Genomic DNA, 57,671 nt, shown 5'->3' with positions numbered 1-57,671 from the left:
TCGACGGTCTCGACCTCCGGCCCCCCGAGGGTCCGCACGCTGCCGCCCGTGGCCCAGGTGAGGTCCGCACCGTTGCGGTCCACCTCGACGAGCAGGTAGCTGACGGTCTGGTCGGCCGCGCGGATCGCGGGGAGCAGCGCGGGCACGGGCCCGTACACGGCGTGCGCCTGTGCGGGCGGCTCGGCGAGCACCCGGTCGACGACGACCGAGTCGGCGTCCGAGACGATCACGCGGCCGTGCGGGCCGCGGACACCGGTCGGCGTGGCGACCAGGTCCCCGATCTCGTCCAGCACGCGGGCGGGCGCTCCGTCGCGCTCCAGCTGGCGTCGGACGGCCTTCCAGCGGTCGGCTGCCTCCGCCTCCCCGGCAGCGTCGGCGCGGGTCACGTCCAGGTAGACGGTCGTGAACGGCGACGGACGTCCGAGCAGGGGCTTGAGCCAGTGCAGGTCCATGGGCAGATCCTCCGGGATCGACGGCTCCCCAGCGGTCGCGGGTCCCCCCCGTACGGTCCGCCGGAGCTGACCCTGTCTACCTTCCGCCACCTGTGGTCCGTCCGCTACCCCGGGCAGCGAATCCGTCTCAGCTGCGCGTCGCGTGGTCCTGCGCGATCTCCTCGTGGTGCCGGATGACCTCCTCGACGATGAAGGCGAGGAACTTCTCGGCGAAGACGGGGTCGAGGTCGGCCTCGTGCGCGAGCTGGCGCAGGCGCGCGACCTGCTGCTCCTCGCGACCCGGGTCCGACGGCGGCATCCCCTGCGTGGCCTTGAGCACGCCGACCTGCTGCGTCGCCTTGAACCGCTCGGCGAGCAGGTAGATCAGCGCGGCGTCGATGTTGTCGATGCTGCCGCGCAGCCGGACCAGGTCCGGCGGGATCGGGGTGGGGAGGTCGCTCACGAACGCGATCCTAGGTCCCCGACGACGAGCGTCAGGCGCTCTTCTCGCGGGGCGGGCGCTTCTCGCGGGGGGTCTCGCGCGGGATCAGGGTCGGGTTCACGTTCTCCAGGACGACCGCGCGCGTGATCTCCACGCGGGCGACGTCGTCGCGGCTGGGGACCTCGAACATGACCTGCTGGAGGACCTCTTCCATGATCGCCCGCAGACCACGGGCACCCGTGCCGCGCAAGAGCGCCTGGTCGGCGATCGCGGCCACGGCCTCGTCGTCGAACTCGAGGTCGACGCCGTCGATCTGGAACATGCGCTGGTACTGCTTGACCAGCGCGTTCTTGGGCTCCGTGAGGATGCGGACGAGCGCGTCCTGGTCCAGCCGCGCGACGGCGGCGACCACGGGCAGCCGGCCGATGAACTCGGGGATCAGGCCGTACTTCTGCAGGTCCTCCGGCCGGACCTCCGAGAACAGGTCACCCTCGTCGACGGACTCCAGGAGCGGGGCGCCGAAGCCCACGACCCGCTTGCGGGCGCGGGCGGCGATGATGTCGTCGAGACCCGAGAACGCGCCCGCCACGATGAACAGCACGTTCGTGGTGTCGATCTGGATGAACTCCTGGTGCGGGTGCTTGCGGCCGCCCTGCGGAGGAACCGAGGCCGTGGTGCCCTCGATGATCTTCAGCAGCGCCTGCTGGACGCCCTCGCCGGAGACGTCGCGCGTGATCGACGGGTTCTCGCTCTTGCGCGCGATCTTGTCGATCTCGTCGATGTAGATGATGCCCGACTCGGCCTTCTTGACGTCGTAGTCAGCGGCCTGGATGAGCTTGAGCAGGATGTTCTCGACGTCCTCGCCCACGTAGCCGGCCTCGGTCAGGGCCGTGGCGTCCGCGATGGCGAACGGGACGTTGAGCATGCGGGCCAGCGTCTGCGCGAGGTACGTCTTGCCGGTGCCGGTGGGGCCCACGAGCAGGATGTTCGACTTCGCGATCTCGATCTGGTCGTCGGTGGACCGACCGGCCTCGCCCGCCTGGACGCGCTTGTAGTGGTTGTACACGGCCACCGACAGCGCTCGCTTGGCCGACTCCTGGCCGATGATGTACTGCTCGAGGAAGTCGAAGATCTCCTTGGGCTTGGGCAGCTCGACCAGCCCGACCTCGGTGGCCTCCGCCAGCTCTTCCTCGATGATCTCGTTGCAGAGCTCGATGCACTCGTCGCAGATGTAGACGCCGGGGCCTGCGATCAGCTTCTTGACCTGCTTCTGCGACTTGCCGCAGAACGAACACTTGAGGAGATCGGCTCCGTCCCCGATACGAGCCACGTCGATCCCCTTCCTCGTGTCGCCTCCGCCCGGCGGGCGATGCGTCCGTGCACAGCTGGTCGGTGCAGCAAGTCGGTGCAGCGCGACCCCGGAGGGTGCGCGTCCTCCCCCATTGCACACCACACCGGCCGGGATGTCAGCCGAACACACGGGGCGCGGTGCGCCGGGATGCGAAAACTCCCCGGATGGTCCACGGACCGGGCCGCAACGTGCCGGCCCGGTCCGTGGACGCAGTCGTCCTACTAACTACTTCGGCTGAACAGTCGTCGCGATGACACCTTTTCGGCTCTCGAGAACCTGGTCGACGATCCCGTACTCCTGCGCCTGCTGCGCCGTCAGGATCTTGTCGCGCTCGATGTCCTTGCGGACCAGCTCGATGTCGCGGCCCGTGTGGTGCGCGATCGTGAGCTCGAGCCACTCGCGCATGCGGATGAGCTCGTTGGCGTGGATCTCGATGTCCGAGGCCTGCGCGTAGCCGCCACCCTCCATCGCGGGCTGGTGGATCAGCACGCGGGCGTTGGGCAGGGCCAGGCGCTTGCCCGGCGATCCGGCGGCGAGCAGCACGGCCGCGGCCGAGGCGGCCTGCCCGAGGCAGACCGTCTGGATGTGCGGCTTGATGTACTGCATCGTGTCGTAGATCGCCGTCAGCGCGGTGAACGAGCCGCCGGGCGAGTTGATGTACAGGATGATGTCGCGGTCCGGGTCGGTGCTCTCGAGCACCAGGAGCTGGGCCATGACGTCGTCGGCAGACGCGTCGTCCACCTGCACGCCGAGGAAGATGATGCGGTCCTCGAACAGCTTGGTGTACGGGTCCTGACGCTTGAAGCCGTAGGCGGTGCGCTCCTCGAACTGCGGCAGCACGTACCGGGCCGCCGGCGACGAGGGGGCCAGCCCACCAGGGCCGGCCAGCATCCCCGCGCGGGCCATGAACTGGGACTCCATGCTCACGAGATTCTCCTCAAGATGGTGATGGCAGCGGTCTGGAGGACCGGCTCAGTTGGTCCCGCCGCCACCGGCGACCGAGTCCGCCCGCTCGACCACGTGGTCGATGAAGCCGTACTCGAGGGCCTCGGGGGCCGTGAACCAGCGGTCGCGGTCGGCGTCGCTGTTGATCTGGTCGACACTCTTGCCGGTCTGCGCGGCGGTCAGCTCGGCGAGCACCGTCTTCATGTGCAGGATCAGCTGCGCGTTGATGCGGACGTCGGTGGCGGTGCCGCCGATGCCGCCCGACGGCTGGTGCATCATCACGCGGGCGTGGGGCGTCGCGTAGCGCTTGCCCTGCGCGCCCGACGAGAGCAGGAACTGCCCCATCGAGGCGGCCATGCCCATCGCGATCGTGGCGACGTCCGGCTGGATGAACTGCATGGTGTCGTAGATCGCCATGCCCGCGGTGATCGAGCCACCCGGCGAGTTGATGTACAGCCAGATGTCCTTGTCGGGGTCCTCGGCCGCCAGCAGCAGCATCTGGGCGCAGATGGCGTTCGCGTTGTCGTCGCGCACCTCCGAGCCCAGCCAGATGATGCGCTCGCGCAGGAGTCGGTTGTAGATGGAGTCATTGAGGCCGAATGCCGGGGACTCGGCCCTGGCCAGCGTCGGCACGTGCTCGTTCACGAAGGCTCCCTCGTCTGACGGTGACATCTGTCCTGCTCGCCAGAGGACCCGGGATCGGCCCGTCCCACCTGTGCGATGCAGTGACCCTAACGCGCAGGAACACCCCTCCATGTCCCCGCCGCGAGCGTTTTCGCTGACGGCAGAGCCGCACGCCCGGTACGGGTGGGATGCACGAAGGCCCCGCACCGATCGAGCCGGTGCGGGGCCTTCGGGAGGCGTCAGGCCTTGGCGTCCTCGGTGAACGACGAGATGTCGCTGGCCGCGTCGGTGCTCGGCTGCTCGTCGCCGGCCTCCGACTCGACGTCCGCGAGGACGGCGGCCTGCTGGGCCAGCTCCTCGGCGGCGTCGTCCGCGTCCGTGCCGATGAAGTCGCTCAGGTCGACCGCGTTGCCGGCGGCGTCGGTGACCGCGACGCGACGCAGGGCGACCGCGAGGGCCTTCGAGCGCGCGACCTCGGCGACCATCATGCCGATCTGGCCCTGCTGGTCGATGGTCTGGATGAACGTGTTCGGGTCCATGCCGTACTGGCGCGACGCGCTGACCAGGTAGTCCAGCAGCTCGGGCTGGCTGACCTTGATCTCGAGCTCCTCGGCGAGCGTGTCCAGGAGGATCTGGTTGCGCAGCGCGGTGGTCGCCTGCTCGCCGACCTCGGCGCGGTGCTCGTCGTCCTCGAGACGACCCTCACCCTCGAGGTGACGGTGCACCTCGGCCTCGACGACGCCCTGCGGGATCGGGATCTCGGTGCCGGCGAGCAGCTGCTCGAGCAGCAGGTCGCGGGCCTGGACCGCCTGGTTGGAGATCTTGGTCTTCGACGCCTGCTCGCGCAGGTCCGCCGTCAGCTCGTCGAGCGTGTCGAACTCGCTCGCGAGCTGGGCGAAGTCGTCGTCGGCCTCGGGCAGCTGGCGCTCCTTGACGGTGGTCGCCGTGACGGTCACCAGGGCGGTCTCGCCCTCGTGGTCGCCGCCCGCGAGGGCCGTCTCGAACGTCGTGGTCTCGCCGGCGGACAGGCCGGTCAGCGCCTCGTCGAGACCCTCGAGCATGTTGCCCGAGCCGATCTCGTAGCTGACGCCGCTGACCTGGTCGACCTCCTCGTCACCGATCTTGGCGACGAGGTCCAGGACGACGAAGTCCTTCTCGGCGGCCGGGCGGTCGATGCCGACCAGCGTGCCGAAGCGCTCGCGCAGGGCGTCCAGGCGGCCGGTGATGTCCTCGTCGGAGACCTCGACGTCGTCGACCGTGATCGCGATGCCGTCGAAGGCGGGGACGGTGATCTCGGGGCGGACCTCGACCTCGGCGGTGAAGTGCAGCTCGCCCTCCTCGCCGGACGGCGTGCCGGGGATCTGGGTGACCTCGACCTCGGGCTGGCCGAGCGGGCGCAGCTTGTTCTCGCGGACGGCCTCGGCGTAGAAGCCGGACAGACCCTCGTTGATCGCGTGCTCGAGGACGGCGGGACGGCCGACGCGCTGGTCGATGATGCGCGGCGGGACCTTGCCCTTGCGGAAGCCGGGAACGGTGACGTCCTGCGCGATGTGCTCGTAGGCGTGCGCGATGCTCGGCTTGAGCTCGTCGTACGTCACCTCGACGGTCAGCTTGACCTTTGTCGGGTCCAGGGTCTCGACGGCGCTCTTCACTTCGATGGTCTCCAACTGATCGGGTCCGGCGCCGGTGACTCCGGCGTTCTCCGTGGATCTCTGAGCGGATTCTGCGTGCTCAAGCTCACGACTGCCGCGCGCAGACCCGTCGGGCGCGCGCTGGCGACCCTCGATCTTACGTCACCGCGCCGGGTGGCCCAAAGCGAGCCCACGCCCGCTCGACGGCTGACGAGGACCGCGAGGACCGCGGGCCGTCGGCGCTCGGCCGCCGTCCCACCGAGCCGCGGCGCCTCGACAGAACCCTTGTCGGGATGGCGGGATTCGAACCCACGACCTTCCGCTCCCAAAGCGGACGCGCTACCAACCTGCGCCACATCCCGGCACACCCGACCAGGCCCGGAGGGCGGCTGGGTGCACGTTGCGCCCTCGCGCACCCGGTACCCTGGGTGCCGCGGTCCGGACTGATCACTCAGAGCTCTGGGTGACGGTCGGACCTGTGCGGACGTAGCTCAATGGTAGAGCCCCAGTCTTCCAAACTGGCTACGCGGGTTCGATTCCCGTCGTCCGCTCCAGTCCGTCCGTCCGGCGAGCTCTCAGCTCGCCTCGTCGCGGTTCTGGGTGAACCGCTCGAGCTGGCCTTCGTGCAGACCGGTCACGAACTCGTAGCCTGCCCTGGCCCGCGGACCGATCCGTGGGTCGTCGGGCGTGCGCCCGTCGCGCAGGGCGTGCAGGTAGGCCCGGTCCTGGTCGATCCGTGTGCGGAGCTCGGCGGCTCCAGCCACGGACCCGTGGCCGGGCACGACGACCTCGACGCCGTCCGATGCGTCCTCGAGCAGCTGCAGGGCGGCGAGGTAGTCCCCGACCGGGTCCTCGGCGAACGCGTTGAGCAAGGGGATCAGCACGTCGGAGAGCATGTCGCCGGCGACGAGCACGCCACGTTCCTCGATCAGCAGCGCCGCGTGCCCGGGGGCGTGCGCGCGATGCTCGATGACCCGGACCGCCGGGCCGTCCCACGGGATCCTTGTCGCCCCGGCGGGCAGGCCGTCGATGCGGCCGAAGACGTCGTCGACCGGCACCTGGTCCGCGATGTCCTCCGGGAGCATCCTGGCGACGAAGGCCCTCCAGTCCGGGTCGGCGAGGCGCGCCGCGATGGCGGCCGCGCAGGTGGCCGTGCCGTAGCGGGGCACGTCGCCGAACCCGGCGTGCCACAGGAGGTGGTCCCAGTGCGGGTGCGTCGAGAACCCCGCGGCGACGGGCCGTCCCAGGTCCCCGGCGATGCCGGCGAGCTCGTCGGCGAGCACTCCCGGGTCGACCAGCAGGACGCCCGCCGCCCCGTGCACCACGACGGCGTTGCTCTGCAGGAACGTGCTCTCGTGGGTGAGCACACCCTCGGCGACCTGTCGCAGCATCAGCCGACCTCGCTCTCGTCGCGGATGGCGTAGTGGCGCAGCGTCACGCCGGAGTCGAACGAGCGGTGCTCGAGCAGGTCGAGCTCGACGGGCCGGTCGTAGTCGTCGAAGAGCGGCCGACCGAAGCCGAGGATCGCGGGATGGGTGGTGAGCAGCAGCTCGTCCAGCAGGCCGGCGCGGAGCAGCTGGGTGGCCAGCGACGCCCCACCGACGCCGATCATGCCGTCGGTCTCGGCGCGCAGCACCGCGAGCTGCTCGATGGCGTCGTCGCCCCCGATGATCCGGGTGTCGTGATCGGCGCTGTGCCGGGTCCGGGAGACGAGCACCTTGGGCGTGGTGGTCCAGATCTCGCCGTACTCGCGCAGCACCTCGGGCAACGAGTCGTCGTCGCGCGCCCCCGGCCACGTCTGCTCCATCGTCTCGTAGAAGACCCGGCCGTGGACGATCATCGACGCCGCGCGTGCGAAGGCGTTCAGCTCGCGGTGCAGCTCCTCGTCGATGCGCAGCCACTCGCCCGCGCCGTCGTCGCCAGGGACCTGCTCGATCCGCAGGTCGAGGGACACGTTCATGGCGTACACGAAACGGCCCATCGTCTCCTCCTCGCATAGTGATTGCGATCTGCAACCACTATAGTGAGGCCGAAAGACGTGTCAAGGAGGGGTCGTGGAACCAGGGTCTGGCGGTCCGATCGGCGCCGCCGTCGACGTGCTCGGAGATCGCTGGTCGTTGCTCATCCTGCGCGACGTCATCTTCCGCGACCGCCGCCACTTCCGCGCGCTGCTCACCGGTTCGGCCGAGGGCATCGCGTCGAACATCCTCGCCGACCGCCTCGTGCGGCTCGTCGAGGCGGGGATCCTGACCCGTGGCACGGCCGCCCGCGGGGCGCGCGCCCGCTACAGCCTCACCGAGGCCGGCATCCAGACCCTTCCGATCCTGGACGCCCTGGGCAACTGGGGCCTCGAGTGGCGACCGGGGAGCGCCGCGCTGCAGAGCAGGCAGCAGCTCCTGCACGACGAGGGCCCGGCGTTCGTCGCCGCGCTCATGGACGAGCTCAGGGTGCGCCACCTCGATGCGCCGCCGGAGCCGCACGACGGCCCGAGCCCGCTCGAACGGCTCGAGTCCGCGGCCGCCGAGCACGACCACGCCGACTGACCCGAGAGCCCCGCGCGCGATGACAGGCTGTGCGCATGTCGGACCTGACCCTCCCCGAGCCGCGCACCGCCGACCCCGCGGACGCTCCCCCGCTGCGCTGGGGAATCCTCGCCCCTGGCCACATCGCGCAGCAGTGGGCGACCGCCCTGCGCGAGCACACCCGCCAGAGGCTCGTCGCGGTCGGGTCACGCTCGCCGGAACGGGCCGCGACGTTCGCGGCCGAGCACCGGGTGGACCTGGTGCACACGTCCTACGAGGCTCTTGTCGACGACCCCGAGGTCGACGCCGTCTACGTCGCCAGCCCGCACAGCCACCACCGCGAGCACGCGCTGCTCGCGCTGCGGGCCGGCAAGCACGTGCTCGTCGAGAAGGCCTTCACGCGCAACGCCGACGAGGCGCGCGAGCTCGTCGCGGCCGCCGGCGAGGCGGGCGTCCTGCTCATGGAGGCCATGTGGACGCGCTACCTCCCGCACACGGACGTCGTGCGCCGGGTGCTCGAGGACGGGCTCCTCGGGGACGTGCACCGGATCACCGCGGACTACGGCGTGCGCGCGGAGCAGGACCCGACGCACCGGCTGCTCGACCCGGCCCTCGCCGGCGGCGCGCTGCTCGACCTCGGCATCTACCCGCTGTCGTTCGCGTCGTCGGTCGCGCGCGCGGCCGGACTCCCGGTGCGGCCGACCAGCGTCCAGGCCGCGGGCTCCCTCACGACGACCGGGGTGGACGCGCAGGTCAGCGCCCAGATCGGCTACGGCACCGCGCAGGCGCAGCTCTTCACGTCGATCCTCACCGCCTCCGGGCACACGGCGCAGGTGTACGGGTCGCTGGGCCGGCTGGAGGTGGACGACCGGTGCTACGTCCCGGCCGGCGTCACGCTCACCGTCGGCGAGCGGTCCGGGACCTGGGACGCCAACCGCGTCCACGGGTACGGCGGCCTCGCGTTCCAGGCCGCGGCGCTCGCGACCTACGTCGCGGAAGGTCGCACGGACTCGCCGTTGCTGCCCCTCGACGAGACGGTCACGATCCTGGAGACGGCCGACGAGATCCGCCGGCAGGTCGGCGTCGTCTATCCGGGTGAGGCCCGAGTCGCGAGGGAGCCGGCACCGACCTGACACTGAGCCCATGAGCGACTGGAACAAGCAGATCATCGACGAGTTCCGTGCGAACGGCGGCGACGTCACGACGAACGGGTTCGGCAAGGGACTCGTCCTGCTGCACCACCGTGGCGCCAAGACCGGCACCGAACGCGTCAGCCCCGTGGCCGGCATCGCGCAGGCCGACGGCTCGTGGCTCGTCGCCGCCTCGAAGGGCGGAGCGCCCGACAACCCCGCGTGGTTCCACAACCTGCTCGCCCACCCCGACGTCGAGATCGAGACGCCCGACGACGGGACGCTCCAGGTGAGCGCGACGCAGCTCACCGGCGACGAGCGCGAGGCGGGCTGGGCGCAGTTCACCGCGCGGTCGGCCGGCTTCCGGTCCTACGAGCACAAGACGACGCGCACGATCCCCGTGCTGCGGCTCGCACCCCGCGACGCCTGACCCCTACTCGAACACCACGCGCCGGCCCTGGTCGCGGACCAGGACGCGGGCCTCGGCGATCATCGCGGCGGCCTGCTTGTCGGACACGCCGCGCAGGGCCGCCACGGTGGCCCGGTCCGCCTTCGCGAGCGTCACCACGTCGGTGATGCCGGAGGCGGCCAGCGCGGCGGCGCGGTGCTCGGCGATGCCGTCGATGGCCAGGATCGGGGCGTCGACGCGCACGCGGCTGACGACCGCCGGACCCGAGTAGCTGGCCTGCTGCGCGAGGACCGTGACCTGCGAGGCGGGCCGGACGGCGGCGACGCGGTCGAGCACCTGGAACTGCTGCAGGCGCACCGGCTGGGCGTGCAGCGCCACCCGGCCACCGACGCGGACGCGCTCCGCGCCGCACGTCTGGCACGGGGTCACGGTGACGGGCCGGCCGGCCGGCGACACCGCCGCGACCGCCTTCGTCGCCGGCGTGTGGGAGCCGCAGGACTGGCAGTAGCAGGACTCGCCCTCGGGACCGTCGCCGCTCGGGGTGGCCGGGCACAGGCCGCCGGACGGGACCGCCACCGGCGGTGAGACCCCGGCGTCGAACGTGACCGCGACGTCGGTCATGCGGACCTCGCCGGGCGCCTGGGACGCGAAGTAGAGGCCGACGTCCGCGGGGGCGCCCATCGAGAGCGTGAGCTCGCTCAGGACGACGGCCGACCCGGCGGGCAGGACGATGCCGAGGGTCGCCTCCGTCGCGCCGGCCGGCACCGTCCCGCCGGCGGAGCGGCGGTCGAAGTCGAGCGCGTCGAGCGGGACCCGGGCGACCGGGCCCAGGACGGCACCCGCGTCGTCGGTGAACGTGAGCTCGACGGCCACGCCGGGCTCGCCGCTGACCGTCGCGGAGAGCTGCAGGTCGTAGGCGTCGCCCGGGGTCGCGGCGACGTGCTGGCTGACCGTGTCGGGGACCGCGCCGCCGTTGGAGAGCGTCACGCCCGAGCCCGTGGGCGCGGAGGTCGTGGTGGGCGACGACGGGGTCCAGGTCGAGGAGACGACGTCGGCGGACCCGACGAGGCTGACCTTGTCGACGGCCAGGATGAGCTCGGGAGTGAAGAACCGGATCTCGGCCTGGGTGGCGTTCGCGGGTGCGACCAGGACGGCCTCGTGGTGCGGGATGGCGTCCACCGACGGGCGCTTCTCCAGGTCGATCGCGGTGACGGGCACCCGGTCGACCCGCTCGCCCGAGCAGCGGTCGCCCTTCCAGCGCACCTGCGCGACGGCCCCCTCGACGAACGCGATCCCGTCGAACGAGAACCGGTACCGCGCTCCCCCGACGGCGGGCACGACCTGGGACATCGACGACGCCTGGACGGTCGGCGCGGGCTCGGCCTCGGCCGGGTCGGAGGCACGTTCGGTGGGCCTCTTCGACGCCACGGACGCCAGACCCAGCACCGCGAACACCTCGCCGGTCGTCGCGAGTCCCGCGGGTCGCACGGACCCGGCGGTGATCTCCCACTCGGCCGGCACGGCGTCGCCGAGCGTCAGCACGTTGGCGGACGACGCCCCCGAACCGACGGCGACGGCGTGCGTGCCCGCCGCGTTGATCGCGACGTGGGCGTTGTCGAGGTTCGGCAGGTCGACCGGCCGGTCGCCGGTGAGACGTCGGTCGGACGCGTCGAACGCGACCGCCGACCCACCGGCGATCACGACGCCGATCTGCCCGGTCGGGTCGACGGCGAACGCCTGGGTCGGGCGGTCGTTGTCGACGCCCAGGTCCAGGTCCAGCTCCGTGGACAGGTCGGCCGCGCGCAGGTATCGGACCTCCTGCGGGCCGAGCACGAGGATCGACTGCGTGTCCGGCGTCACGGTGACCGCGCGGGCGCCCGGCTGCACGGCGATCTCGTCGGACGTCCCGCTCGCGACGGCCGCGCGGTCGGCGTACGTGACGACGCTCGACGCGGGCACCCCGGTCGCGTCGTCGACCTCGACCAGCAGTACCACGCGCCCGTCGGGCCCGACGGCGAGGTCGACCGGCCTGCCGGTCTCGACGGCCCTCGGAAGCGACGACCAGGGCACCGTCGAGCCCGCCGCGGCGGCCCGCAGGTCGGACCAGCCGACGTGCCGCACAGCCGACGCGATGCCCGCCTGGGTGCTCGTCGCACCCAGCAGGTAGACGCCCTGACCGTCCGGGGCGGCCGCCATCCGACCGATGCCCTCGGGCACCGCGACGGGTGCGCCGACCGGCCGGCCGGTGTCGGTGTCGACGAGCACCAGGACGCCGCGCGGGCCGCCGCTCGCCACCCCGACGACGCGGAGCTGGTCCAAGGAGACCAGGGCGGTCCGGCCCGACGCGTCCACGACGATCGCCCCGGGGGCACCCACCCCGATGGCCTCGTCGACCTCGGGCATCCGCGTGAACACGTTGGACCGCACGTACCGCGCGGCGACCGTGGAGCCGTCGGACTGCTGCTGCGTGGCCAGGTGGGCGATCGCGCTGTCCGGCCCGAACGCGACGACGCCGAGGAACTCGTCGGGCCGGCGCAACGGGAGCGTGCGGCCGTCCCGCACCACGGTGCCGACCCGGTACCAGTCGACGAAGTCGCCGTTGGCGACGCGCTCCCCACCGCCCGCGGTGGCCCCGGCACCGGCCGACGCGAGCGCGGTGTTCACGGCCCGGGCAACCTCGGGGAAGCCGAGGCCGAAGTCGACGGTGCCCGATGCGGCGAACCGCTGCAGGTCGACGGCAACCTCGGTGCCACCCGCACCGACGCGGAGCTCGAGCGGCAGCTGGAACCCCTCGGTCGTGTGCCGCAGGCGCAGGTGGGCGCCCAGCGCGCCGGACGCGTCGCCGACGACGGCGCGCCACGACAGGCCGCCGTCGCGCGTCAGCTGGAGGACGGGTGGGGGCGGCGGGGTACCGCCGACCGCCGTCGGTGGGGCGGCGCCCGCACCGGTGTCCGGGCCGGCGCTCCACGCGGCGGTCCCCTCGCGGACCTGCAGCACCATCCACCGGCGCTGGCCGGCGACCACCTCGACCTCGGCCGGCAGCGGGACGCTGACCCAGGTGGGGCTGCCCGCGGCGTCACGCGTCAGGCTGACCGTCGCGGGCCGGCTGAGCATCGAGGCGCGGCCCGGCTTGCCGTCGAGGTCGTCGACGAGGTCGATCGCGAGCGTGACGGCCGAGGTCACGGCGGTGAGCAGGAGGTCGACGGACGTGGCCACCTGCGTGCCCGGCAGGACGAACGGCTGGGCGAGCGACTGCCCGGCGGCGACCTGCACGAGCTCGGTCGCGGCGGCACCGGTGACCGGCCCGTAGACGACCCGCGTCTCGGCGAACGCACCCTGCACGCGCCCCACGGTCCCGCCCTCGACGGCGACCATCCCCGGCGGGACGCTGACCGAGAGCTTCCCCTGACCGGCGACCGGCGTGCCGTCGTACGCGTACGGCGCCGAGACCGTCCGCACGCCCTCCGGCGACCCGCTGACCGCGAGCGTGAAGTCGAGCTCGAGGGCGAGGTCAAGGCGCGCGATCGTGTCGGAGTGCAGCAGGAACGGCACGACGTAGCAGCCGTTCTCCACGTCCAGCGTGGGCAGCAGGCCGTTGAGCAGGTCGGAGAAGTCGCCGGTGGAGGTCGGGTCCACCAGGTCGCCGAGGTGCGAGAAGAACACCGGGCCGCCCTCGACGGCGAGCGTGAGGTTGCTCGGTGGCGACGACACCCGCACCTGGCTGACGTCGGGCGAGCCCGCGACGGGGATGCGCAGGCCCGTCACGGTCAGTCCGGGCAGGTCCATCGAGTCCGCCGACGCCAGGGCCGGCCCGGAGCCGAGCCCGCCGCTCGTGTTGACGCCCAGGTAGCCGCCGCCGATGTCGACGAACACCGACCCGCCCCCCAGACCCGACCCGGCCAGGGACGCGAGCTTGCGGCGCGCGTGCAGGTCGACCTCGACGGCCCCGTTCGTCGTGACCTTGTTGGCACCCCAGTCCCCCACGCCGCCCGTGAAGCTGAGCGTCTCGAGGAACCGCCGGCCCGCGTCCGTGCTCACGGGCGTCAGCGCGAGCACGGCGCGCGTCACGACGGCCCCCACGGGCACACGCCGCAGGACCAGGCGACGGTCGCGCTCGAACGGCAGCTGCCGCCCGGCGTGACCCGCGACCACGCGCATCGGTGGACCTCTCTCGTCGTCGGAAATCAGGTCGGGAACGGGAAGGAGCAGGACGGGCCGGCTCAGACCTTCAGCAGGATCATCAGCTTGAGCTCGGAGTCGAACTCGCGGGTGCCGATGTACTCGCGGGCCGCCTCCTCGTCGTCGTTGCCGCCCTCGTCGGCGAGCGTGCCGTCCTTCGGCGGGACGTCGTGCACCGCCTCGCCCGTGAACCACACGGCGGTGCGGTTGTTGTCGAGGTGCGAGATGTGGACGTTGGCCGGCTTGGGGAACACCGCCGCCAGGCCGTTGTCGAGCTGCGGGAGCCCGACGAAGTTCTCCGTCCGGTGCGGGCGGAACTGGAAGACGATGTCGTTCCAGTCGCCGTTCGCCTTGAGCTGCTTGACGGTCTGCTGCTCCTTGCAGCACCGCTCGAGCCACGGCGAGTGGGAGTACTGGTCGTCGCCGAACTGGTCGTTCGGGTCCTTGTAGAACGCCTTCCAGAACTCGGTCTCCAGGTCGTCGAGCGTCGTCGTGTCGGTGTACGGCACGTCGTAGCGGGCGAGCATGTCCGCGAACGGGATCCCGCGCTCGGGCAGGTCCGGCGCCTGGATGTTCACCGAGATCCGCTTCGACGGGTTGTCCGGGTCGTTGACGCGGACGCGCTTCTCCTCGGAGTTGTGCAGGTAGAAGGTCGCGTAGGTCAGGCGCGTCTCGTCGTCCTCGCGGGTGACGACCGCGAAGTACTCGAGCTTGTAGAGGTCGACCAGCGGTGCGGTCCCGAGCTCGTGCTCGAGGACGGTGACCTCGCCCGCGCGCAGGATCTTGAACAGCTGCTGGTAGCCGCTGCGGCCGCGCACCTCGTCGAGCACGCGCTTGGTGATCTCGTCGGTCAGCGCGTCGAGGTCCTTGCCCTCGAGGTGGTCCGCGTCGTCGGCGCTGGCCACGTGCGTCACCGCGTCGGCGGCGGCCTGCGACGTCGAGCGGATGTCGTCGTGGATCTTGTCCTGCAGGGTGTTCCAGTCCTCGGCGGTCAGCAGGTCGCCGGGGTCGCGCTTCACGTACGGCGCGTCGGTCGTCTCGCTCATGATGTTCCTTCCTCGGGCGGTCTGGGTTGGCCGACTGCCACCCGGTCCCTGGTGACAACTGCACGGATCCCGGCGGCCTTGGCCGTGCCGACGCCCTGGGGGCGCGGCGCGAGGAGGTCGTCGGCGAGGGTGGGCAGCGGCGGTCCGAGCACGGTGCTGCGGGCGTTCTCGAACGCGCTGCCGGTGAAGAAGACGTCGAGGTCGAAGATCGCGGGGCCGGCCACGCGGGCGCTCACCGAGATCCGGTTGCCGTACGTGCCGACCTCGGCCGCGCGCAGCACCAGGAAGCGCGAACCGAAGCCCGGGTCGGCCAGGTACAGCCGCGCGGCCTGGTCCGGCCGGCCGAGCGAGAGGTGCACGGGGTCGCGGAAGGGCAGCGTCACGGCCGACCAGCCGATCGGCACCTGCGCGACGAACATCGGGTCCGCCTCGACCAGGCGCGAGTCCGCGTTGATCCGCGTGACGATGTGGCTCGGGTCGTCGACCGGCTCGGTCACGACGCCCGCGAGATGCTCCGGCTCGCCCGCTCCGAACCGCACCACGCCGAGCTCCTCGCCGAAGCGGACGTCGAGCTCGCGCGGGAGGTTGACCACGAACGAACCGGCCTCGTGGCTGTCCCACGTGACCTGGACCTGCGCGGTCGCCGCGTGCGGCTCGGTCCCGGCGAACACGGCCGGCACCGCCGACGGGCCGAACCGGCTGAGGTCGAAGATCGCCTCCTCGGAGCAGGAGCCGCCCGCGAACTCGTCGTCGTCGAACACCGCGGAGTCGAACCGCGCCGCCCGGCACTCGGTGTAGCTCCACGTGTTCCGGCCGCGACGGACCGTGAGCGGGTCGGCGCCGGTCACCAGGACCGGGACGTCGTGCGTGGCCCCGCCCACGGTGACCGTCGCGACGACGTCCCCCGACGGCCCGACCTCGAGCACGAGCCGTCCGCCCGCCACGACCGCGCCGTCGATGCGCACCGACCAGCCCGCCGACGGGTCGGCCAGGCGCGGGCCGGCGACCCCTGCGGCGGTGTCGAGCACGACGCGACCGGGCACGGCCGCGGCACCGGTGTTGCTGAACCGCAGGGCCGAGCCGTGCCGGACCGCGGAGGTGACCTGGTCGGTGGCCGGCGGGTACTCCTGCAGGTCCAGGAATCGGACGGGGACCACCTCGACGCGGCTGTCGGGTCCGTCGGACGACGAGACCAGCCGCAGCGTGTCGGCAGGGCCGCGCTGCGCGACGCCGGGCAGCGCCGTGTCGATCGCGACGATGACCTCGCTCAGCATGGTCGCCGACGGGACGACCCCGGCGATGTCCACGTCGACCGGTTCGCCGCCGTCGATCGCCAGCCGCAGCACCGACCGCTCGCTGAGGTCCACGGGTCCGATCAGGTCCACGACCCCGTCGACCGTGGCGGGCCCGGGCGCGACGCCCGAGGCCTGTCGCGGACCGGATCCCAGCACGACAGGTGCCGCGTCCCCCGCACCCGACCGGCCCAGCACCAGGTGGCTGTTCGGTCCCGTCGTCGGGGAGGTGATCTGCAGCGCGACGCCGCCGGGGATCGCGACGGTCGTGGCGTTCGCGGTCGTGGCGGCGTTGATCGCGGCCGCGAGGACGCCCGCGGGCACGGCGCTCGGGTCGTCCGCCGCGGCCGTGAGGTCGACCGTCACCGGGTCCTCGCGGTCCACGGTGAGCACGAGCAGGTGCGCCAGGTGCAGGTCGACGCCGGCCGTCAGGTCGCGCACGCCGACGATCCGGGCCGACGAGGCCGGCAGGCCGACGTAGGTGCGCGGGGCCGAGATGCCGAGAACCGCCGCCGTGGCGTCGGTCCCGGCGGTCGGGGCCTCGATCACCAGCCCGGCCGCGGCCGTGAGGAGCAGGTGCTCACCGTCGTGGGCGGCCAGCGAGCCGCCGAGCGCGAAGTTGATCTGCGCGACGAGCTGGCTCAGCGGCCGGACGGTCGTCGCGACGCCGTCGCCCACGGGCACGTCGACCGGCGCGGCGCCGTCCACGCCGAGCCGCAGGGCCGCGTCCGCGGGAAGGGAGACGCCCTCGGCCAGGTCGACCGTGCCGACGAACCGCACGTTCGCCGCGCCGCGACCCCGGACGTCGTCGGGGACCTGGGCGGGGGCGTCGCCGAATACGAGGCTCAGGGCGTCGAGCGCCTGCGGGGGTGCCACGACGACGCGCGAGCCGGCGCCCGGGACCGGGTCGGTGAGCGTGACCGTGTGGCCGTCGGTCTGTGCGCTTCCCGCGAAGACGGCGGTGATCCTCTCGACGACCTCGGCGGGTGTGGTCGCGCGCGGGCGGGGTCCGGCGAGGTCGATGTCGACGGGCGCCGCGTCGCCGATGCCGAGCCGCAGCCACCGGTTCACGGTCAGGTCGATGCCCCCGGAGAGGTCGGGCGTCCCGGTCAGCCGGGCCGACGTCGCGGTCGTCCCGGTCGCGCTGCGGGACGTGAACCCGAGCACCGTGGTCGCGGCGTCGTCGGTGACGCGGGCGCGCGTGACGAAGCGGCGTCGCGACGTGCTGGTCAGCGGCCGCACCTCGAGCCGGCCGCCCGCGCCCTCGGTGGGCGACACGAGCACGAGGTGGGCCCCGTCGTCGGAGGCCACCGGGTCGTCGTCGGGCCGGCCGAGCCCGGTGTTGATCGCGGTCGCGATCTCCTCGAGCGTCGCGTGCGTGCGGTCCGCGGCGTGCGAGGTGAGATCGACGTGCACCGGCTCGGCGCCGTCGAGGGCCAGCACGAGGGTGTCGCGGGCGGAGAGGTCCACCGTGCCCGCGAGGTTCGCCGTGCCCGTGACGGCGGCGGTGACCGGCGGCGCGCCGTGCGCGGACCTCGGGCGCAGGCCCATCACCGGCTCGGCGGCGTCGCCGTCCACGTCCTCGACGCGCAGCTGACCGGTCTCCCCCTCGGTCGGCGAGACGAGCGTGACCCGGTCGCCGTCGTGCGACGCGACCGTGGCGCCGACGCCCTCGTTCACCGACGCGACGATCTCGGCGGGGGTCGTGGCGTCGGGATCCAGCCCCGCGATGTCGATCGAGACGGCCGGGTCGGCGTCGACCTGGAGCCGCAGGACCGAGGCCGTGCGCAGGTCGACGCCCAGGCCGATGCTGCGGTCCGAGACGACCGTGGCCTTGCGCGCCGCAGAACCCGTCGCGCTGCGCGGCGCCTGCCCCAGCAGCAGGTCGGCCGCGGGCTGCGCGGCGGGGTCGAGGACCACGAGCGAGCCGGCCGGGCCGAGGGTCGGGGAGGTCAGCGTGAGGAACCGGCCGTCGTCGGAGGCGACGGTGACGCCGAGGGCCGCGTTGATGGCGTCGGTCACGTCGGCGAGGTCCACGGCGGCCGGGTCGGGCGCGAGGGCGGCGCAGTCGATCTCGGCCAGGCGGGTCGCGTCGACGGCGAGGCGCAGGTAGCGCGCGTCGGTGAGGTCGAGGGCCGTCGACAGGTCGGGCGTCCCGACGATCCGCGCGTGCGTCGCCGCGACCCCGAGGTACGACCGCGGGCGCAGGCCGAGCACGAGGTCCGCGACGTCGCCGTCCCCGTCGGCAACCTCGACCTGCGCGGTCGGCCCGGTGGACGACGAGGTGAGCACGAGTCGACCGTCGACGAGCTCCGCGACCCCGGGGAGCTCCGCCTCGATCGCGCCGACGATCTCCGCGGCGGTGACGGCGGCCGGGTCAGCAGCACCGGACGCGAGGTCGACCCGCACCGCCCCGGCACCGTCGAGCGCGAGCCACAGCGCGGACCGCGCGCTCAGGTCGACGCTCTCGGGGAGCACCACGGACCCGGTCAGCGCGGCCGGCGCCGCGGGCAGCCCGATCGACGAGACCGCGGGCACGCCCAGCACGAGCGACGCCGCATCCGCGCCGACCGGCTGCGAGGTGACGAGCACCGGCTCGGGCCGCGACCACCAGGTGTCCAGGGCCTCGTCCTCGATGTGCAGCCCGAGGGCCTCCGCCGTGGTCCGCAGGATCCCCTGCACGGTGACCGTGCTGTCGAGCTGCGTCCTGACGTACCGGCGCAGGTGCTCGCGGAACTCCTCGACGCTCTCGTCGGGCCTCGGCGCCAGGCCGTAGAGGGCGCCGAACCGGGCAAGGTCGAACACCTCGGTCTCGCCCGCATCGGCGAACTCGACCCAGTGCGCCCGCATGACGGCGACGAGGGCGTTCTCGGCGGCCTGGAGCTCCCCGCCGTAGGCGTCCACGAGGGCGCGCAGCGCGGACGGGTCCCCCCGCAGCTTGAACGTCGGCGGGAGGTTGGCCAGGATCCGGTCGGCCTTAGGCACCGGCGTCCTCCGTCCCGACGTCGCCGGGCACCATCTGCAGCGCGATCCACCACGGGTCGCCCGCGACGGTCGCCGAGACCTGGAACGTGCCGGCCTCGATCTCGGCGTCGGTGGCGGGTGCCCCGGTGGGACCGAGCAGCAGCGACCGGTCCGGGACGGCGCCGCCGCTCGGCGCCTGGCTGCCGGTCGCGTCGACGGCGGCGACCAGCGCGTCCCGCAGCCCGTCCGGAGGTGCCAGCAGCACCGCCTGCAGGAGCGCGTCGACGAGGGCGCCGTCCCCGTCGGGTCCGGCCAGGTCGGCGCGGGCGACGACGACGTCCGCGATGACCGCGGCGGTCACGTCGTCGACGTCCGTGACGGCCTTCAGCATCGCGGCGCCGTCGGCCGGGTTCCCGCGCGAGAGGCCGTCCACGTAGGCCTGCAGGGCGGCGACGATGTCGGTCCGCACCTGCTCCTTGCCAGGGTTGGACAGCCCGCCGGTGATCGTCGCGCGGATCCGCGGGGTGATGAACACGTACCGCGCGACGAGTGTCGCGAGCACGCCTGCGGCGCGGGTGGTGTGCACGGCGTCGAGCAGGCTCGGGAGGCGTTCCGGCTCGGCGTCCACGACGACGGTCACCGTGCCCGGCTCGGACCGGTTGGCCAGCGGGCTGTTCGGGTCGAAGAACTCGACGGGCGTCCCGCGGCCCTCCCGGATCGCCCGGTCGAGAGCGGCGAGCGTCGCCTTGCCGAGCCCGCGCAGCACGGCCTTGGCGCGCGTGCGCAGCTCGTCGTCCGTCTCGTCGGCGGCCGCCCGCAGCGTGGCGTCGAGGTTGCTCACGCGCTCGATGCCGCCGACCGGCTGCGACATCTCCGTGATCGTCCCGGCGGCCACGAGCCCGGGGTCGCCGGCGAACCCGGTGTCCGCGCGCACGGGCACGTCGATGCGCACCTGACCGCGCTGCAGCGTCCGCACCTGGGTGGTGACGAACACGACCGACCCGCTCGTCGTCGTCAGACGGGTCCCGGCGGGGATCGTGATGTTGCCGTCGACCGTCGGGCTGCGGAAGAACGTGACCAGCCCCTCGGCGAACTCGGCGGTCTTGCGCGTGACGTCGAGGATCGCGACCACGTAGTCGAGCGACTTCGCCGTCGCGAAGTCGACGAACGCCGACAGGTAGGCGAGGTTGATCTGCTCGTAGACCGTCGCGACCTCGCGGCCGACCGCCTCGGTGAGCGTGCGGGTGACCGAGCCGACGTTGATGTCCGACAGGGGCGAGCGGGAGTCGACGCGGAAGTAGTCGACGTAGAAGGTCGAGTCGTCCTTGGGCAGCGTGCCGTCGTCGAGCCACACCACCACGTTGGTGACGGGGCTGAACTCGAAGTCGATCCGCGCCAGGAACGTCCGGGCCTGCCCGTCCTCGGTCATGCCGGTGATGCCCCGGACCCCCGAGGACGGCTCCGCGAGCGCGTAGGTGAGCACCTTGAGGTCGAACCGGATCGGCTCGTTGACCACGCCGCCGACCACCGACGTGAGGATGTCGTCGACCAGGTCCCCGAACGGGCGGTTGACCAGGGTCACCGTGTCGATGTTCACGAGACACCCCCCTCGAGCGGCACGGGGAAGACGAGGTTCAGCTCGGTGACCTGGTCGATCGCCACGACGGCGGCCCGGATGTCGACGAAGGTCGGCTGCCCCGGGCGCGTGTCGACGGTGAGCGAGCGGACCGACGCGACCCGCGGCTCCTCGTTCAGCGCCTGCAGCGCGTAGAGCTTGGCCTTGTTGCGGGTGGTCTCGGTGTTCGGCTCCCCGATCAGCTCGTGCAGGCGGCTGCCGTAGGTGGGGTGGCCGAGGTGCGCGAGCTCTCCCTGCTGCGTGAGGAAGCGCAGGATCAGCGCCTGCTGGAGGTCCTCGACGCCCTCGAGCCTCTGCAGGTCGTGCGGGGACTGCACCGGGTTCGCGGGGTCGAGCTGCTGCGGGCGGACGGCGACGTACAGGTCGTCGCCGCGCTCGCGCTGCTCGGCGTGCTCAAGACCGCCGAGGAGGCGCAGGTCGGCGCCGAACAGGGCTGCCGTCGGCGTGCTCATCGCTGCGTCCTCTCGTTGGTGGGGTTCGGGATCGCGGGCCCGGTCATGGCGGCCACGAGTCGTTCACGAAGGTCGCGGCAGGCGGCCCGATGATCGTCAGCACCCCCGGCGGCGACGGGATCATGTCGCCCATCCGCACCAGGCCGGCGCCGCTCACGGTCACGCCGGTGCTGCCCAGCGGTCCGATCGTCAGCGGGTAGGGCACGCCGGTCACGGAGTTGACCATCAGGCAGATCGACCCGGTGGTGGCCAGCGGCATGCCGCCCGCCGTCAGGAACGGAGGCAGGATCACGAGGATCGTGCCGGTGTCCGGCGCGCCGGCCGCGCCGGGCGTGACCATGACGGAGGCGCCGATGGTGACGGGCATCCCTGGCATCGCTGGTCCTCCTTCCTGGTCGGGTCACGGGGTGAACGACGTCATGCCCTTGACGGAGATCGAGGCGCCCTGGACGGTCGCTCCCGCGGTGCCCTCGAGCGAGGCCATGAGCCCCTTGACGGTCGCGCTCGACCCCGCCTCGGCGGTCAGGCTCGAGCCGGCCTTGACCGACACCGACCCGCCGGCCTCCAGCGTCATGTCGCCCGCCGCCTTGAGCGTCACGTCGCCCGCCGACTCGAGCGTCACGTCGCCGTCCTGGTCCATCACGACGGTCGACGAGCCGGACTTCACGGTGACCGTGCCCCCGCTGGACCCCGACTGGTCGAGGACGAGCTCGGTCTTGCCCGCGGTCGCAGTGACCACGCCGTCGACGATCCGCACCGTGATCTTGGGCGGCATCTCGAAGACCATCTCCCGCTTGGGGTCCTGGTCCTGGTGGTTGCGCAGCGCGTAGAGCACGCTCGCGTCGTCGTCCGCGGCCAGCGGGAGCCGCATGACCATCTCGTCGCTCGTGGACAGCGGCGGCCGGTCGACGTCGTCGTACACGCGGGCCATGACCAGCGGGCTGTTCACGTCGCCGTGGTCGAACGCGACGACCACGAGGTCGCCCACGTTGGGGATCGCGACGGACCCCACGTGGCCGGTCGCCACGGGGACCCGCTTGAGCGCCAGGCCGCTGTTCTTGAGCGTGACGTCGACGCCGTAGTTCCCGTCGTCGTCGGCGTCGCTGTGCGGGTAGACCTCCTCGACGATGCCGAGCTCGGTCACGCGCACGGCCGCCAGCTCGTGACGGACGATCGCGGCGATGGTGTCGACGAGGGTCACGGTGCTCCCCCTCCCGGTGCGGCCGCGGCGGCCGCGGCGCCGACGAGGCTGCGCAGCGTGAGGTCGGTGAGCAGGCCGTCGGCCTTGGTGAGCCGGTGCGTCACGCCGCGCACCTGGTACGTGCCGTCGAGCTGGTCCACGCCGGCGCGCGACGGGAACCGCTCGAGCCGCGCGAGGTCGCCGAGCTTCATCTGCGGACGCCCCTGGATCCGGACCCAGACCTGCAGCGCGGACGCCGTGATCGCGTCGGCAATCCCCTGCGCCGCCACGCCCGCGATCTGCGCGGTGCGCATGACAGGCCGCTCGACCACGAGCGTCGGGCTGCCCGTGCCGGCCGTCCCACGCCGCGACGAGGGGTCGTTGGTGAGCCACGACCACGACTCGTCGCCGCGCGAGGAGCCGGGCGACTCGCCCCACACCTCGACCGTCCCGGCGCGCGGCCGGACCCGGGTCTGCTCGGCGGCCAGGATGTGCTCCCCGTACTTGAGGACATGGACCGTCCGGCTGCCGGTCAGGGCCTCGAACACCAGGCCACCCTCGGGCGTCATGTAGGTGTCGAACCCGGCCAGCTCGGCCAGGTCGCGGATGTGCCGGGCGGCGTCGCGACGACCGTCGACCACGTACGCCGAGAGCGCCGGACCGTCCTCGACGCGCTCGACGTCGACGCCGGCCTCGTCGGCGAGCGCGCGCACGATGTCGCCGGCGGACCCGTCCTCGAACGTCCGGTCGAGCCGGGTGCGCAGCAGGGCGTCGGCCGTGGAGTGCCCGATGATCCGCGCGGTGCGCAGCCCCGGCTCCACCGCGACGACCGTGCCGGTGAGCACCCGCAGCAGCCCGTCGTCCTCGTCGGTGTAGCCGAGCTCGACGGACAGGTCGTCGCCCGGCACCGCCCGCAGCCCGCCGACCTGCCCCTGCACGAGCGTCAGGGAGTCGGCCGGGGTGTCCATGTCGAGCACCACGGTCACCTCGATCGCGGTGCTCGCGCGGGCCTCGGCGGTCGTGTCGACCACGTGGTCGCCGATCGTGAGGCGGTAGCCGGGGCGCAGCATCACGACACCTCGCTCGTCAGCCATCGGGCGAGCTCTGGGCTCGTCGTCGCGGGGTCGAGGGGGTCGACGACCTCGTCGCGGACCGCCTCGCGCAGCTGCTCGTCGGCTGCGAAGACCACGGCCGCCGGCAGCGGCTGGGACCGCACGAGGTTCGGCACGTAGACGCTCACGAGATGCCCGCGCAGCTCTCCGAGCCGCGGGTCGAGCGCGCTGCGGAGCATGGCGCGCACGAGGGAGGCGCGCTGCTCCTGCGGGAAGTCCCCCGTGAACGTGACGTCCTCGTACGCCGACACGAGGTAGGCCTCCTGCGCGGCGACGGAGGTCTGCGGGGACGAGGCGATCTGCATGAGCGTCTCGAACCGTTCGACCGAGGCCTTGAGGGCCTCGCGGGTGGCCACCCAGACGTACCGCGCGAAGATCGCGCCACCGGTGGCCCGCTGCCTCTCGGCCGCCGTGAGCAGCGGGTCCGCGACGAGGTGGCGCCTCTGCAGCGCGACCGCGGCGTGCAGGTCGTCGAGGACTGTCGAGGCCTCGACGAGCTGCGTGCAGTGCTCCTCCGTGAGCGCCACGGCCAGGTCCGTCGACGCGGAGTCGCAGAAGGCGACCAGCCGGGTGCCGATGCTCGTCGGCACCTGGGACCAGAGACCGTGGTAGCCGCCCGGGCGGCGCGCGGCGGCCGTGCGGTCGACGATGTCGACCGTCGCGGTCTCGCCCACGGCGGTTCGAGAGCGTCCGCGCAGCACCTCGAGCACCCGCAGTCCGACCGTGCCCGTCCGGGTCAGCATGGAGCCGTCGTCGACCCACGGCCCGAGGTCCTCGGCCACCACCTCGACGACGACCACCAGGCCGGCGTCGACGATCTCGGAGCTCACGGCGTACTCGCTCATGCCCGCGCATCCCTTGCCAGCTGGTCGGTCGAGGCCGGGAACCGCACCTCGACCGGCGTGGTCGATGCCGCGACCGCGGGATTCGTCGTCGTGGTGCCGGCGATCGTCGTGGTCGGGCCGATGACGACGGCGATCGCCCCGGTGCCCGGAGTGACGGTCCACTCGCCCAACTGCGTCCAGCGCACCTGCAGCACGACCGCGTACGCCCGGTCGGCCGGGTCGCCGGTGGCCCCACTGACCGCCGTCCGGTTGGTCCAGACCCCGAGCGTCGAGGAGAACGTCAGTCCGAAGTGGAACTGGCGCAGCGTGGCCGCGGCGAACCCCGGGTGCGTGGCCGGTTCCCCGTCCCCGGGACTGTCGACGGACTCGACGATCCACCGTTCGCCCAGGGCCTGCGGTGTCCGCGACCGGATCCGGCTGCGCGTCAGCGTGGCGGAGTCACCGCCGAGCCCGACGACACCGGCGCCACGGCCCGAGTCGAGCAAGGGGGGCGCGATCAGCGCGGGCGCAGGGTCGCCGGGCAGGAAGATCGGGCTCCCCGCCGTGCCGCCCGTCGCCGCGCCGCGGTTGGACGCGAACACCGTCGGATCCGTGTGTGCGACGCCGCCACCGTCCACGAACGTCCCCGCGATCGCCTCGACCGCGGTCTCGTTGTTGATCCAGCCGCCGAAGAACTGCGCCACCAGGCGTCGGCCGTTCGCGCCGCCGGTCACGAGGTCCACCTGCGCGTTCATGTGCATCGCGGCGGTCGCGGGGGCCGCGATGTTGAACGAGCCCGAGCTCACGTTGATCCCGCCGACCCCGCGCGGCGTGACCGCGAAGTTCGTGCTGCGGGCCACGGAGCTGTCCAGGAACATCGTCGCCCGGCCGAGCACCACGTTGAGCACGAGGTTCGGTTCGCGGTCGATCTTGTGGTCGAACACCCCGTTGCCGTTCCCGTCGACGAACGGCCGCACGTGGAACGTCCCCACGTTGTCGGTGAGCATCGTCGCGGTGGTCGCCCCCGTGGCTGTCACGGTCGGCGCGGCCCCCGCGCTCAGGGCGACGATCCCCGGTGCGTCGTCACCGCCGGACGCCGCCGACAGCCCCCGCGCGCGCTGCGCTCCCCAGAGCACGGGCACCCCCGCGGGCGCCACGGTCACCGAGAGCGTGATCGGCGTCGCCGCGACCACCGAGTTCTCGACCAGGGCGACCGGCGGGTTGACGGTCGGGTCCTCGTCGAAGTCCGCTGCGGCGGGAACCGCGCCGACGGTGACCACGTGCGGCGGGACGGGTGAGTTGCCCAGGCGTGCCGTAGCCGCAGGCGTCGCGGGGATGGTCGCGGTGAGACTGCTCAGCTGGACGACCGTGAGCACGGCGCGGTCGCCGTCGGCCTCGACGGTGTCGATGCCGAGCTGGAGCGACGCGTCCCGCAGCGCCCCGCTGACCGCCGTGCCCTCCACCCAGAACTGGGTGCCCGCCGCCGGTATCGCGGCGTTCGGCAGGTTCACGGGTGCCGGGACGACGGCCTGACCGGCCGCGGCGACCTCGTCGGCGGCCGCGAAGAACCGCGTGCGCGGCGAGAGCGCCGTGAGTACGAGCGTGCCGGTGAAGGCGGCGGGGACGGCCTGCCGGACCGTGACGAGGGCGCGGCCGGCGTGGTTGCCCGTGTCCTGCACCTGCACGAACCGGCCCGGGTTGATCTTCGCGGCCTCGCCCAGCGCCGCCGGCGCGACCCCCGCTGCCGTGCGGCTCTGGTGCAGGTCGAGGAACAGCTCGACCGAGGTCATGGTGTGGGTCGTGCTGTGGCCGGGCGTGCCGTTGACCGTCAGCGCCAGCGTGAGCGTGACGTCGTTGACGGCGGCGCTCGCGGCGCGTCCCTCGGCGAACAGGGTCACGCCTGCGAGCAGCTGCGCCGACGTGAACACGTTGTCGACGCCGTCGAACGTCAGCTCCGTGCCGGCCGTGGCAGCGTCGAAGAAGCGGACCCGGTCGCTGGACCGCGTGAACGTGCCGGTCCCCACGAAGGCGGGGGTGGCGCGCAGCACGACGGGCTTGCGCGCGGGGTTGGTGTGCACCTTCTTCACGACGACGAACGGCGGTCCGGGCGACGTCAGCACCGCGGTCGTCGTCCCGGCGTCGGGCTCGATCCGGCCCGAGATGATCGGGATCACCGACCCGACGGCGCGGTCGACGATGACGATGTCGGCGGGCGCCGACCCGTCGAGCCGGAAGCAGGTCGCGTTGCCCGTGACGTCCGCGAGCGTCTGCGAGCGCGACCGCACGAGGAACGGCCCGTCGACCGAGATGACATACGTGCCGCGGCCCTTCTGCGGCGGGGGCGGCGGGAAGGTGAAGCTGCCGTCGTCGGCGGTCCGGCCGGGCACCGGCGTACCCGCGTGCTCGACGCCGGTGGTCGGGACCTCGCCGTTCAGGTACTCGCCGTCGGGCGCCATGAGCACGTAGGACCCCTGCGCGAACGGTGTGCCGTCCTCGAACGTGATCTTCCCCTCGACCGGGAAGGTGCCCGGCTCGGCGGGCACGCGGCACCACGTGCGGTCGGCCGGCGCGGGTCCCGTGGTGCCCGGCGCGTTCGTCGGGCACGGCTCGCCGTACCGCGTGACGAAGCAGCTGCGGCTCGTCGCCGTGCCGTCGTTCAGGCACCAGCCCCCGCCGCCGGCGCCCTCGGGCACGAGCGCGAGCGTCACCGGCTCGGGCACCTGGCACGGGAATGTGTCCTCCTTGACGAACATCAGCTCCGTGCGCCGGTTCGGCCGCCACGCGGTCGGGATGTTCCGCACGGGGTCCTGCTCGCCGACGCCGATCCAGCGCAGCGGCCCGCTGTCGCAGCCGGCCGCGTTCTTGTTGGGCATGAGCTGGGCGGTCGGGAAGTCGATCGCCTCGTGCGCCAGGTACTCCTCGATCAGCACGGGCCACGTGTCGTCGCCGACCACGCCGTCGGGCGTCAGGCCGTGGTCGGACTGGAACTTCCGGATCGCCTCGTCGGTCAGGGCGGCGTCCTTGCCGACGTTCCCCTGGAAGCGCCCCAGGTCCTGGAGCATGAACTGGATCTCGCGGGTGCCCCAGGTGTCGCGGACGGTGGTGATCGTGCCGCTCGGGCGGGCCCGGCGCAGCTCGTCCCACTCGGCCACCGACTTCGCCGGGTCGCTGCCGAACGTCATCATCGCGTAGGTGGACCGCCCGCGACGCTCGGACAGCGCCTGGTTGTACTCGTCGGAACCCACGAGGTCCGTGTTGCCGACGATCAGCATCTTCTCGTCGGGGTGCGCCGCCGCGTACGCGCGGACCTGCTGCAGCACGTGCCGCTCGCACGGCTCGACGAACGCCTTGTCGAAGTGGAACGTGATGACGAAGACGGTGCCGATCTTCGAGCCGCGGCGCAGGACGATCGTCGCCTGGGCGGTCTCGCCCTCCCGCACCACCACGTCGGCCGAGCCGGTGAGCGTCTCGTGCTGGCCTGTGGGCGTCGCGTTGTCGTCCACCAGGGCGGTCGCGGTCCAGCTGCCCGCCGGGAACGGGTCCTCGAACCACGTGTCGGGCCGGACGCGGTTGGTCAGCACGCGGGCCGTCCCGCCGGCGGGCGGGTTGGCGTCGACCGAGACCTTGACCCGGTCCATGTCGAACGCCGGGTCGCCCTCGACGACCACCGTGATCGCGAGCTTGCCGTCGGTGACCACCGGCGGCGGGGGCGGCGGGATGATGATCGGCTCTTCGTGGATCGGCTCGGCCTCGGTGAGCTCGCGCAGCGTCAGGTGGTACTCGTACGCGCTGTCGCGGCCGGCGAGCTCGCGCACGTCCATCCGCTCGATGATCACGTCGTCCACGAGGGTCGCCGACGAGATGTCGGACACGAACGCGACCGGGTCGCCGGCGTGGAACGAGTCCCGCAGGTCTTTGAGAGAGTCCTGCACCTCCGGCTTGGTGAGCACCCCGGTCAGGGACAGGCGCGCGCCGCGGCGGCCCATGTCCTGCAGGAAGTCGCCCTCGAGCGCAGGGACGGGGTGGCGGACGACGACCTGGTCCTCGTCGGTCTCGACGAGCTGGACCTGCTCCAGCTCGAGGTCACCCAGCATGGGACGCACCACGTCTCGCTCCCCTCCTCTCCGTCGCTCGGGCTCGTGCTCGTACCGGTGGGTTGTCTCAGGCCGGCTTGAGGCTCGTCAGGTGGGCAGAGATCGCCGTGATGAGGTCGAGGAGCTCCTGCTTGATCGCGTCCACCGACGGCAGGCCGGTCACGACGTCGGCGACGTCCGCGATCGCGTCGATCGCGGTCGTCTCGTTGGGCAGCAGCTTCTTGGCCGCGTCGAGCAGCGCCGGGATCATCCCCGTGAACGTGGCGACCTCCCCGAGCCCGGGGATCGCCCCGACGTCGAGGTTGTTGATCTCCGTCTTGAGCTTGTCCAGCAGCCCGACCAGCTCGTCGAGCAGCTCGGTGACCTGCGGGACCAGCGACGCGATCGCCTGGATCGCGGGCTTGATGGTGGGGACGTTGTCGTCGAGGAACGTCTTGAACTCGGCCAGCACGGTCTTCAGCTGGTCGAAGAGGCTCTGGTCGGCCATCGGTCTCTCCTGTCGGTTGTCAGTGCTGGTTCGCGCTGATCGCGTCGCGGAAGGCGGCGAGACGTGCGAGCAGGTCGGACAACGGAGTGATGAAGTTCTCCAGTCCTGTCGCGAACGGGACGGCGATGTCGAGGCCGTCGAGCAGGTCGCCGACGAGGTCGCCGGCGTCGCCGAGGATGTCCGCGTCGAGCGCGTCGGTGCTGGCGGGCTCGACCGGCTCGATGAACTCGCGCAGCGTGAGCGCGTAGGCGAACCGGTCCGGGCGGCCCGCGAGCTGGCGGATCTGCAGGTCGTCGATGAGGACCTGCTCGATCGTGGTGTCCGCGGTGATGTCCGCGACGAACGCGACCGGCTGCCCGGTGCGCAGGTCGCTCTTGAGCGTGTCGAGCAGCTCGAGGGCGTGCGTGTCGGTGGCCACCCCGCGCACCGTGACGCCGGTGGGCGCGCGGCCGAGGTTCTGCAGCATCGAGCCGTCCTTGCCGGGAGCCTTGTGCTCGGCGACGGCGCGCAGGTCCGTCGTCGTGAGGTCCTGCACCTGCGGCAGCTCCGTGCCGGCGAGCATCGGTCGCACGTCACACCTCGATCCCGTGCCGACGGGCCGCGTCGTCGAGCACGCGGGTCATCAGGCGTTCCAGGTCCGGCTCGGCCAGCCCCGCGACCGCGCCGGGCGTGGGTCCGGGGACGGCCGGCATCTCGCGGCGGCCGGCGGCCTGGAACGCGCCGCCGAGCCCGGACGCCGCCTCGTCGGACCGGTCGTCGGCGGGCAGCCGCGCGGGTTCGGTGGGCTGCTCGGCGAACCCGCCGAGCGTCCGCACGGCCGTCTCGTCCGTGCGGGGCGTGGGCGTCGGGGCGGGCGTCGGCGGCGTCCCTGCGCGACGACGGCGCGGTGGGACGGGTGCGGCGTCCGAGGGCGTCGCGACGACCCTCGTCGGGACCGCGAGCGCGAGCAGCTGCGCCTTGGTCGGGGTGTCCTGCGGTTCGAGAGGTCGCAGCCCCCGGCGCAGCAGCCGCGCGGTCGGGACGTCGGTGCCCAGCCTGCGCACCAGCCGGTCGGCCACCCCGGGGGCGAACTGCTCCGCGGGCGCGGTGGGCCGCGGCCGACGGACCTGCGGCGTCCGGGGCCGCGGCAGCGACCGCGGCTCCGAGGAGGCGACCTCCAGCGACCTCGTCGGACCCGCGAGCGCCAGGAGGTGCCCCGCCGGGACCCGGCAGCTCGCCGGCTGGTCGGTGAGCCGCGCCGCCCGGGCGGGCGACCCCGGCACCTCGTCGGGCGGGCAGTCGGGCTCGATCCGCTGCTCGCGCCGGTCGACCGGCGGGAGCGGTGCCGGCACCGAGGTGCGGTGCGCGCCCGGGTCGGGCGTGCGCACCATCGGCCGCTCCGGACGCGCGGGCTGCGGCAGGGGCGTGACCGACGGACGGTGTCGCGGCTGCTGTCCCGGCGGGCAGACCTCCTGCGTCGTCGCCGGCTCCGGGGTGGTCGGGCGCMCGCGCGTGCGCGGCGCGGGCGTCGCCGGCTGCTGCACCGCGGGCGGCGCGGGCCGGTCGAGCACGTCGGCCAGGCAGCTCCCGAACAGCGGCCCGCGCACCACCGACGGCTCCTTGCGCGCGGTCGCGCAGGTCGCGCCGACGGCCTCCGTGACGTGGTGCACCGACCGCGTGGCGGTCACCACGTCGCGGCACCACGAGGCGGGCCCGCCGCCGGCGTCGAGCCTCCTCGTCGTGTCCAGGACCTGGCTCATGCGACCTCCGACGCCCGTCCGGCCATCTCGAGGTACATGAGGATCTGACCGATGGTCATCCCCGTGACGTCCTCGGCCGTCCAGCCGAACTCGTCGGCGAGCACGAAGCACGCCTTGGCCAGCGGCGCCTGCACCAGCTCGGCCAGCCGGTCGCGCGGGGTGTCGATGCCGCTGAGCTCGTTGATCGTGTCCACCAGGAACCGGGCCGTCCCCGCGGGCAGGCGGCCGGCCTGGTCCGCGGTGAGCGACGGCTCGACGAGGGCGCGCGCGATCATCAGGCCGGCCGCGAGCTCGCGGTCGTCCTTCGCGGCGTGCGCGACGAGCTGGACGTCGCGCACGGTGAGCGGCCGGATCGTGACCGTGCCCGTAGCTGAACCAGGCAGCCCCGGCACGCTGACCTCGTGCGTCAGCGAGCTCCCGGCCAGCAGGTCCTCGGCGGTCAGCGTCATGGTCGACCGCCTACTGCGCAGCCGGGAACGTGACCGCGCCGGCGTTGTCGGCGCCGACGTCGAGCACGCCGATGGTCAGCCCGCGGAAGCACAGGTTCTCCATGACGAACTCGTCCTCGGGCAGCACGAACTTCCAGTTCTCGAACTTCACGCCGCCGATCTCGAGGGTCAGCGCCTCGTCGGGACGCGCGGGGTCCGTGAACGCCAGGGAGAGCGCGAACGTCGGCTGCACGTACGGCTCCGCGMCCGCGGTCGCGGACGCGCCCCGCCCGAGCAGCAGGAAGAGCAGCGCGCCGTTGATGTAGGCCCGCCCGATGCTGCCGTGGATCGCGATGTCCCCCGGACTGAGCGAGACCGGGTGCCGCCGGCCGACCTCGTAGAACTCCTTGAGCGCCGTCGTCACCGAGACCTGCACGTCGGTCAGCCGACCGACCGTCTGGATCGCGTACCCGTCGAGCACCGCCTTCGCGTCCGCACCCTCGGGGGTGTCGACGGCGGCGATGCCGAGCGTCCCGTAGGCGCCCGTGTAAACCTCTGTCAGAGCCATGGTGCGTCCTTTACTCGAGGAACATCGTCACCTTGATGAAGTCGATGCTGAACGTGGGCCGGATGACGAGGTCGACCCGGGCGATGCCGCGGATCTCGTCGTCCCGTGACGCGTAGACCGTCAGGTCGTAGCTGATGAGCATCTCGTCGAGGACCATCCCGGCCAGGAAGTTGTTGATGGTCGCCCGCAGGTTGTTGCGCACCCGCTCGTTGTTGAGCAGCCCGATGTACGGCGTGGCCGCGCTGCGGACGCCGAACTTCGCGTAGTCGACGATCCGGCGGGTCGTGATCTGCACCCACGCGGTGTTGGTCGACGTCGTGATGCCCTTGACCAGCCGGAACCCCTGCCGGTTCTCGATCGCGAGCAGCCGGCTGAGCACGAGCTGCTTGAGCTCGGCGTTCGTCAGGTCGTGCTCGAGCCCGTCGACCGACAGGACCTTGTTGGTCAGGCTGATGTGCGCGGGCTGCGCGGACAGGAGCCCGGCGACGGCCGCCGCGGCGTACGCGCCCGGCAGGGTCACCGTGGCGGGCGGCTGCTGCGAGCGGTCGGCCGCCTTGATGCCGGGTCCGACGAGCACCAGCCGGTCGCTGTTGAGCGTGTGCGCCGACGCGTCCTGCACGAACTGGGTGCGATCCGGCTGCAGGGCCGTCCCGACGATGGCGATCCGCTCGCGCTTGATCTCGTCGCCGGACGCGACAGCCGCGTGCGCGGCGAGGTCGTCCCCGAACGACTGGTCCTGCCCCGCGGCGACGACGATGTGCGCGTCCACCTCGAGCAGGGCGTCGAGCCCGGTCTGGTAGTCGGCCCCGGCGGCGCCGTTCGCGCCCCCGCCGAGCGGTGTGGCCGCCACGGGCGACAGCACCTCGGCCGAGCTCGCCAGCGCCGTCGCCGAGACCAGCTGGGAGCCGCTCAGGTCGGCGACCAGGTCGTCGCCGGACACGACGCTGTACTCCTCCGCGGCGGTGATCCCGAGCTTGACGGTGACCTTGACCGCCGCCGACTTGGCGACCGTGTAGGTGGCCAGCACGACGTCGGTGGCGCCGGGTGCGGTGCCGAACGTCAGGAGACCGGAGGTGGTGTCCACCCCCACCTGCGTGGGTCCGGGTGCGGCGTCGTAGACGATCCCCGGCACCTTGTCCGCACCGCCCGCGGACGGCCGCACGAGGATCCGGTTGACGGCGCTGATCACGATCGGGCCGTGCGCCAGCGTGAGCGTGGCGGAGTCGACCTCCTCGCCCGAGACGACCGCGTTGGCGTCCGCCGTGGTCACCGCGACGGTCAGGTCGTTGCCCCACGTGCCGGGCGACTTGGCGGACACCGTCACGTTGGGGCCGCCCGCCGACGCGAGGTCGACGGTCGCCGCCGCGGCGTTGTTGTCGGCCACGCGCACCGCCCAGACGGTGGTCGCGCCGAACTTGTACGCCTGCTCGAGCGCCCGTGTCAGGGTCAGCTCGCCCGAGGCGCCGTCGACCCAGCGGTCGTACGCGCCGAACTTGCCGAGCGCCTCGGAGTAGCTGCCGAGCAGCTGCGGGGTGCCGACGGGACCCTTGCCTGCGGTGCCGACGACCCCCACGTTCCCCACGGTGATGGCGCCGGGGATGATGAGCGCCTCCGGGCGTACCTCGATGAGTACGCCGGGAAGGACTGATTCGGTCATGTCTTCCTCTCCTCCGACGGGTCGTGCACAGCGGGGCCCGTCACCAGTTGCCTGCTAGTGCGGGTTGACCCTGAGATAGACGACTGCGGTCTGGTCGAGCCCCGTGCTGGGGCCCGGCGGCGGGGTGTAGCTCACCGTGAAGCGGTCTGCCGCGGTCGGCAGCAGGACCGGTTCGTCGAGTCGGCGGTCGAACGCCGTGTAGGCGTCGACCGTCGAGTTCGTGTCCCAGTCGCCCATCTCGAGCGCGGGCGTGGGGGTCCCGAGGGCGGCGAACGCGGCCGCAGGGGCGAGCGTCACGTCTGCGTCGGTGTCGGTGGGGCTGGCGCCGGACGTGGCCGCCAGGAACGCGTCGAGGTCGGGCAGGTGGGTGACGGGTCCGCCCGAGCCGGACGAGCGCGCCAACGTCACCGTGCCGCCGAGGGGGACGGGGACGAATGCGAGCGCCGCCAGCCGGCTCACGGCCGCCGGGCCGCGGACCGCGAGCGGCGGCGCCAGCTCGTCGTCCCACCGGGCCATCTCGTCGACGATCGTCTCGAGCTCGCGGGCGCCGCCGACCTCGTTGAGGTCCGCGGTCACCGGGATCCGCGCGATCAGGCTCGCGGCGTCGTCGGTGTCGACGTACTGGTACTCGTAGAGCACGTCGAAGCTGCCCGTCTTGCGCCAGCCCGGCACCGCGTCGACCCGCTCGGCCAGCGTCGTGCCCGTGGCCGCGAGCTTGAGGAAGCCCTCCTGGCGCAGCTCGGTCGTGTCGTCGAGCACCGCCGTCTGCACGTCGAGCATCGCGTCGTCGACGCCCTGCGGGGTCGACGCCCAGACCTGGAAGCGCACGCTCGCGTCGAGCCGTCCCCCGCGCAGGGTGCGGTCACCGAGCGGGCCTGTCGACTCGCTGCCCCGGTGGTTGCCCAGCCCGACGAGCTTCTCCTTGACGCGTTCGAGCGTCACGTTGTTGGGGGGCAGGGGCGCCACCGATGCGGGCAGCCGCAGGCCCAGCACCGCGAGCATGTCGGTGACCACGTCGGTGAGCGCCGGGGCGGCCATGCTCAGCCCCGCCACGCGGACGCCCGCGTCGGGCGACGCGACGAGCCGGTCCTGGATGAAGGACGCAACGTCGGCCGGACGGTCCCAGACCTGCCGCTCACCGCTCTCGGCGTCGGTGACGTACCCGTGCCACTGCGTGTGCCGGGGGGTGTCCTCCCGCTCGAGCAGGGCCCGCACGACGAACGAGCGTGCGACGACGCGGTCGGACCGGTCGTCGTCGATCGTGGCGTCCGCCATGTCACGAGTGCCCCCTTCGTGGTGGTCTGTGCGTCACCCTCGGACGGCGTTGTCTCGACCGCGTCTCCCCCGCGTCTCGGCGACGTCTCCGAGCTCGTCGACACGCCTCTGGACATGCGAAACCCCAGGTCAGCGACCTGGGGCAGGAGAGGGTGAACGTCAGGCGCGGTGCTGGCGCAGCTGTTCGCTCATCGCGTCGATGCTCGAGCGCAGCGCCGCGAGCTCGGCCTGGAACGCCGCGAGGCTCGCCGCGTCGAGACGGCCGGCCCCGATCGCCGGAGGGGCCTCGGGCCCGACCGGCAGGGCCAGGACGGGCGAGTCGGCGAGGGCCGCGAGCCGGCCCGCGACGTCGTCGACGACCGCGGTCCCCGCACCCGGGGCGAACCTCCGGGCCCGGTCGTCGGCCGAGTCGGTGAGGACCGAGATCGACGACGGGCTCACCGTGGCCGGCACGACGAGCACCGCCTGCTCCTTCGGCGCGGCGTGCGTGGTGAGCTCGATCCGCTCCCGCGCGTCGGAGGGCGGGTCGCGCAACGCCTCGACACCGGGCACCCGGTCGTCGACGATCGCAGCGGCCAGCTCCTCGGTCTGCACCGACGGCCGCACTCCGAGCTCGTGCTCGAGCACCCACCGGCACTGGTTCAGCTGGCGCAGCGCCCGCGTCCGGTCGCCCGTGCGGTAGTAGAGGCGCATGAGCCGGCGGTGGCTGCGCTCGTGGGCAGGCTCGACCCCGAGCAGGCGCTCCGCCCAGCCGATCGCCGCCCGCAGGTCGCCACGGCGGTCGTAGGCGCGGCTCAGCGTGTCCATCAGCGTCAGGGACCGGTCCTCGAGGCGGGCACGCGGCGCGAGGCACCACTCGTCGTAGCACCGGGCGAGCAGCGGCCCGCGGTACAGCTCGGCGGTGACCGCGAGGTCGGCGAGCTGCGGGTCCGCCAGCCCGTCCACCCCCAGCGTCTGCGCGGTGCGGGCCGCGTCGGTGAGCTCGGCCGTGTCCACCCAGACCTGCCGGTCCGGGTTCAGGTGCAGGGTCTCCCCCTCGGTCACCAGCAGCCGGGAGCTCTCGTCGACGTCCGGGTCGATCGCGTGATGGATCTGCCAGAGCGTCTGCCGCATGGCCTTCTTGGACGCCTCGCCCTCCGCGTCCGGCCACAGGGCCTCGGCCGCGGTCTCGCGGAGCACGTTGTTCTGGGGTGCGACGAGCACCAGGGCGATCAGGTCCTGGGCCTTGCGCAGCAGCGCGGCCGCGGGCACTCCCGGCGGGTCGTCCACCAAGGCGAACGACCCCATGAGCAGGACCTTGAGCTCGCGCACTTCACCCCCCGGAGCCGCCGATGACAGCTCCTGTGGTCGCGCTCGTCGGCGGACCCTGTCCGCCGGTGGAGCGGGCCGCGATGCTGCATCCCGGGCATTGCCCGGATTGCCGCATCTGCCAGGTTGCTACCGTTTTCCTCCGTTGGGAAGGGGTTACCACCTCGTCCCCTGATACGCCGTCCGCGACCCGTGTCGCGATGTCGGGGGTGCGTGGCAGGGTGAAGTACGCGGATCGCACCATTCACCCGTTCGAATTACCCGCAGACCGCCGACGAAGGAGACGCTGCCGTGTCCACTCTGAACCCCTACCTCAACTTCCGGAGCACGGCCCGCGCTGCGCTCGAGTTCTACGGATCGGTGCTCGGTGCCGAGCCGACCTTCAGCACGTTCGGGGAGTTCGGCATGAGCCAGGACCCCGCGGACGCGGACCTCGTCATGCACGGCCAGCTCACGTCCCCCGGCGGCCTGGTGCTCATGGCGGCGGACACCCCGAGCCACATGGAGGTCGCGGACACCAGCAACATCTCGGTCTCCCTCAGCGGCGAGGACGCGGCCGAGCTCACGGGGTTCTGGGAGAAGCTGTCAGACGGCGCCACGATCACGGTCCCGCTCGAGAAGGCTCCGTGGGGCGACACGTTCGGCATGCTCGTCGACAAGTTCGGTGTGAGCTGGCTGGTCAACATCACCGGACCCACCGCCTGAGAGACGACAACGGCCCCGGTCCGGCTCCGCGACTCTCGTCGCGAACCCGGTCCAGGGCTGTGCAGAGAACGGCCCCGGTCCGGCTCCGCGACTCTCGTCGCGAACCCGGTCCGGGGCCGCATGTCTGGTCAGCACCTATGAGCCATCGCCCACCGCGCCCGCTTGTCCTTGTTGCGCGCGGCTTGAACCGCCCCCGGCGCCATTGGGGGCTGTCGATGACCAGCCACCCGGATCGTGCCCGTCAGTCGCTCTCGTAGCGACGCGTTCCACGTCCGGGCCGGTCGTTCGCGGCGGGATGCTGACACCGCCGTGCAGACCGAAACTGCAGACCGAAGATCGGTCTTCCAGAAGAGTACACGACAACAAGTCAACTGTCCAGAACAGGTGTGCGAACCCCGCCCTCCACGACCACGTTCCGGGCATCGCCCCCGACCCCTCGCCATACTGGCGACATGTCAGCGACCGAGGCGCCGTCGGACGTCGCGGAGCACGCCTCCGAGCGGCACGCGACCTGGAAGGAGCTGTTCTTCGACCTGGTCGTCGTCGCGGGCATCGGCCAGCTGGCGCACCTCGTCCACGCGGACTCCGGGAGCCACAACCTCGGCCTGTACGCGGTCCTCTTCCTCGCGTTCTGGATCACGTGGGCGGGCTTCGCGGTCTACGGCGACATCGCCGGCGACGACGCCCGCCTCCCGGTCCTGCTCGTCGCGATGGTCGGCCTGGCGGTCATGGCCGCCTCCGTGGGCGAGATCCGCGGGACGCACGCCAACGCGTTCGTCGTCTCCTACGTCGTGCTGCGCTGGTTCGCGGCGAGCGTCTGGCAGCGGGGCAAGGTCGTGCTCGACTGGCCGCTGGCCCAGCAAGGGTTCGGCGCGGTCCCGTGGATCGTGTCGCTGTGGGTGGCCGCGCCCGGCAGGTACTGGCTCTGGGCGCTCGGGATCGCGATCGACCTCGTCGCCCTCCTGGCCAACTCGGCCGAACGAACGCTGCGCGAGGCGCAGGAGCGGCTCGAGCACATGCGGCGGTCGGGGCGCGGCCGTCGTGGGGAGTCCGACCTCGTCCTCGAGAGCGCCCGCACGGACGACGCTCACCTGGGCGAGCGGCTCGGACTGTTCGTCATCATCGTGCTCGGCGAGGGAGTCATCCAGATCATCGACGCCGCCGCGGACCAGGAGGTGTGGGACCGCAGCACCGCCCTGACCGCCCTGGGCTCGTTCGCGGTGCTGGCCCTGGTGTGGGCGGTCGGCCTGCAGTACGGGACCGCCGGGATCCCGAACCTGCGGCCGGGGGCGATCGCCCCACGCTTCGTCCTGCTGCTGCACGCCCTGCTGACCGGCACCCTCGCGGCGCTTGCTGCCGGGCTCGGCCTCGCGGTCGAGCACCACGGCGAGACGCTGCCCGCGAGCACCCGCGTCCTGATCTGCTCGGCCGTGGCCGTCTACTGCGCCATCGGGGTCGTCACCGCCCTGCTCGTCGGGACGACCTGGCGCTGGCTGCTCGCCTGGGGACTGCCCAGCGTCGTGGTGCCGGCCCTGCTCGCGGTGTTCGGCACGGACCTGCGCGTGGGCCTCCTGGTCTGGCTCCTGGCAGCCGTGCTCTTCTGGCTCGTGCTGCACAGTCCGGGCCGCCCGACGGGTCCCGCACGCCACGCCGGCGCGCCCGCGGCGGGATGACCGTCCGCCTGGTGGGGCACCTTTGCGCTGGCTGGGACGTTGGCGCTAGCGTCAACCCGACTGCGGTCCCGGCTTCCGGCGGCCGCCCACCGACCGGTCCCGACCGGTCCGGTACAGGAGGATGCGATGCGCGTGCACACTGCCGCTCCCGCCTCCCTCCCGCGCGCCTGCGCGCCCACCTGTTGTCGCTGTCTGTAGAGCGCTGGCCGGTCCTTCGCGCGAGGATGCCCTGACCAGGGCGTGCCTCACGCGCCAGCGCTCGCCCCAGGGTCAGCGACGGACGCCCGCCGTTCACGCTCCTTGCACGACCCGGGACACCCGGTGTCCCGGCGCAGTTCGTCTGTCCCCCACCCGTCGCGTCTGCGGCGGCTCGACCGAAGAGGAACCATGGCACGCATCTACGACGACGCGACGGCGCTCATCGGCAACACCCCGCTGGTCCGCATCAACAAGATCACCGACGGTGCCCCCGCGACCGTCGTCGGCAAGCTCGAGTTCTACAACCCCGCCAACTCGGTCAAGGACCGCATCGGCGTCGCGATCATCGACGCGGCCGAGGCGTCCGGAGACCTCCTGCCCGGCGGCACCATCGTCGAGGCCACGTCGGGCAACACGGGCATCGCGCTCGCGTTCGTCGGCGCCGCCCGCGGCTACAACGTCGTCCTGACGATGCCGGAGACGATGTCCAAGGAGCGTCGCGCCCTGCTGCGCGCGTTCGGCGCCGAGCTCATCCTCACGCCGGGCTCCGAGGGCATGAAGGGTGCGGTCAACCGCGCCGACGAGATCGTCGCCGAGCGGGAGGGTGCCATCCTGGCCCGCCAGTTCGCCAACGAGGCCAACCCCGCGATCCACCGCAAGACCACGGCCGAGGAGATCTGGGCCGACACTGACGGCAAGATCGACATCTTCGTCGCCGGCATCGGCACGGGCGGCACGATCACGGGCGTCGGCCAGGTGCTCAAGGAGCGCAACCCCAACATCAAGATCGTCGGCGTCGAGCCGGCCGAGTCGCCGATCCTCAACGGCGGCGCCCCCGGCCCGCACAAGATCCAGGGCATCGGCGCCAACTTCGTCCCGGAGATCCTCGACACGAGCATCTACGACGAGATCATCGACGTCGACGCCGAGACGGCCGTCAAGGTCGCCCGCCGCGCCGCCGCCGAGGAGGGCCTGCTGGTCGGCATCTCCTCCGGTGCCGCGCTGCACGCCGCGACCCTCCTGGCCAACCGCCCCGAGAACGCGGGCAAGCTGATCGTCGCGATCATCCCGTCGTTCGGTGAGCGCTACCTGTCCACCGTGCTCTACGCCGACCTGCTCGACTGACCGTCCTGGTGGGGCGGAGCGCCTGCACCGGCGCTCCGCCCCGACCGTCCCCCTCCCACACCACAGGACGAAGCCTCCCGATGTCCGCACCGCTGCACTTCCTCGCGACGCTCCAGGAAGACCTGGACGCCGCCCGCAACCGCGACCCCGCGGCACGTTCCCTCGCCGAGGTGGCCCTGGGCTACCCGGGTGTGCACGCCGTGTGGGTGTACCGCCTGGCGCACCGGATGTGGCAGCGCCCCGGCCTGCAGCTGCCGGCACGGCTGATCTCCCAGCTCGCCCGGGCGTTCACGGGCATCGAGATCCACCCGGGCGCCCGTCTGGGCCGCCGCCTGTTCATCGACCACGGCATGGGCGTCGTCATCGGCGAGACCGCCGAGGTCGGCGACGACGTGGTGCTCTTCCACGGGTCGACGCTGGGCGGCAAGTCCATGCGCCACGGCAAGCGTCACCCCACCGTGGGCGACGGGGTGGTCGTCGGCGCGGGCGCCAAGATCCTCGGTCCGGTCTGGATCGGCGCCGGTGCGCAGATCGGCGCCAACGCGGTCGTCATCCACGACGTCCCCGCAGGTGCGATCGCCGTCGGGGTGCCGGCGCAGATCCGCCAGCGGCCCGCCGCCGCCCCGTTCGACGCCGAGATCGACGACCCGGCGATCTACATCTGAGCCTCGCCGCGCTAAAACGTACTGGCGAGTAACCTGGCGCTCGCAGCGTCGACGACGACGCCAGGACACGGAGGATCTGCGATGCGGCTGGGCTACCACACGGGCTACTGGTCGGCCGGTCCCCCACCCGGGGCGCAGGAGGCGGTGCTCGGGGCAGAGCAGCTCGGCTTCGACTCCGTCTGGACCGCAGAGGCGTACGGGTCGGACGCCTTCACGCCGCTGGCCTGGTGGGGCTCGCGCACGTCGCGCATCCGCCTGGGCACCGCGATCGCCCAGATCTCGGCCCGCACCCCGACCGCGACGGCGATGGCCGCCCTGACGCTCGACCACCTCTCGGGCGGCCGCTTCGTGCTCGGCCTCGGGGCGTCCGGCCCGCAGGTGGTCGAGGGCTGGTACGGCCAGCCCTACCCGAAGCCGCTGGCGCGCACGCGCGAGTTCGTGGCGATCGTGCGGCAGGTCCTCGCGCGCGAGGCGCCGGTGACGTTCGACGGCCAGTTCTACCGCCTCCCCCTCCCGGCCGACGAGGGCGCCGGCCTGGGCAAGGCGCTGCGCTCGACGGTCCACCCGCTCCGGGCCGACCTGCCGATCCACCTGGCCGCCGAGGGTCCCCGCAACATCGCGATGACCGCCGAGATCGCCGACGGCTGGCTGCCGCTGTTCTACTCCCCGCGCATGGACGGCTCGTACCGCGACCTGCTCGACGAGGGGTTCGGCAAGCGCGAGCGGCCGGCGGAGGGTTTCGAGGTCGTCGCGACGGTGCCCGTCGTGCTCGGCGACGACGTCGAGTCCGCGGCCGACTCGGTGCGACCGTTCATCGCGCTGTACGCGGGCGGCATGGGCGCCAAGGGGGCCAACTTCCACCGCGACGTGCTCGACCGGCTCGGGTACGCCGAGGCGTGCGACGAGATCCAGGCGCACTACCTGGCCGGTGACCGCGCCCGCGCGACGGCCGCCGTGCCGATCGAGCTGGTCCGCGACATCGCCCTGGTGGGCACTGCCGACGACATCCGCGCACAGCTGCCTGCCTGGGAGGCGACGGCGATCACGACGATGCTCGTCCAGGCCGACCCGCGCACGCTGCCCGCGGTCGCCGCCGTGCTGGCGCCGCAGGCCTGAGACGTACCCGGTGGACGACGACTACGCGGAGGCCGTGCTCGACCTCGTCGCCCAGATCCCGCCGGGCCGCGCGATGACGTACGGGCTGATCGCCGAGATCGTCGGGGACCGGTTCGAGGCGGTCGAGGGCCGGCGCCGCGGCGGGCCCCGGCAGGTGGGCAACGTGCTCGCGCACACCGGCTCGGACGTGCCGTGGTGGCGGGTGGTCAACACGGCCGGCCGGCCGCCCGAGCGGCTCCTGCAGCGCGCGCTCGACGAGCTCCGGGCCGAGCGGACGCCGCTGTCCGCGGACGGCACGCGCGTCGCCCTGCGGGCAGCGATCTGGTTTCCCGACGACTGAGCGTGTCACGTCGGGAGGACCCCGGAACCCGACGTAGCCTGGCTCCGCGCGAACGGCCGTGACCCGGCCCGTGCAGGTACAGCTGGGAGATCCATGGCAATGACCGGGCAGAGCGCGACGCTCGAACGTCCCGCCCCCGTCGCTGTCCAGACCCCCACGCGGATGCCGCACCTGAGGGGTCTGGACGGGATCCGCGCCCTGGCCGTCACGGGGGTGGTGATCTATCACCTCGGTGCGCCGTGGATGCGCGGCGGCTTCCTGGGCGTCGACGTCTTCTTCGTCCTGTCGGGCTTCCTGATCACCACGCTGGTCCTCGACGAGGTCGAGCGCACCGGTCGCTTCTCGTTCCGGCACTTCTACGCGCGACGCGCCCGACGGCTGCTGCCCGCCCTGGGGCTCCTGCTGCTGGCCATGGGCGGCATCGGGCTCGTCCTGCACAGCGAGGCGGGCGAGCTGCGGGGGGACATCGTCGCCGCCGCGGGCTACGTCTCGAACTGGTGGCAGATCGCCGCCGACCGCTCGTACTTCGAGCTCGTCAGCCGACCGCCCCTCTTGCAGCACCTGTGGTCGCTGGCCATCGAGGAGCAGTTCTACCTGGTGTTCCCCCTGGTCGCGCTGCTCGCGATCCGGTGGGGCCGCGCCCGTGTGGGCCAGCTGGCCGCGCTGCTCGCGGTCGCGTCGACCGTCGCGATGGCGGTCCTCGCGATCCGCACGTCGAGCCCGGTCCCCCACGACCCGAGCCGCGTCTACTTCGGCACGGACACCCACTCGATGGGGCTGCTCGTGGGCGCGGCGATGGCGTCGGTCTGGATGCCCTGGCGCACGTGGCAGCGGGCCGGCTCGTGGGCGCACGAGCGCGGACAGGCGGTGCGGCGGTTCGAGGCCGGCGTCACCGACGTCCTGGGCGTGCTCGCCCTGCTCGCGGTGGTCGCCGCGTTCGTCTGGGTCGACGAGTACAGCGCGGCGCTGTACCGCGGCGGGTTCCTCGCGTTCTCGGTGCTCGCGGCGATCCTCGTCGGTGCGGTCGCGGACCCGGCCGGGCTGCTCGGGCGACAGCTGGGCCGCCAGCCGCTGCGCTGGGTCGGTGAGCGGTCCTACGGGATCTATCTGTGGCACTGGCCGGTGTTCGTGCTCAGCCGGCCGGGCATCGACGTCGAGACGTCGCCGTGGCTCGCGACCCCGGCCCGGATCGCGCTCGTGCTGCTGCTCGCCGAGGTGTCCTACCGGTACGTCGAGATGCCGATCCGCCGCGGAGCACTGAGCCGCGCCTGGGTCGCCGCGCGACGGGGCAGCGGGCGGCGCCGGTCCACGTTCGCGGTCGGTGCGGCGTCCACGGCGTTCGTCGTCGTCGCGGTGACCGTCGGTGTCGCCCTCGCGCAGGTGCCCAGCGCGACGGCCGCCGGCAGGACCGTGCAGCCCGGCGTCCCGGCGGCCCTCAACCTGACGCCGAGCCCGACCCCGAGCGCCTCCACCGACTCCTCGTCGCCGCTGGTCGACCCGCGGCCGCACATGACCGCCACGATGCCGCCGCCCCCGGCGCCCGCACCCCCGGCCCCGCCGCCCGACCCGATCGGCGGCGCCTCCGCGTTCGGGGACTCCGTGATGCTCGGCGCCGCCGCGGAGCTCAACGCCCGGGGCATCGCCGTCGACGCGGCCGAGTCGCGGCAGTTCGGGGTCATGGTGGACCTGGTGCTCGCGTCCGCGGCCGCCGGGACGCTCGGGCACACGGTGATCGTGCACGGGGGGACGAACGGCCCGATCGACGAGGCGGCGTTGCGGCGCCTGCTCGACAGCACGCGCGACCGCCGCGTGTACCTGCTCAACGTCCACGTCCCGCGCACCTGGGAGGGGTTCAACGACGACCTGCTCAGCCGGGTGGGCGCCGAGTACCCGAACGTCCACGTCCTCGACTGGGCGGCCGTCGCCGCGGCGAACCGCCCCTGGCTCTACACCGACGACATCCACCTGCGGCCCGGCAGCGGACGCGACGGGTACGCCGACTGGGTCCTGGCGTCGATCCAGCCCTAGCCGGCCGGGCCCGTCCGGCCCTTCCTGGCCCGGTCGGGATCAGTCCCGGCGGATCAGCACCACGGCGCGGTCGTCGTCGTCGCGCGCTCGGACCCCCGCCAGGACCTGCGATGCCCGTCCCCCGCCCGGCGAGAGCACCCGGTCCGCGACGCCCATGAGGCGGTCGATGCCCTGGTCGAGGTCCCCCGCGGCACCGCCCTCGATCACGCCGTCCGTGTAGAGCATGAGGACGTCGCCGCGTTCCAGTCGGCCCGCCCGCGCCTCGCAGACGAAGTCCGCGACGACGCCGAGCGCGGGGCTGCCGATCGTGTCGACGAGCTCGAGCCGCCCCGAGCCCGCGTGCCGCTGGACGGCGGGCGGGTGGCCGGCCGACGAGACCCAGTAGTCGCCGCTCGGCAGGTCCACGGCGACGTGGATGGCGGTGGCAAAGCCCTCCTCCCAGTCCTGGTCGAGCAGGTACCCGTTGGCGGCACCGAGGAACTCCTCGCGCGGGAGCGCGCCGAGCAGGCCGCCGAACGCGCCGGACAGCTGGAGGGACCGGACGCCCGCGCCCAGGCCCTTGCCGGACACGTCGACCAGGACGAGCTCGAGGTACTTCCCGCCGTCCCGGCTGCCCGCGACCATGAAGTCGCCGGAGAACCCGTCGGCGTGCGCAGACCGGATCACGCTGTCGACCTGCCAGCCATCGGGCAGCCGTGGCACCCGGCCGTGAGCCGCGAGGCGGTCGCGCAGGTCGACGAGCATGAGGTCCCCGGGAGCACCCTGCAGGCCCAGGCGCTCGCGCTCGCGCGCGAACGCGATGGTCGCGACGACGAACACGGAGATCACGACGACGATCCCCGGGATGGCGGTCGGCGAGTCCACCCACCACAGCCACCATGTCGCGGCGAGGACGAACGCGCCCAGGACGACGAGGCCGGGGACGAGCAGGAGGAACACCGCGACCAGCTCAAGGAGCAGAAACGCTGACGGCGGGACCCAGGCGGGGAACAGGCGCACGCCCGCGAGGATCAGCGCGCCGATCCCGACCATCGCCGCCGTCAGCGAGGTCTGGGACCGCAGGCCCCACCGGCGCAGGACGAGCGTGGCACGCGTGAGCAGCCCCCGCTCCGGTTCCCACGCGAGTATCCCCACGTCATGAGCGTATCCGGCGACTCGAGCGCTCGGATATGGAGGTGCCACGAGGGCCTCGACCTGGGCACGATGGGTCCATGAGCCCACTACCTGCCGGTTACCGGATCGTCGACGTCGCCGAGTCCCGCAAGGACGAGTTCCTCGAGGTGGACAAGCTCGCCTTCGCGTTCGACAGCACGCCCGAGACCGACGCGCTCGTGCCGGTCACGCTCACCTGGGACCGCACGGTCGGGGTCGAGTCGCCCGACGGCGCGCTCGCCTCGGTGCACGCGTCGTTCGAGTTCCAGCTCCCCGTGCCCGGCACGACGATCGCCTGCTCCGGCCTGACGTGGGTGGGCGCCCGTCCGGACCAGCGCCGGCGCGGCCTTCTTCACGCGATGATCGACACCCACTTCGAGCGCTCCCTGGGTCGGGGCGAGCCCGTCTCCGCGCTCTTCGCCGCCGAGCACGCGATCTACGGCCGGTTCGGGTACGGGTCGGCGTGCGACGACGTGCGCCTCAAGGTGCCCCGCGGCGCCGCGCTGCGCGACGTGCCGGGCTCGGAGGCGCTGACCGTCCGGTTCGACACGGTCGACGTCGACCGGCACACCCCGGTCGTCGACGCCGTCCATCGGGCCGCCGGCACCGGACGACCGGGCTGGATCACGCGCGACACCCCCGAGCACCAGAGGCGCGCGCTGGCCGACCCGCCGGCCTGGCGCGAGGGCGGCGAGCCGCTGCGCATCGTCACCGTGCTCGACGAGGACGGGGCGGCCCGTGCGTACGCCACCTTCCGCCGCAAGGAGAACTGGACGGACGGCGGTCCGGCCGGCACCGTCCGGATCCGCGAGGCGGCCGCCGTCGATGCCGCCGCGGCCCATCGCCTGTGGTCGTTCCTGCTCGACCTCGACCTCATGGCGAACGTCGAGAGCCCGATGCTGCCCGCCGACGACCCGCTGCTGCTGCTGCTCGTCGACCAGCGCGGCGCCCGGCCCCGGCTGACCGACAACGTCTGGGTCCGGCTGCTCGACCTGCCGGTCGCGCTCGCGGGCCGCCGCTACAGCGCTCCCCTGGACGTGGTCCTCGAGGTCACGGACACGCGCCTGCCCGCGAACGCCGGCCGGTGGCGACTGACCACCGGCGAGCGCGGGGCGGACGGCACGTGGTCGGCCACGGTGACCAGGACCGACGACGACGCCGACCTGGCGCTCGACGTGCGCGAGCTGGGTGCCGCCTATCTCGGCGGGCGCTCGGTCGTGGCCCAGGCGGGGGCGGGCCTCGTCGTGGAGCGGACGGCCGGTGCGCTGCAGGCGACCGGCGCGGCGTTCGCGTGGCCCGTCGCGGCGGTGTGCAGCTGGGTGTTCTAGCGGGTCTGCTCGTAGGCCGTCAGCAGGTCGATGCGGCGCTGGTGCCGCTCGCCCTGGCTGAACGGCTCGGCGACGAACGCGTCGACGAACGAGAGCGCCTCCTCGACGGTGTGCTGCCGCGCACCGATGGAGACGACGTTCGCGTCGTTGTGCTGGCGCGCCAGCCTGGCCGTGTCCAGGTTCCACGCCAGCGCCGCGCGCACGCCGTTCACCTTGTTCGCGGCGATCTGCTCGCCGTTGCCGGAGCCGCCGATGACGACACCGAGCGAGCCGGCGTCCGCGACGACCGCCTCGCCCGCCTCGATGCAGAACGGCGGGTAGTCGTCGAGCTCGTCGTAGGTGTGCGCCCCGTGGTCCACCACGTCGTGGCCGGCGGCTCGCAGGTGCTCGGCCACCGCCACCCGCAGCTCGTAGCCGGCGTGGTCGGAGGCGACATGGATCCGCATGGCCACATCCTGCCGTACCCGGCCGGGTGACCGCGTTCGCGTTCAGCAGATCGCGAAGTCCGCGTCCAGCCTGGCGGCGTCGGCGCCGGTCCGTACGCTGTCTTCATGACGCGCAGTGGCATCGACCTGACCGCACTCGACCCCGACGTCCGTCCCCAGGACGACCTCTACGCCCACGTGAACGGCCTGTGGGCCGCGAGCCACGAGATCCCCGCGGACCGCGCGATGGACGGCTCGTTCCGCGCCCTGCACGACCAGGCCGAGGAGCAGGTCCGGGACATCATCACCGACGCCGGGGCGGCCGCCGCCGACGGGACCTCGACCGACCCGGTCGAGGCCAAGGTGGGCGGCCTGTACGCCAGCTTCATGGACACCGACACCATCGCCGCGCGCGGGCTGGACCCGCTGCGCGTGGACCTCGCGCTCATCGAGGGCGCGACGTCCCAGGCCGAGCTGACCGGCGTCCTCGGCGCACTGCAGCGCACGGGCGGCGCCGGCGGCGTGGAGTTCGGCGTCGACAACGACTCGAAGGAGCCGACGCGCTACGTCGTGCTCCTGGCCCAGGGCGGGCTCGGGCTCCCCGACGAGTCGTACTACCGCGACGAGCAGTACGCGAGCGTGCTGGCTGCCTACCGCCCGCACGTCGCGACGATGCTCCGGCTCGGCGGGGTCGCGGCCGACGAGGAGGCCGCGGACGAGCTCGCCGGCCGCGTCGTCGGGCTCGAGACCAAGCTCGCCGCCGCGCACTGGGACGTGGTCAAGGACCGCGACGCGGACCTCACCTACAACGCGATGACGCTCACCGAGCTGGTCGAGCGGGCGCCCGGCTTCGACTGGAGCTCCTGGGTGCTCGCGCTGGGTGCCCCCGTCGGCGCGTTCGACCGGCTCGTCGTGCGCGAGCCCTCGTTCGCCGAGGCGTTCGCCCAGCTGTGGCAGTCCGAGCCGCTCGAGGACTGGCAGGCCTGGCTCTCGTTCCACCTGGTCAGCAGCCGTGCGTCGTACCTGACGGACGACCTGGTCGACGCGAACTTCGACTTCTACGGCCGGACCCTGACCGGCGCGCAGGAACTGCGGGACCGGTGGAAGCGCGGGGTCTCCGTGGTCCAGGGCGTGCTCGGCGAGGCGGTCGGCAAGGTCTACGTCGAGCGGCACTTCCCGCCCAGCCACAAGGCGCGCATGGAGGAGCTCGTCGGCCACCTCGTCGAGGCGTACCGCGAGTCGATCACGGAGCTGGACTGGATGGGCGAGGACACCCGCGCCAAGGCGCTGGCCAAGCTCGACGCGTTCACCCCCAAGATCGGCTACCCCGTGCGCTGGCGCGACTACAGCGCGCTCGTGGTGGAGCCGGACGACCTCGTCGGCAACATCAAGCGTGCGCACGCAGCCGAACAGGATCGTGAGCTGGCCAAGATCGGCAAGCCGATCGACCGCGACGAGTGGTTCATGACGCCGCAGACCGTGAACGCCTACTACAACCCCGGCATGAACGAGATCGTCTTCCCGGCCGCGATCCTGCAGCCCCCGTTCTTCGACGCCGACGCCGACCCCGCGGTCAACTACGGCGGCATCGGCGCGGTCATCGGTCACGAGATCGGCCACGGGTTCGACGACCAGGGCTCCAAGTTCGACGGCGACGGCCTCCTCGAGGACTGGTGGACCGCCGACGACCGGGCCGAGTTCGAGACCCGCACCAAGGCGCTCATCGACCAGTACTCCGCGTTCTCGCCCCAGCAGCTCGGCGGGAGCCACCACGTCAACGGTGAGCTCACGATCGGGGAGAACATCGGCGACCTGGGCGGCCTGTCCATCGCCCTGAAGGCCTACCGGATCGCCCTCGGCACGCCGCTGTCGGAGGCGCCCGTGATCGACGGGCTGACCGGGGTGCAGCGCGTGCTGCTCGGCTGGGCGCAGGTCTGGCAGGCCAAGGGTCGCGACGAGGAGATCATCCGCCGCCTCGCGATGGACCCGCACTCCCCGAACGAGTTCCGCTGCAACGGCGTGGTCAGCAACGTCGACGAGTTCTACGACGCGTTCGACGTCCAGCCGGGCGACGCCCTGTACCTCGCTCCTGAGGACCGCGTGCGGATCTGGTGAGCGTCGGTCCCCTGGGTCGTCGACCGACGGCTCAGGGGATCTCGCTCCAGCTGGCGCGCGCCAGCTTGAAGCCGACGTCGTCGCCGTCGACGCACTGGACACCGTCCTCGCCGCTCGCGCAGGTGTAGTCGCCGACGGTGGTGGACTGCCCGTACGCGAGCACGGGCACGTCGTCGCCGGCGGCCGCGGGCGGCGGGCCGCTCACGCACGAGAAGGCGACGCCGTCGGCGTTGAGCACCAGCACGTGGCCCGTCACCTCGGTGCACCCCGCGACGACCGGCGGCGCGTACGTGTAGCTCGCGATCGTGCAGGTCACCCCGTCGACCGACATGGTGCAGGCGATGTTGCCGCTCGGCATCGCGAACTGCGTGACCTCGGTCGAGGGTGCGGACGCGCTGCCGGACGGCTTCGTCGACGCGCTCGTCGCGGCCGGGGTGCCCGCGGTGTCGTCGGCTCCTCCGCCGCCGTCGCCCCGGCTGAGCGCGATGCCGACCAGCAGCACCACGAGCAGGACGTCCACGACGACGAAGACGATGATCAGCGTGCGCCGGGACATGTCACCTCCGCGGGCCGCGAGCGACCCGATCGACTGCAAGACCGGCGTCCAGGATCACACGGGAGCAACCGGACAGGCGAACTCGGGGGTCACGGCAGGAGGGCACCACGGGTGGGTGCCCTCCCCGCCGGAGGTCAGAACGAGGGGCTGGCGGTCCGCGAGCGCTTGAGCTCGTAGAAGCCGGGCACGCTGGTCATGAGGGCGAGCCCGTCGAAGAGCCGGCCGGCCGCGTCGCCCGTGGGCGCGGGCGTGACGACGGGTCCGAAGAACCCGATGCCGTCGATGGCCACGACGGGCGTGCCGACGTCCTCGCCGACGAGCGAGATGCCCTCGTTGTGGGACTCGCGCAGCAGGGCGTCGACCTCGTCGGTGCCGGCGACGTCGGCCAGCGACGCAGGCAGACCGACCTCGGCGAGCGACTCGGTGATGATGCCGTCCCAGTCGTCGCGACCGCCCGGGTGGCGACGGGTGCCCATGGCGTCGTACAGCGGCTTGATGACCTCGTCGCCGTGGTCGCGGGCCGCGGCGATGATCACGCGCACCGGTCCCCAGCCCTCGTCCAGGAGCTCGCGGTAGCGCTGCGGCAGGTCCGGCTTCTTCTCGTTGAGCACGGAGAGGCTCATGACGTGCCAGCGGACCTCGACGTCACGGATCGCGCTCACCTCGTCCATCCACCGTGAGGTCATCCACGCCCAGGGGCAGAGGGGGTCGAACCAGAAGTCGACGACCGGGCGCGAGCTGCTCACAGGGGTTCTCCAGAGGGTTGACGGACGGTGCCGTTCGTCGACAACGACCGATGCCCCGGGAAACTTCCCGATCAGGTGCGCGAGACCACGACCAGCGCGGCGGCCCGCCCGGGGATCGCGCTGACTCCCCCACCGCGGCGAGCGCCGGCCCCGGCCAGCAGCACCCGCGGGTGCTGCGTCTCGACGCCCCAGCCGCCCACCTCGTCGTCTCGCTCGGCCCACGGCCACGACAGGTCGCGATGGAAGATGTGCCCGCCGGGCAGCGCGACGTCCGCCTCCAGGTCGACGGGGCTGCGGACCTCGAGGCACGGGTTGCCGTCGGCGTCGGGCAGGAGGCAGTCCTCGATCGGGTCGGCGAGCACGCTGTTCATCGACGCGAGCGTGGCCGCGAGCGCCGCCGCCCGGGCCGCGTCGGGGTCGTCGACGAACAGGCGGGCCGGCATGTGCAGGCCGAAGGCGGTGAGGGTGTGGGCGCCGCTCGCGCGCAGCTCCGGGCCGAGGATCGAGCCGTCGGTCAGGGAGTGGCAGTAGGTCTCGACGGGCGGGAGGGTGGGGATGCGTCCGGCTGTCGCCTCCGCGTGGGCCTGCTCGAGCTGGGTCGCGGTCTCGTTGACGTGGAACGTGCCCGCGAACGCCAGCGCGGGGTCCATGCCGGAGCGCAGGCGCGGCAGCCGGCTCAGCACCATGTTGACCTTGAGCTGCGACCCCTCCGGCGCGGGTTCGGTGGGGTCGTCGCCCAGCAGCCGGTCGAGCACGCGGGGAGCGCACGCGGCGAGCACGAACCGGGCGCCGGCGTGGTGCTCGTACCCGTCGTCGTCGGTCCACGTGACCTCGGCGGGCTGGTTGCTGCTGCCCGGGTCGACGTGCGTGACGGTGGCGCGGGTGCGCAGGTCGGCGCGCCACGACCGCGCCGCCTCCTCGAGCGCCGCCTCGACCGCGCCCATGCCGCCGACGGGCACGTCCCAGTCCCCGGTCCCGCCGCCGACCACGTGGTACAGGAAGCACCGGTTCGCGGGACCGGCCTGCCGGGTCGAGGCGAACGTGCCGATCAGTGCGTCGGTGAGCACCACGCCGCGCACGAGGTCGTCGCGGAACGTCGCGTCGACGATGTCGCCGATCGGGTTCTCGACGAGGTCGCGCCAGTCGGCCTCGCCGAGCAGCGTGCGGGCGTCGGCGCTCGACAGCAGGGGCTCGGTCATCGTCGGGAAGAGCCGGGCGGCCAGGGCCCCGGTCCGCTCCCCGAACGCCCGCCACGCGTCGAGGTCCCCTGCCGCGCCGACGGACGCGAACGAGGCGGCGGTCGTCGCGGCGTCGCCGGTGTCCACGAGCAGCCCCCGGGTCGGGTCGTCCGGGACGGGCGTGTACGAGGCGTACCGACGTCGCCGCAGCTCCACGGACAGCCCGAGCTCGGTCAGCACCCGGTGCGGCAGGAGCGAGACGAGGTAGGAGTAGCGCGACACCCGGGCATCGACCCCGGGGAACACCCGCTCGGACCGGGTGGCGCCGCCGAGGTGCTCGCCGCGCTCGAGCACGAGGACGGCGAGGCCCACGCGGGCCAGGTACGCGGCGGCGGTGAGCCCGTTGTGGCCACCGCCGACCACGATCGCGTCGTAGGTGCCGTCCACGCGACGACAGTAGGCCGAGCGTCCAGGAGGCACGGCCAGGCTCGCCCGTGCATGCGATGATCGAGCGGCCTTTTGGACCGTCGGGCCTGCACACACCTGCGGCGCCGACAGCTGCTGATCCACGACCCAAGGAGAGTCTGCGTGCCTGGAGAGAACCTCACCCGAGCCGAGGCGCGCGAGCGTGCAGCCGTCGTGCGGACCGAGTCGTACGAGGTCGCGCTCGACCTCACGACAGGTCCGACGACCTTCACCTCCCGCACCGTGGCCCGGTTCGCCGCCACCCCTGGGGCGAGCACGTTCATCGACCTGATCGCGCCCACCGTGCACGAGGTCACGCTCAACGGGCGCGCGCTCGACGTCGACGCCGTCGTCGCCGACTCCCGGATCGCGCTGACCGACCTCGCCGAGAGCAACGAGCTCGTCGTCGTCGCCGACGCCGCGTACATGAACACCGGCGAGGGCCTGCACCGCTTCGTCGACCCGGTGGACGACGAGGTCTACCTCTACTCCCAGTTCGAGGTGGCCGACTCGCGGCGCGTGTTCGCCGTGTTCGAGCAGCCCGACCTCAAGGCGACGTTCGCGTTCACCGTGACCGCGCCGGCGCACTGGACCGTGGTGTCCAACTACCCGCAGGTCGGCGCGCCCGTCGCCGTCGCGGACGGCACCAACAAGAACGGCGGCGTCGACGAGGGCACCGCGACCTGGACCTTCGAGCCGACACCCCGGATCGCGTCCTACATCACCGCGATCATCGCCGGGCCGTACCACGGCGAGCACCAGGAGCTGACGAGCTCCGACGGCCGCACCGTCCCGCTCGGCGTCTACTGCCGCGGGTCGCTGGCCGAGCACCTCGACACCGACAACATCCTCGACGTCACGCGCCGCGGGTTCGAGTTCTACGAGCGCACGTTCGGCGTCCCGTACCCGTTCGCCAAGTACGACCAGCTCTTCGTCCCGGAGTTCAACGCGGGTGCCATGGAGAACGCGGGCGCGGTGACGTTCCTCGAGTCGTACGTGTTCCGCTCCAAGGTCCCCGAGGCGACCATCGAGCGCCGCGCGGTGACGATCCTGCACGAGCTGGCGCACATGTGGTTCGGCGACCTGGTGACCATGCGCTGGTGGGACGACCTGTGGCTGAACGAGTCGTTCGCCGAGTACGCGTCCACGCTCGCCGCCGCGGACGCCACGCAGTGGACCAGCGCCTGGACCACGTTCTCGTCGCTCGAGAAGAACTGGGCCTACCGCCAGGACCAGCTCCCCTCGACGCACCCGATCGTCGCCGACATGCGTGACCTCGAGGACGTCGAGGTCAACTTCGACGGCATCACCTACGCCAAGGGCGCGAGCGTGCTCAAGCAGCTGGTCTCCTGGGTGGGCCAGGACGAGTTCTTCGCCGGCGTGCGCGCCTACTTCGCCAAGCATGCGTGGGGCAACACCGAGCTCAAGGACCTGCTCGCCGAGCTCGAGACGACCAGCGGTCGCGACCTGTCCGCCTGGTCGTCGCTGTGGCTCGAGAAGGCCGGCGTCACGCTGCTGCGCCCGGAGATCACGGTCGACGACGCCGGCGTCATCACGTCCTTCGCGGTCCTGCAGGAGGTTCCCGACGCGTACCCGGTGCAGCGCCCGCACCGTCTGGCCGTCGGCGGGTACGACGTCGACGCCGCCACCGGCCGGCTCGTCCGCACGGCGCACGTCGAGCTCGACGTCGACGGCGCGCGGACCGAGGTGCCTGCGCTCGTCGGCGTGCCGCGCCCGGCGCTGATCCTGGTGAACGACGACGACCTCGCCTACGCCAAGATCCGCCTGGACCCGCAGTCGCTGGCCGCCGCGATCGAGCACCTGGGCAAGTTCGACGACTCGCTGCCCCGCACGCTCGTGTGGACCGCCGCCTGGGACGCCACGCGAGACGGCGAGACCCCCGCGCGCGAGTTCGTGCACCTGGTCCTGGGCAACCTGGCGGCCGAGACGGACTCGTCGGTCCTCCTGGTCCTGCTGCGCCAGCTGTCGACGACGCTCGACCTGTTCGTCGCGCCCGAGCACCGGCAGACGTCCGACCCCGCCGCCGCCGATGCCCTGCTCGGCCTGGCGCGCGCGGCCACGGCTGGGTCGGACACCCAGCTGCAGCTTGTCAAGGCGTTCGCGGGTCGTGCCGCCACAGCCGGTCAGCTGGACGCCGTGCGCGACCTGCTGGACGGGCACACGACGCTCGAGGGTCTCTCGATCGACACCGACCTGCGCTGGGAGCTGCTGACCTCGCTGGTCGCCGGTGGACGTGCCGGCGAGCCCGACATCGCCGCACAGCTCGCGGCCGACCCCACCGCCACCGGACAGCGCGCCGCGGCCGCCGCCCGGGCAGCCGTGCCGACCCCGGAGGCGAAGCAGAGCGCCTGGGCCGCGGTGTTCGACGGGGACCTGCCGAACGCCATCCAGGCCGCGACGATCGCCGGCTTCGGCCGCGTGCACGACATCGGCCGGCTGCTGCCCTTCGTCGCGCCGTACTTCGAGGGTCTCGAGCAGGTCTGGGAGGCCAAGACGAGCGAGATGGCGCAGAACATCGTCGTCGGCCTCTACCCGACCGACCTGGCCGGCGACACCCGCGTGGACGTCCTCGGCCTGACCGACGAGTGGCTCGACGCGCACCCGGACGCCCCGCCGGCCCTGCGCCGGCTGGTCCTGGAGTCCCGCGACGGCGTCCGTCGCGCCCTCCTGGCCCAGGACACCGACCGCCGCGGCTGACCCGCGCAGGAGCGGCCCCGCACAAGTGCGTGCGGGGCCGTTCGCGTCTGAGTGGCCAGCCGCCGACGGAGGGTCCGAACGCCCACGGAGCGTGGTGCACCACCAGCCTCCGGCGGTGGTTCCGACGCTCCGTCGGCGGTGCTGCCGGGTGCCGAGATCAGCGACCGGTGGCGGCCAGCCAGCGGTCCGCCTCGCCCGGGGAGCGCAGACGGACCACCGGGACAGCGGACTCGCGCTGCACGGCCTCGTAGCGTGCCCGGTTGCCCGCGTGCGACGTCCACGCCCAGAGCACGATGTTCTGCTCGCGGTCCGCCCGGACCAGGTTTGCCAGGTTCTCGCGGTTGCCGTGCCACAGCTCGGTGCGGCGCAGCCCCCGCGACAGCGTGCGACGCACGACCCGGCTCATCACGACCCGGCGCGGACAGTCGAGCCAGACGATCGCGTCGGCGTCGTCGTCGAGCAGGCCGTCGAGCCGCGTGGCCCAGTTCCCGTCGGCCACCCAGCCGTGCGACCCGGCGACGAACGCCCGGATGAGGGCGTGCGCCTCGTCGAGGTCGCGGAAGGTCCAGCCGGCGTCCCAGAAGACCTCGTCCAGCTCGAGGTGCGGGACGTCGAGCGCCGCGGCGAGCCGCCGCGCGAACGTCGTCTTGCCCGAGCCGGACGTGCCGACGACACGGATCCGGCGCACCGGCTCAGCCGTTGAGGACGGCCGCCAGCGAGCGCAGCCGGGCGTTCGTGAACAGGTCGTCGACCAGCACGACCTGGCCCGAGCTGTCCGCGAGCGGCACCTTCCAGTTCGGGTACTCCTGGTCCGTCCCGGGCTGGTTCTGCGCGCGGCGCTCCCCCACGGCGTCGGCCAGCGAGACCCCGACCAGCACGGACGGCGTGGCCAGCACGTACATGTGCAGGGCCTCGATGATCTCCCGCTCGGAGGGGTCGTCGCCCAGCAGGCCGCGCTCGCGGAGCACGCCGAGCATCTGGTCGCGCTCGGCGATCGCTGCCGCCCGGACCACCGCGACCGGCTCGGTGAGCAGCCCGAGCCGCTCCCGGATCGCGACGTGCTCGCCGGCCAGGTAGCCCGCGCTCGGCGGCAGGTCGTGGGTGGTCACGGTCGCCAGGACGAGCGGACGGTAGTGCTCGGGCGGCAGCGGGGCGCCGTGCATGTCCCGCTCGAACCACAGCACGCTGGTGCCCAGGATCCCGCGGTCGGAGAGGTAGTCGCGGACCCACGGCTCGACGACCCCCAGGTCCTCGCCGATCACGACCGCGCCCGCGCGGTGCGCCTCGAGGGCCAGGATCCCGACGAGCGCCTCGTGGTCGTACCGGACGTAGGCACCGTCTCCGGAGTCGGCGCCCTCGGGGATCCACCACAGCCGGAAGAGACCGATCACGTGGTCGATGCGGATGGCACCGGCGTGCCGCAGGACCGTGCGGAGCATGTCCCGGTACGGCCGGTACGCCGCGCGGGCGAGCGCGTCCGGGCGCCACGGCGGCTGCGACCAGTTCTGGCCCTGCTGGTTGTACATGTCGGGCGGTGCGCCCACGGTCGCGCCGCGGGCGAGCACGTCGCCCAGCGCCCACACGTCGGCGCCCTCGGGGTGCACGCCGACCGCGAGGTCGTGCATGATCCCGAGCGCCATGCCCCCGTCGAGCGCCGCGCGCTGGGCGTCGGCGAGCTGCTCGTCGGCCTGCCACTGCAGCCACATGTGGAACTCGACGCGGTCGGCGAGCTCCGTGCGCGCCTCCGCGACGAACACCGACGACGGGTCGCGCGCCCCGACAGGCCACTCGTGGCCCTCGTACCGCTCGGCCAGCGCGCACCAGAGCGCGAAGCTCTCCAGCCCGGCGCCCTCCTGCTCGACGTAGCTGTCGAACGCCGCCTGCCGCGCGGCGGAGCGTGGCTGGGCGAACACCACCTCGAGGGCGGCGCGCTTGGCGGTCCAGGCGGCGTCCCGGTCGATGGGGCCGGCGTCGCGGTCGGTCGCCAGGACGGGCTCGGCGGCCCACTCGACGAGCGTGCGGTCCGCCGCCGAGAGGTAGCCCGCCTCCCGCACGTCCTCGACCCGGATGTACAGCGGGTTCACGAACCGGCGCGTGGTCGGCAGGTACGGCGACGGCGTCATCGGCACGGTCGGCTCGGCCGCGTGCAGCGGGTTGATGAGGAGGAAGTCCGCGCCGAGCTCACGCCCGGCCAGCCAGCCGATCTCGGCGAGGTCGGCCAGGTCCCCGACGCCCCAGGAGGCGTTCGAGCGGACCGAGTAGAGCTGGGCCATCAGGCCCCAGGACCGGTGCCGGCGGATCGAGTCGGGCACGTCGAGGTGCGTGGGCGTCACCACCAGCGGGCTGTGCGCCTCGGCCGACGGCCCGGTCGCGACGATCTCGTGCCAGCCCAGCGGCAGGTCGTCGGGAAGCGTGAACGTGGCGCGCCCGACCAGACGGCCGTCGACCGTCCGCGGTGCGACGGACACGTCGGCCTGCGCGACCTCGCGGCGGCCGCCGCCGACCTCGGGGTCCAGCTCGACCCACACCTCGACCGGGTCACCGTGGTTGACGTGCACGGGGACGTGGGCGTGCCGGCCCTCCCGGACCACGAGCACGGGCGGCAGGACGCGGCGCCACGGCATGTCCTCGACGTGCGCGATAGCCAGGTCGATCCGCTCGGGCGACGACGCGTCGACCCCGAGGGCGCCGAGCACGCCCTGCAGCGTCGCGGTGCTGGCACGACGGTTCTGGCCGTGGAAGTCCCAGTGGTCGGGCACCACCCCGTAGGCCGCGGCCAGGCGTAGCAGGGCGTCGGACGCAGGTACCGGGTCGTCGGCCACGGACCGATCCTGCCAGAGCCCTACGCGCACACGCAGGACGTATGCAGCCGGGTGCGTCACAAAGGACCCGTTCACCAGCAGCCGTCGTAACCTTGCGGACCATGACGGCACCTGCTTTGCGTCCCTACCCGCCGGCCACGAGGCTCGATCTGGTCGACGACCTGCACGGCCACCCGGTGGCCGACCCGTACCGGTGGCTCGAGGACGAGACCTCCGACGAGACGCAGGCGTGGTCGGCGGCGCAGGACGAGCTCTACCAGGGCTACCGCTCCGAGCTGCCCACCGACGGCCCCCTGTCCGCCGACGCGCTCGGGGCCCGCCTGCGCGAGCTGCTCGGTGCGGGGTTCGTCAGCCCGCCCGCGTGGCGCGGCGACCGGCGGTTCTTCTCGCGGCGCTCGGGCGACCAGGAGCACGCCGTGGTGGTCGTCGCGGAGGGCGACGACGAGCGCGTCCTGCTGGACCCGATGCTGGTCGACCCCGAGGGCACGACCACCCTGGACTCGTGGCAGCCGTCGAAGGAGGGCCACCTGGTGGCCTACCAGATGTCGACCGGCGGCACCGAGGAGAGCGTCCTGCGCGTCCTCGACGTG

Annotated in this window: 47 protein-coding genes and 2 tRNA genes (2 of these 49 running past the window's edge); 15 read left to right on the top strand and 34 right to left on the bottom strand. The window is 72.9% G+C overall.

The features are described 5' to 3' along the window. The 7 genes from AC1DUE_RS08290 to AC1DUE_RS08260 form a co-directional block, all read right to left on the bottom strand. Window positions 1-452, bottom strand: the 5' end (the start) of a protein-coding gene (locus AC1DUE_RS08290; protein ID WP_477038925.1) for a baeRF2 domain-containing protein. Its footprint begins 745 nt before the window's first position; the window shows 452 of its 1,197 coding nt (coding positions 1-452); it begins with the start codon at window positions 450-452; the stop codon falls past the left edge of the window. Window positions 453-579: 127 nt separating this feature from the next. Next, window positions 580-894 carry a chorismate mutase gene (locus AC1DUE_RS08285; RefSeq protein WP_477038924.1) on the bottom strand — a complete coding sequence of 105 codons (315 nt, stop codon included), beginning with the start codon at window positions 892-894 and terminating at the stop codon, window positions 580-582. Window positions 895-925: 31 nt separating this feature from the next. After that, complete coding sequence (clpX, locus tag AC1DUE_RS08280) at window positions 926-2,203, bottom strand: ATP-dependent Clp protease ATP-binding subunit ClpX (RefSeq protein WP_477038923.1); 1,278 nt, start codon at window positions 2,201-2,203, stop codon at window positions 926-928. A 246-nt stretch (window positions 2,204-2,449) separates the two neighbouring features. After that, on the bottom strand, window positions 2,450-3,151 hold the full coding sequence (locus AC1DUE_RS08275) for an ATP-dependent Clp protease proteolytic subunit (protein ID WP_028047103.1): 702 nt from the start codon (window positions 3,149-3,151) through the stop codon (window positions 2,450-2,452). Between the two features lie 45 nt (window positions 3,152-3,196). Next, a complete protein-coding gene (locus tag AC1DUE_RS08270) occupies window positions 3,197-3,814 on the bottom strand; it encodes an ATP-dependent Clp protease proteolytic subunit (protein ID WP_477038922.1) in 618 nt (205 codons plus the stop codon). Window positions 3,815-4,032: 218 nt separating this feature from the next. Beyond that, window positions 4,033-5,445 (bottom strand): trigger factor, encoded by a 1,413-nt coding sequence (tig, locus tag AC1DUE_RS08265; RefSeq protein ID WP_477038959.1) that lies wholly within the window; start codon window positions 5,443-5,445, stop codon window positions 4,033-4,035. 267 nt (window positions 5,446-5,712) lie between these two features. Continuing rightward, window positions 5,713-5,786: transfer RNA gene (locus AC1DUE_RS08260), tRNA-Pro, on the bottom strand. Window positions 5,787-5,904: 118 nt separating this feature from the next. On the opposite strand from AC1DUE_RS08260, the gene AC1DUE_RS08255 reads away from it, so the two are divergent. After that, window positions 5,905-5,978 (top strand) — tRNA-Gly (locus AC1DUE_RS08255). 21 nt (window positions 5,979-5,999) lie between these two features. Here AC1DUE_RS08255 and AC1DUE_RS08250 read toward each other — a convergent pair. Beyond that, window positions 6,000-6,815, bottom strand: coding sequence for an MBL fold metallo-hydrolase (locus AC1DUE_RS08250; RefSeq protein WP_477038921.1), 816 nt, complete (start codon window positions 6,813-6,815; stop codon window positions 6,000-6,002). After that, a complete protein-coding gene (locus tag AC1DUE_RS08245; protein WP_477038920.1) occupies window positions 6,815-7,405 on the bottom strand; it encodes a dihydrofolate reductase family protein in 591 nt (196 codons plus the stop codon). Before AC1DUE_RS08245 ends, AC1DUE_RS08250 begins: the two co-directional genes overlap by 1 nt. 73 nt (window positions 7,406-7,478) lie before the next feature. Here AC1DUE_RS08245 and AC1DUE_RS08240 point away from each other — a divergent pair, with 73 nt between their 5' ends. Genes AC1DUE_RS08240 through AC1DUE_RS08230 form a run of 3 tightly spaced genes read left to right on the top strand, consistent with a single transcriptional unit; the run spans window position 7,479 to window position 9,506 of the window. Further along, entirely contained in the window at window positions 7,479-7,967 is a 489-nt protein-coding gene (locus AC1DUE_RS08240) for a winged helix-turn-helix transcriptional regulator (protein ID WP_477038919.1), read from the top strand. A 35-nt stretch (window positions 7,968-8,002) separates the two neighbouring features. Next, on the top strand, window positions 8,003-9,079 hold the full coding sequence (locus tag AC1DUE_RS08235) for a Gfo/Idh/MocA family protein (protein ID WP_477038918.1): 1,077 nt from the start codon (window positions 8,003-8,005) through the stop codon (window positions 9,077-9,079). Between the two features lie 10 nt (window positions 9,080-9,089). Beyond that, window positions 9,090-9,506, top strand: coding sequence for a nitroreductase/quinone reductase family protein (locus AC1DUE_RS08230; protein WP_477038917.1), 417 nt, complete (start codon window positions 9,090-9,092; stop codon window positions 9,504-9,506). A 3-nt stretch (window positions 9,507-9,509) separates the two neighbouring features. Here the strand turns inward: AC1DUE_RS08230 and AC1DUE_RS08225 are convergent, their stop codons facing one another. From AC1DUE_RS08225 to AC1DUE_RS08140, 18 genes are all read right to left on the bottom strand, one after another. Next, on the bottom strand, window positions 9,510-13,643 hold the full coding sequence (locus tag AC1DUE_RS08225; RefSeq protein ID WP_477038916.1) for a hypothetical protein: 4,134 nt from the start codon (window positions 13,641-13,643) through the stop codon (window positions 9,510-9,512). Window positions 13,644-13,705: 62 nt separating this feature from the next. Then, on the bottom strand, window positions 13,706-14,710 hold the full coding sequence (locus AC1DUE_RS08220; RefSeq protein WP_477038915.1) for a hypothetical protein: 1,005 nt from the start codon (window positions 14,708-14,710) through the stop codon (window positions 13,706-13,708). Beyond that, window positions 14,707-18,987: a hypothetical protein gene (locus AC1DUE_RS08215; RefSeq protein ID WP_477038914.1), complete on the bottom strand. Its 4,281-nt coding sequence runs from the start codon at window positions 18,985-18,987 to the stop codon at window positions 14,707-14,709. Before AC1DUE_RS08215 ends, AC1DUE_RS08220 begins: the two co-directional genes overlap by 4 nt. Continuing rightward, complete coding sequence (locus AC1DUE_RS08210) at window positions 18,980-20,563, bottom strand: baseplate J/gp47 family protein (RefSeq protein ID WP_477038913.1); 1,584 nt, start codon at window positions 20,561-20,563, stop codon at window positions 18,980-18,982. The genes AC1DUE_RS08215 and AC1DUE_RS08210 overlap by 8 nt, the downstream gene beginning before the upstream one ends. Then, window positions 20,560-21,054 (bottom strand): GPW/gp25 family protein, encoded by a 495-nt coding sequence (locus AC1DUE_RS08205; RefSeq protein WP_477038912.1) that lies wholly within the window; start codon window positions 21,052-21,054, stop codon window positions 20,560-20,562. The genes AC1DUE_RS08210 and AC1DUE_RS08205 overlap by 4 nt, the downstream gene beginning before the upstream one ends. Before the next feature lie 43 nt (window positions 21,055-21,097). Then, window positions 21,098-21,430 carry a hypothetical protein gene (locus AC1DUE_RS08200; protein WP_477038911.1) on the bottom strand — a complete coding sequence of 111 codons (333 nt, stop codon included), beginning with the start codon at window positions 21,428-21,430 and terminating at the stop codon, window positions 21,098-21,100. Between the two features lie 24 nt (window positions 21,431-21,454). Continuing rightward, window positions 21,455-22,255 (bottom strand): phage baseplate assembly protein V, encoded by an 801-nt coding sequence (locus tag AC1DUE_RS08195; RefSeq protein WP_477038910.1) that lies wholly within the window; start codon window positions 22,253-22,255, stop codon window positions 21,455-21,457. After that, window positions 22,252-23,328, bottom strand: coding sequence for a hypothetical protein (locus AC1DUE_RS08190; protein WP_477038909.1), 1,077 nt, complete (start codon window positions 23,326-23,328; stop codon window positions 22,252-22,254). The genes AC1DUE_RS08195 and AC1DUE_RS08190 overlap by 4 nt, the downstream gene beginning before the upstream one ends. Beyond that, window positions 23,304-24,191, bottom strand: coding sequence for a hypothetical protein (locus tag AC1DUE_RS08185; protein WP_477038908.1), 888 nt, complete (start codon window positions 24,189-24,191; stop codon window positions 23,304-23,306). The genes AC1DUE_RS08190 and AC1DUE_RS08185 overlap by 25 nt, the downstream gene beginning before the upstream one ends. After that, window positions 24,188-28,276 (bottom strand): peptidoglycan-binding protein, encoded by a 4,089-nt coding sequence (locus AC1DUE_RS08180; RefSeq protein ID WP_477038907.1) that lies wholly within the window; start codon window positions 28,274-28,276, stop codon window positions 24,188-24,190. Before AC1DUE_RS08180 ends, AC1DUE_RS08185 begins: the two co-directional genes overlap by 4 nt. Before the next feature lie 55 nt (window positions 28,277-28,331). Further along, window positions 28,332-28,751 carry a hypothetical protein gene (locus tag AC1DUE_RS08175; protein WP_477038906.1) on the bottom strand — a complete coding sequence of 140 codons (420 nt, stop codon included), beginning with the start codon at window positions 28,749-28,751 and terminating at the stop codon, window positions 28,332-28,334. A gap of 19 nt (window positions 28,752-28,770) precedes the next feature. Further along, window positions 28,771-29,313 (bottom strand): hypothetical protein, encoded by a 543-nt coding sequence (locus tag AC1DUE_RS08170; RefSeq protein ID WP_477038958.1) that lies wholly within the window; start codon window positions 29,311-29,313, stop codon window positions 28,771-28,773. Between the two features lie 10 nt (window positions 29,314-29,323). Further along, on the bottom strand, window positions 29,324-30,490 hold the full coding sequence (locus tag AC1DUE_RS08165; RefSeq protein ID WP_477038905.1) for a hypothetical protein: 1,167 nt from the start codon (window positions 30,488-30,490) through the stop codon (window positions 29,324-29,326). Beyond that, complete coding sequence (locus AC1DUE_RS08160) at window positions 30,487-30,939, bottom strand: hypothetical protein (protein WP_477038904.1); 453 nt, start codon at window positions 30,937-30,939, stop codon at window positions 30,487-30,489. Before AC1DUE_RS08160 ends, AC1DUE_RS08165 begins: the two co-directional genes overlap by 4 nt. Before the next feature lie 10 nt (window positions 30,940-30,949). Next, complete coding sequence (locus AC1DUE_RS08155; RefSeq protein WP_477038903.1) at window positions 30,950-31,486, bottom strand: hypothetical protein; 537 nt, start codon at window positions 31,484-31,486, stop codon at window positions 30,950-30,952. A 10-nt stretch (window positions 31,487-31,496) separates the two neighbouring features. Beyond that, on the bottom strand, window positions 31,497-33,143 hold the full coding sequence (locus tag AC1DUE_RS08150; RefSeq protein ID WP_477038902.1) for a phage tail sheath subtilisin-like domain-containing protein: 1,647 nt from the start codon (window positions 33,141-33,143) through the stop codon (window positions 31,497-31,499). Between the two features lie 54 nt (window positions 33,144-33,197). Continuing rightward, window positions 33,198-34,418: a hypothetical protein gene (locus tag AC1DUE_RS08145; RefSeq protein WP_477038901.1), complete on the bottom strand. Its 1,221-nt coding sequence runs from the start codon at window positions 34,416-34,418 to the stop codon at window positions 33,198-33,200. 159 nt (window positions 34,419-34,577) lie between these two features. Next, complete coding sequence (locus AC1DUE_RS08140; protein WP_477038900.1) at window positions 34,578-35,729, bottom strand: AfsR/SARP family transcriptional regulator; 1,152 nt, start codon at window positions 35,727-35,729, stop codon at window positions 34,578-34,580. A 288-nt stretch (window positions 35,730-36,017) separates the two neighbouring features. Here AC1DUE_RS08140 and AC1DUE_RS08135 point away from each other — a divergent pair, with 288 nt between their 5' ends. The 7 genes from AC1DUE_RS08135 (at window position 36,018) to AC1DUE_RS08105 (ending at window position 43,576) form a co-directional block, all read left to right on the top strand. Beyond that, a complete protein-coding gene (locus tag AC1DUE_RS08135; RefSeq protein ID WP_477038899.1) occupies window positions 36,018-36,431 on the top strand; it encodes a VOC family protein in 414 nt (137 codons plus the stop codon). A 452-nt stretch (window positions 36,432-36,883) separates the two neighbouring features. Further along, the gene (locus tag AC1DUE_RS08130) at window positions 36,884-38,104 is read left to right on the top strand and encodes a low temperature requirement protein A (RefSeq protein WP_477038898.1); all 1,221 of its coding nucleotides are present in this window, start codon (window positions 36,884-36,886) and stop codon (window positions 38,102-38,104) included. Window positions 38,105-38,491: 387 nt separating this feature from the next. Continuing rightward, window positions 38,492-39,427, top strand: coding sequence for a cysteine synthase A (gene cysK, locus AC1DUE_RS08125; protein ID WP_477038897.1), 936 nt, complete (start codon window positions 38,492-38,494; stop codon window positions 39,425-39,427). 80 nt (window positions 39,428-39,507) lie between these two features. Next, on the top strand, window positions 39,508-40,092 hold the full coding sequence (epsC, locus tag AC1DUE_RS08120; protein ID WP_477038896.1) for a serine O-acetyltransferase EpsC: 585 nt from the start codon (window positions 39,508-39,510) through the stop codon (window positions 40,090-40,092). A gap of 81 nt (window positions 40,093-40,173) precedes the next feature. Continuing rightward, the gene (locus AC1DUE_RS08115) at window positions 40,174-41,208 is read left to right on the top strand and encodes an LLM class F420-dependent oxidoreductase (RefSeq protein ID WP_477038895.1); all 1,035 of its coding nucleotides are present in this window, start codon (window positions 40,174-40,176) and stop codon (window positions 41,206-41,208) included. Window positions 41,209-41,218: 10 nt separating this feature from the next. After that, complete coding sequence (locus AC1DUE_RS08110; protein WP_477038894.1) at window positions 41,219-41,548, top strand: MGMT family protein; 330 nt, start codon at window positions 41,219-41,221, stop codon at window positions 41,546-41,548. Between the two features lie 99 nt (window positions 41,549-41,647). Continuing rightward, window positions 41,648-43,576 carry an acyltransferase family protein gene (locus AC1DUE_RS08105; protein WP_477038893.1) on the top strand — a complete coding sequence of 643 codons (1,929 nt, stop codon included), beginning with the start codon at window positions 41,648-41,650 and terminating at the stop codon, window positions 43,574-43,576. Between the two features lie 39 nt (window positions 43,577-43,615). Here the strand turns inward: AC1DUE_RS08105 and AC1DUE_RS08100 are convergent, their stop codons facing one another. Next, entirely contained in the window at window positions 43,616-44,710 is a 1,095-nt protein-coding gene (locus tag AC1DUE_RS08100; RefSeq protein WP_477038892.1) for a PP2C family protein-serine/threonine phosphatase, read from the bottom strand. A gap of 77 nt (window positions 44,711-44,787) precedes the next feature. Between AC1DUE_RS08100 and AC1DUE_RS08095 the strand changes: the two genes are divergently transcribed. Then, on the top strand, window positions 44,788-46,056 hold the full coding sequence (locus AC1DUE_RS08095) for a GNAT family N-acetyltransferase (RefSeq protein ID WP_477038891.1): 1,269 nt from the start codon (window positions 44,788-44,790) through the stop codon (window positions 46,054-46,056). Here the strand turns inward: AC1DUE_RS08095 and AC1DUE_RS08090 are convergent. Beyond that, the gene (locus tag AC1DUE_RS08090; protein ID WP_477038890.1) at window positions 46,053-46,502 is read right to left on the bottom strand and encodes a ribose-5-phosphate isomerase; all 450 of its coding nucleotides are present in this window, start codon (window positions 46,500-46,502) and stop codon (window positions 46,053-46,055) included. The genes AC1DUE_RS08095 and AC1DUE_RS08090 overlap by 4 nt on opposite strands. A gap of 105 nt (window positions 46,503-46,607) precedes the next feature. Here AC1DUE_RS08090 and AC1DUE_RS08085 point away from each other — a divergent pair, with 105 nt between their 5' ends. After that, a complete protein-coding gene (locus AC1DUE_RS08085; RefSeq protein WP_477038889.1) occupies window positions 46,608-48,596 on the top strand; it encodes a M13 family metallopeptidase in 1,989 nt (662 codons plus the stop codon). Window positions 48,597-48,627: 31 nt separating this feature from the next. Here AC1DUE_RS08085 and AC1DUE_RS08080 read toward each other — a convergent pair whose 3' ends face one another. The 3 genes from AC1DUE_RS08080 to AC1DUE_RS08070 all read right to left on the bottom strand — a co-directional run bounded on the left by AC1DUE_RS08080 (window position 48,628) and on the right by AC1DUE_RS08070 (window position 51,523). Beyond that, a complete protein-coding gene (locus AC1DUE_RS08080) occupies window positions 48,628-49,152 on the bottom strand; it encodes a hypothetical protein (protein ID WP_477038888.1) in 525 nt (174 codons plus the stop codon). Between the two features lie 134 nt (window positions 49,153-49,286). Then, window positions 49,287-49,898, bottom strand: coding sequence for a DsbA family oxidoreductase (locus AC1DUE_RS08075; protein ID WP_477038887.1), 612 nt, complete (start codon window positions 49,896-49,898; stop codon window positions 49,287-49,289). A 71-nt stretch (window positions 49,899-49,969) separates the two neighbouring features. Beyond that, the gene (locus tag AC1DUE_RS08070; RefSeq protein ID WP_477038886.1) at window positions 49,970-51,523 is read right to left on the bottom strand and encodes a phytoene desaturase family protein; all 1,554 of its coding nucleotides are present in this window, start codon (window positions 51,521-51,523) and stop codon (window positions 49,970-49,972) included. Window positions 51,524-51,664: 141 nt separating this feature from the next. Here AC1DUE_RS08070 and pepN point away from each other — a divergent pair, with 141 nt between their 5' ends. After that, window positions 51,665-54,259: an aminopeptidase N gene (gene pepN / locus AC1DUE_RS08065; RefSeq protein ID WP_477038885.1), complete on the top strand. Its 2,595-nt coding sequence runs from the start codon at window positions 51,665-51,667 to the stop codon at window positions 54,257-54,259. Between the two features lie 157 nt (window positions 54,260-54,416). Here the strand turns inward: pepN and AC1DUE_RS08060 are convergent, their stop codons facing one another. After that, the gene (locus AC1DUE_RS08060; RefSeq protein WP_477038884.1) at window positions 54,417-54,947 is read right to left on the bottom strand and encodes an AAA family ATPase; all 531 of its coding nucleotides are present in this window, start codon (window positions 54,945-54,947) and stop codon (window positions 54,417-54,419) included. A 4-nt stretch (window positions 54,948-54,951) separates the two neighbouring features. Next, complete coding sequence (gene malQ, locus AC1DUE_RS08055) at window positions 54,952-57,081, bottom strand: 4-alpha-glucanotransferase (RefSeq protein WP_477038883.1); 2,130 nt, start codon at window positions 57,079-57,081, stop codon at window positions 54,952-54,954. 101 nt (window positions 57,082-57,182) lie between these two features. On the opposite strand from malQ, the gene AC1DUE_RS08050 reads away from it, so the two are divergent. Continuing rightward, window positions 57,183-57,671, top strand: partial view of a prolyl oligopeptidase family serine peptidase gene (locus tag AC1DUE_RS08050; RefSeq protein WP_477038882.1) — the 5' end (the start) only. The gene runs 1,656 nt beyond the window's last position; the window shows 489 of its 2,145 coding nt (coding positions 1-489); its start codon is at window positions 57,183-57,185; the stop codon falls past the right edge of the window.

This window comes from Cellulomonas sp. P4_A2 (genome assembly GCF_056402515.1).
The sequence above is the reverse complement of the archived record's forward strand: the minus strand, read 5'-3'. Positions and strand labels throughout refer to the sequence as shown.

Coding starts and splice junctions, on each gene's coding strand:
- AC1DUE_RS08250 (WP_477038921.1), bottom strand. CDS start 6,815: ATGCTGCGACAGGTCGCCGAGGGTGTGCTCACCCACGAGAGCACGTTC.
- AC1DUE_RS08245 (WP_477038920.1), bottom strand. CDS start 7,405: ATGGGCCGTTTCGTGTACGCCATGAACGTGTCCCTCGACCTGCGGATC.
- AC1DUE_RS08235 (WP_477038918.1), top strand. CDS start 8,003: ATGTCGGACCTGACCCTCCCCGAGCCGCGCACCGCCGACCCCGCGGAC.
- AC1DUE_RS08230 (WP_477038917.1), top strand. CDS start 9,090: ATGAGCGACTGGAACAAGCAGATCATCGACGAGTTCCGTGCGAACGGC.
- AC1DUE_RS08225 (WP_477038916.1), bottom strand. CDS start 13,643: ATGCGCGTGGTCGCGGGTCACGCCGGGCGGCAGCTGCCGTTCGAGCGC.
- AC1DUE_RS08220 (WP_477038915.1), bottom strand. CDS start 14,710: ATGAGCGAGACGACCGACGCGCCGTACGTGAAGCGCGACCCCGGCGAC.
- AC1DUE_RS08205 (WP_477038912.1), bottom strand. CDS start 21,054: ATGAGCACGCCGACGGCAGCCCTGTTCGGCGCCGACCTGCGCCTCCTC.
- AC1DUE_RS08200 (WP_477038911.1), bottom strand. CDS start 21,430: ATGCCAGGGATGCCCGTCACCATCGGCGCCTCCGTCATGGTCACGCCC.
- AC1DUE_RS08190 (WP_477038909.1), bottom strand. CDS start 23,328: ATGGCTGACGAGCGAGGTGTCGTGATGCTGCGCCCCGGCTACCGCCTC.
- AC1DUE_RS08185 (WP_477038908.1), bottom strand. CDS start 24,191: ATGAGCGAGTACGCCGTGAGCTCCGAGATCGTCGACGCCGGCCTGGTG.
- AC1DUE_RS08175 (WP_477038906.1), bottom strand. CDS start 28,751: ATGGCCGACCAGAGCCTCTTCGACCAGCTGAAGACCGTGCTGGCCGAG.
- AC1DUE_RS08170 (WP_477038958.1), bottom strand. CDS start 29,313: ATGCTCGCCGGCACGGAGCTGCCGCAGGTGCAGGACCTCACGACGACG.
- AC1DUE_RS08160 (WP_477038904.1), bottom strand. CDS start 30,939: ATGACGCTGACCGCCGAGGACCTGCTGGCCGGGAGCTCGCTGACGCAC.
- AC1DUE_RS08150 (WP_477038902.1), bottom strand. CDS start 33,143: ATGACCGAATCAGTCCTTCCCGGCGTACTCATCGAGGTACGCCCGGAG.
- AC1DUE_RS08145 (WP_477038901.1), bottom strand. CDS start 34,418: ATGGCGGACGCCACGATCGACGACGACCGGTCCGACCGCGTCGTCGCA.
- AC1DUE_RS08130 (WP_477038898.1), top strand. CDS start 36,884: ATGTCAGCGACCGAGGCGCCGTCGGACGTCGCGGAGCACGCCTCCGAG.
- cysK (WP_477038897.1), top strand. CDS start 38,492: ATGGCACGCATCTACGACGACGCGACGGCGCTCATCGGCAACACCCCG.
- epsC (WP_477038896.1), top strand. CDS start 39,508: ATGTCCGCACCGCTGCACTTCCTCGCGACGCTCCAGGAAGACCTGGAC.
- AC1DUE_RS08115 (WP_477038895.1), top strand. CDS start 40,174: ATGCGGCTGGGCTACCACACGGGCTACTGGTCGGCCGGTCCCCCACCC.
- AC1DUE_RS08105 (WP_477038893.1), top strand. CDS start 41,648: ATGACCGGGCAGAGCGCGACGCTCGAACGTCCCGCCCCCGTCGCTGTC.
- AC1DUE_RS08095 (WP_477038891.1), top strand. CDS start 44,788: ATGAGCCCACTACCTGCCGGTTACCGGATCGTCGACGTCGCCGAGTCC.
- AC1DUE_RS08090 (WP_477038890.1), bottom strand. CDS start 46,502: ATGCGGATCCATGTCGCCTCCGACCACGCCGGCTACGAGCTGCGGGTG.
- AC1DUE_RS08085 (WP_477038889.1), top strand. CDS start 46,608: ATGACGCGCAGTGGCATCGACCTGACCGCACTCGACCCCGACGTCCGT.
- AC1DUE_RS08080 (WP_477038888.1), bottom strand. CDS start 49,152: ATGTCCCGGCGCACGCTGATCATCGTCTTCGTCGTCGTGGACGTCCTG.